The 57,671-nt window shown below is 60.4% G+C and carries 50 protein-coding genes and 1 tRNA gene (2 of these 51 only partly in view); 38 read left to right on the top strand and 13 right to left on the bottom strand.

Annotation, left to right across the window (positions count from 1 at the left end; translation table 11 throughout):
* Both NA8A_RS03135 and NA8A_RS03130 read right to left on the bottom strand, forming a co-directional pair.
* Positions 1-445, bottom strand: the 5' portion of a protein-coding gene (locus NA8A_RS03135) for a glycerophosphodiester phosphodiesterase (protein WP_040671756.1). It extends 266 nt beyond the left edge of the window; 445 of the gene's 711 nt are visible here — the first part of the coding sequence; its start codon is at positions 443-445; its stop codon lies off the left edge, out of view.
* Positions 446-447: 2 nt separating this feature from the next.
* Positions 448-912, bottom strand: coding sequence for a RidA family protein (locus NA8A_RS03130; protein WP_009755900.1), 465 nt, complete (start codon positions 910-912; stop codon positions 448-450).
* 220 nt (positions 913-1,132) lie between these two features.
* Here NA8A_RS03130 and NA8A_RS03125 point away from each other — a divergent pair, with 220 nt between their 5' ends.
* The 14 genes from NA8A_RS03125 to lpxB all read left to right on the top strand — a co-directional run bounded on the left by NA8A_RS03125 (position 1,133) and on the right by lpxB (position 15,792).
* Positions 1,133-1,963, top strand: coding sequence for a cell envelope integrity EipB family protein (locus tag NA8A_RS03125; RefSeq protein ID WP_009755899.1), 831 nt, complete (start codon positions 1,133-1,135; stop codon positions 1,961-1,963).
* Positions 1,964-2,230: 267 nt separating this feature from the next.
* On the top strand, positions 2,231-3,010 hold the full coding sequence (rpsB, locus tag NA8A_RS03120) for a 30S ribosomal protein S2 (RefSeq protein ID WP_009755898.1): 780 nt from the start codon (positions 2,231-2,233) through the stop codon (positions 3,008-3,010).
* Positions 3,011-3,217: 207 nt separating this feature from the next.
* Positions 3,218-4,141 carry a translation elongation factor Ts gene (gene tsf / locus NA8A_RS03115; RefSeq protein ID WP_040671754.1) on the top strand — a complete coding sequence of 308 codons (924 nt, stop codon included), beginning with the start codon at positions 3,218-3,220 and terminating at the stop codon, positions 4,139-4,141.
* A 92-nt stretch (positions 4,142-4,233) separates the two neighbouring features.
* On the top strand, positions 4,234-4,962 hold the full coding sequence (gene pyrH / locus NA8A_RS03110) for a UMP kinase (RefSeq protein WP_009755896.1): 729 nt from the start codon (positions 4,234-4,236) through the stop codon (positions 4,960-4,962).
* 32 nt (positions 4,963-4,994) lie between these two features.
* A complete protein-coding gene (frr, locus tag NA8A_RS03105; RefSeq protein WP_009755895.1) occupies positions 4,995-5,555 on the top strand; it encodes a ribosome recycling factor in 561 nt (186 codons plus the stop codon).
* A gap of 149 nt (positions 5,556-5,704) precedes the next feature.
* A complete protein-coding gene (locus tag NA8A_RS03100) occupies positions 5,705-6,421 on the top strand; it encodes an isoprenyl transferase (RefSeq protein WP_009755894.1) in 717 nt (238 codons plus the stop codon).
* Entirely contained in the window at positions 6,418-7,275 is an 858-nt protein-coding gene (locus tag NA8A_RS03095) for a phosphatidate cytidylyltransferase (RefSeq protein ID WP_009755893.1), read from the top strand. Before NA8A_RS03100 ends, NA8A_RS03095 begins: the two co-directional genes overlap by 4 nt.
* A 229-nt stretch (positions 7,276-7,504) precedes the next feature.
* On the top strand, positions 7,505-8,644 hold the full coding sequence (rseP, locus tag NA8A_RS03090; RefSeq protein WP_009755892.1) for an RIP metalloprotease RseP: 1,140 nt from the start codon (positions 7,505-7,507) through the stop codon (positions 8,642-8,644).
* Between the two features lie 215 nt (positions 8,645-8,859).
* Entirely contained in the window at positions 8,860-11,211 is a 2,352-nt protein-coding gene (bamA, locus tag NA8A_RS03085; protein ID WP_040671675.1) for an outer membrane protein assembly factor BamA, read from the top strand.
* A 64-nt stretch (positions 11,212-11,275) separates the two neighbouring features.
* The gene (lpxD, locus tag NA8A_RS03080) at positions 11,276-12,334 is read left to right on the top strand and encodes a UDP-3-O-(3-hydroxymyristoyl)glucosamine N-acyltransferase (protein ID WP_009755890.1); all 1,059 of its coding nucleotides are present in this window, start codon (positions 11,276-11,278) and stop codon (positions 12,332-12,334) included.
* On the top strand, positions 12,331-12,804 hold the full coding sequence (gene fabZ, locus NA8A_RS03075) for a 3-hydroxyacyl-ACP dehydratase FabZ (RefSeq protein WP_009755889.1): 474 nt from the start codon (positions 12,331-12,333) through the stop codon (positions 12,802-12,804). Before lpxD ends, fabZ begins: the two co-directional genes overlap by 4 nt.
* Positions 12,805-12,918: 114 nt before the next feature.
* A complete protein-coding gene (lpxA, locus tag NA8A_RS03070) occupies positions 12,919-13,749 on the top strand; it encodes an acyl-ACP--UDP-N-acetylglucosamine O-acyltransferase (RefSeq protein ID WP_009755888.1) in 831 nt (276 codons plus the stop codon).
* Positions 13,736-14,620: an LpxI family protein gene (locus NA8A_RS03065; protein WP_040671673.1), complete on the top strand. Its 885-nt coding sequence runs from the start codon at positions 13,736-13,738 to the stop codon at positions 14,618-14,620. The genes lpxA and NA8A_RS03065 overlap by 14 nt, the downstream gene beginning before the upstream one ends.
* On the top strand, positions 14,617-15,792 hold the full coding sequence (gene lpxB, locus NA8A_RS03060; RefSeq protein WP_009755886.1) for a lipid-A-disaccharide synthase: 1,176 nt from the start codon (positions 14,617-14,619) through the stop codon (positions 15,790-15,792). Before NA8A_RS03065 ends, lpxB begins: the two co-directional genes overlap by 4 nt.
* 82 nt (positions 15,793-15,874) lie before the next feature.
* Here lpxB and gltA read toward each other — a convergent pair whose 3' ends face one another.
* Together gltA and gltX are read right to left on the bottom strand one after the other, a co-directional pair.
* Positions 15,875-17,170 carry a citrate synthase gene (gltA, locus tag NA8A_RS03055; RefSeq protein ID WP_009755885.1) on the bottom strand — a complete coding sequence of 432 codons (1,296 nt, stop codon included), beginning with the start codon at positions 17,168-17,170 and terminating at the stop codon, positions 15,875-15,877.
* Between the two features lie 266 nt (positions 17,171-17,436).
* Positions 17,437-18,858 (bottom strand): glutamate--tRNA ligase, encoded by a 1,422-nt coding sequence (gltX, locus tag NA8A_RS03050; RefSeq protein ID WP_009755884.1) that lies wholly within the window; start codon positions 18,856-18,858, stop codon positions 17,437-17,439.
* A gap of 165 nt (positions 18,859-19,023) precedes the next feature.
* Here gltX and NA8A_RS03045 point away from each other — a divergent pair, with 165 nt between their 5' ends.
* Together NA8A_RS03045 and NA8A_RS03040 are read left to right on the top strand one after the other, a co-directional pair.
* On the top strand, positions 19,024-21,417 hold the full coding sequence (locus NA8A_RS03045) for a ComEC/Rec2 family competence protein (protein WP_240532727.1): 2,394 nt from the start codon (positions 19,024-19,026) through the stop codon (positions 21,415-21,417).
* Positions 21,418-21,614: 197 nt separating this feature from the next.
* Positions 21,615-22,064: a GNAT family N-acetyltransferase gene (locus NA8A_RS03040; protein WP_009755882.1), complete on the top strand. Its 450-nt coding sequence runs from the start codon at positions 21,615-21,617 to the stop codon at positions 22,062-22,064.
* Between the two features lie 177 nt (positions 22,065-22,241).
* Here NA8A_RS03040 and lexA read toward each other — a convergent pair whose 3' ends face one another.
* Together lexA and NA8A_RS03030 are read right to left on the bottom strand one after the other, a co-directional pair.
* Complete coding sequence (lexA, locus tag NA8A_RS03035; RefSeq protein WP_009755881.1) at positions 22,242-22,958, bottom strand: transcriptional repressor LexA; 717 nt, start codon at positions 22,956-22,958, stop codon at positions 22,242-22,244.
* Positions 22,959-23,045: 87 nt separating this feature from the next.
* Positions 23,046-23,672, bottom strand: coding sequence for a MarC family protein (locus tag NA8A_RS03030; protein ID WP_009755880.1), 627 nt, complete (start codon positions 23,670-23,672; stop codon positions 23,046-23,048).
* A 221-nt stretch (positions 23,673-23,893) separates the two neighbouring features.
* On the opposite strand from NA8A_RS03030, the gene gyrA reads away from it, so the two are divergent.
* A complete protein-coding gene (gene gyrA, locus NA8A_RS03025; protein ID WP_009755879.1) occupies positions 23,894-26,719 on the top strand; it encodes a DNA gyrase subunit A in 2,826 nt (941 codons plus the stop codon).
* 44 nt (positions 26,720-26,763) lie between these two features.
* On the opposite strand, the gene NA8A_RS25630 is transcribed toward gyrA, so the two are convergent.
* A complete protein-coding gene (locus NA8A_RS25630) occupies positions 26,764-26,898 on the bottom strand; it encodes a hypothetical protein (RefSeq protein WP_276274331.1) in 135 nt (44 codons plus the stop codon).
* A 245-nt stretch (positions 26,899-27,143) separates the two neighbouring features.
* Between NA8A_RS25630 and NA8A_RS03020 the strand changes: the two genes are divergently transcribed.
* From NA8A_RS03020 to glpK, 13 genes are all read left to right on the top strand, one after another.
* Positions 27,144-27,761, top strand: a complete 618-nt coding sequence (locus NA8A_RS03020) for a LysE family translocator (RefSeq protein WP_009755878.1) — start codon at positions 27,144-27,146, stop codon at positions 27,759-27,761.
* A gap of 89 nt (positions 27,762-27,850) precedes the next feature.
* Positions 27,851-28,351, top strand: a complete 501-nt coding sequence (gene coaD / locus NA8A_RS03015) for a pantetheine-phosphate adenylyltransferase (RefSeq protein ID WP_009755877.1) — start codon at positions 27,851-27,853, stop codon at positions 28,349-28,351.
* 16 nt (positions 28,352-28,367) lie between these two features.
* Positions 28,368-28,955 (top strand): peptidylprolyl isomerase, encoded by a 588-nt coding sequence (locus NA8A_RS03010; protein ID WP_009755876.1) that lies wholly within the window; start codon positions 28,368-28,370, stop codon positions 28,953-28,955.
* Between the two features lie 15 nt (positions 28,956-28,970).
* The gene (locus NA8A_RS03005) at positions 28,971-29,447 is read left to right on the top strand and encodes a peptidylprolyl isomerase (protein ID WP_009755875.1); all 477 of its coding nucleotides are present in this window, start codon (positions 28,971-28,973) and stop codon (positions 29,445-29,447) included.
* A gap of 82 nt (positions 29,448-29,529) precedes the next feature.
* On the top strand, positions 29,530-30,606 hold the full coding sequence (gene queA / locus NA8A_RS03000; RefSeq protein WP_009755874.1) for a tRNA preQ1(34) S-adenosylmethionine ribosyltransferase-isomerase QueA: 1,077 nt from the start codon (positions 29,530-29,532) through the stop codon (positions 30,604-30,606).
* Positions 30,603-31,733 carry a tRNA guanosine(34) transglycosylase Tgt gene (gene tgt / locus NA8A_RS02995; RefSeq protein ID WP_009755873.1) on the top strand — a complete coding sequence of 377 codons (1,131 nt, stop codon included), beginning with the start codon at positions 30,603-30,605 and terminating at the stop codon, positions 31,731-31,733. The genes queA and tgt overlap by 4 nt, the downstream gene beginning before the upstream one ends.
* A 222-nt stretch (positions 31,734-31,955) precedes the next feature.
* The gene (locus NA8A_RS02990; RefSeq protein ID WP_009755872.1) at positions 31,956-33,365 is read left to right on the top strand and encodes a circularly permuted type 2 ATP-grasp protein; all 1,410 of its coding nucleotides are present in this window, start codon (positions 31,956-31,958) and stop codon (positions 33,363-33,365) included.
* Between the two features lie 111 nt (positions 33,366-33,476).
* Positions 33,477-34,418, top strand: coding sequence for an alpha-E domain-containing protein (locus NA8A_RS02985; protein WP_009755871.1), 942 nt, complete (start codon positions 33,477-33,479; stop codon positions 34,416-34,418).
* A gap of 11 nt (positions 34,419-34,429) precedes the next feature.
* Positions 34,430-35,224 (top strand): transglutaminase family protein, encoded by a 795-nt coding sequence (locus tag NA8A_RS02980; RefSeq protein WP_009755870.1) that lies wholly within the window; start codon positions 34,430-34,432, stop codon positions 35,222-35,224.
* Between the two features lie 35 nt (positions 35,225-35,259).
* Complete coding sequence (locus NA8A_RS02975; RefSeq protein WP_009755869.1) at positions 35,260-35,988, top strand: proteasome-type protease; 729 nt, start codon at positions 35,260-35,262, stop codon at positions 35,986-35,988.
* A 94-nt stretch (positions 35,989-36,082) separates the two neighbouring features.
* Positions 36,083-36,859 carry a DeoR/GlpR family DNA-binding transcription regulator gene (locus tag NA8A_RS02970; RefSeq protein ID WP_009755868.1) on the top strand — a complete coding sequence of 259 codons (777 nt, stop codon included), beginning with the start codon at positions 36,083-36,085 and terminating at the stop codon, positions 36,857-36,859.
* A gap of 127 nt (positions 36,860-36,986) precedes the next feature.
* A complete protein-coding gene (glpD, locus tag NA8A_RS02965) occupies positions 36,987-38,516 on the top strand; it encodes a glycerol-3-phosphate dehydrogenase (protein ID WP_009755867.1) in 1,530 nt (509 codons plus the stop codon).
* A gap of 62 nt (positions 38,517-38,578) precedes the next feature.
* Entirely contained in the window at positions 38,579-40,078 is a 1,500-nt protein-coding gene (glpK, locus tag NA8A_RS02960; protein WP_009755866.1) for a glycerol kinase GlpK, read from the top strand.
* Positions 40,079-40,135: 57 nt separating this feature from the next.
* Here the strand turns inward: glpK and NA8A_RS02955 are convergent.
* Positions 40,136-40,211 (bottom strand) — tRNA-Lys (locus tag NA8A_RS02955).
* 290 nt (positions 40,212-40,501) lie between these two features.
* Between NA8A_RS02955 and NA8A_RS02950 the strand changes: the two genes are divergently transcribed.
* The 4 genes from NA8A_RS02950 to NA8A_RS02935 all read left to right on the top strand — a co-directional run bounded on the left by NA8A_RS02950 (position 40,502) and on the right by NA8A_RS02935 (position 45,604).
* Positions 40,502-41,263 carry a cytochrome c biogenesis CcdA family protein gene (locus NA8A_RS02950; RefSeq protein WP_009755865.1) on the top strand — a complete coding sequence of 254 codons (762 nt, stop codon included), beginning with the start codon at positions 40,502-40,504 and terminating at the stop codon, positions 41,261-41,263.
* Positions 41,264-41,334: 71 nt separating this feature from the next.
* Positions 41,335-42,690 (top strand): bifunctional UDP-N-acetylglucosamine diphosphorylase/glucosamine-1-phosphate N-acetyltransferase GlmU, encoded by a 1,356-nt coding sequence (gene glmU / locus NA8A_RS02945; protein WP_009755864.1) that lies wholly within the window; start codon positions 41,335-41,337, stop codon positions 42,688-42,690.
* A 185-nt stretch (positions 42,691-42,875) separates the two neighbouring features.
* A complete protein-coding gene (glmS, locus tag NA8A_RS02940; RefSeq protein WP_009755863.1) occupies positions 42,876-44,699 on the top strand; it encodes a glutamine--fructose-6-phosphate transaminase (isomerizing) in 1,824 nt (607 codons plus the stop codon).
* A 206-nt stretch (positions 44,700-44,905) separates the two neighbouring features.
* Complete coding sequence (locus tag NA8A_RS02935) at positions 44,906-45,604, top strand: DUF502 domain-containing protein (protein WP_009755862.1); 699 nt, start codon at positions 44,906-44,908, stop codon at positions 45,602-45,604.
* Here the strand turns inward: NA8A_RS02935 and recG are convergent.
* Positions 45,556-47,664: an ATP-dependent DNA helicase RecG gene (gene recG / locus NA8A_RS02930; protein ID WP_009755861.1), complete on the bottom strand. Its 2,109-nt coding sequence runs from the start codon at positions 47,662-47,664 to the stop codon at positions 45,556-45,558. The genes NA8A_RS02935 and recG overlap by 49 nt on opposite strands.
* Positions 47,665-47,769: 105 nt before the next feature.
* Here recG and NA8A_RS02925 point away from each other — a divergent pair, with 105 nt between their 5' ends.
* Positions 47,770-48,048, top strand: coding sequence for an FAD assembly factor SdhE (locus NA8A_RS02925; RefSeq protein WP_040671744.1), 279 nt, complete (start codon positions 47,770-47,772; stop codon positions 48,046-48,048).
* 10 nt (positions 48,049-48,058) lie between these two features.
* Positions 48,059-51,562, top strand: a complete 3,504-nt coding sequence (gene mfd / locus NA8A_RS02920) for a transcription-repair coupling factor (protein WP_009755859.1) — start codon at positions 48,059-48,061, stop codon at positions 51,560-51,562.
* Positions 51,563-51,615: 53 nt separating this feature from the next.
* Here mfd and NA8A_RS02915 read toward each other — a convergent pair whose 3' ends face one another.
* A complete protein-coding gene (locus NA8A_RS02915; protein ID WP_009755858.1) occupies positions 51,616-52,299 on the bottom strand; it encodes a DsbA family oxidoreductase in 684 nt (227 codons plus the stop codon).
* Positions 52,300-52,336: 37 nt separating this feature from the next.
* A complete protein-coding gene (locus NA8A_RS02910) occupies positions 52,337-54,172 on the bottom strand; it encodes an extracellular solute-binding protein (protein ID WP_009755857.1) in 1,836 nt (611 codons plus the stop codon).
* A gap of 256 nt (positions 54,173-54,428) precedes the next feature.
* Here NA8A_RS02910 and NA8A_RS02905 point away from each other — a divergent pair, with 256 nt between their 5' ends.
* Entirely contained in the window at positions 54,429-55,058 is a 630-nt protein-coding gene (locus NA8A_RS02905) for an invasion associated locus B family protein (protein ID WP_009755856.1), read from the top strand.
* 135 nt (positions 55,059-55,193) lie between these two features.
* Here the strand turns inward: NA8A_RS02905 and hspQ are convergent, their stop codons facing one another.
* The gene (gene hspQ, locus NA8A_RS02900) at positions 55,194-55,526 is read right to left on the bottom strand and encodes a heat shock protein HspQ (protein WP_009755855.1); all 333 of its coding nucleotides are present in this window, start codon (positions 55,524-55,526) and stop codon (positions 55,194-55,196) included.
* Between the two features lie 150 nt (positions 55,527-55,676).
* Here hspQ and NA8A_RS02895 point away from each other — a divergent pair, with 150 nt between their 5' ends.
* Positions 55,677-56,639, top strand: a complete 963-nt coding sequence (locus NA8A_RS02895; protein WP_009755854.1) for an AEC family transporter — start codon at positions 55,677-55,679, stop codon at positions 56,637-56,639.
* On the opposite strand, the gene NA8A_RS02890 is transcribed toward NA8A_RS02895, so the two are convergent.
* Positions 56,602-57,671, bottom strand: partial view of a UbiH/UbiF family hydroxylase gene (locus NA8A_RS02890; RefSeq protein ID WP_009755853.1) — the 3' portion only. The gene runs 151 nt beyond the window's last position; 1,070 of the gene's 1,221 nt are visible here — the last part of the coding sequence; its start codon lies beyond the right edge, outside the window — the gene reads right to left on this strand; its stop codon occupies positions 56,602-56,604. The two genes, NA8A_RS02895 and NA8A_RS02890, sit on opposite strands and share 38 nt — an antisense overlap.

Genomic DNA, 57,671 nt, shown 5'->3' with positions numbered 1-57,671 from the left:
CTCGCAGGAGCCGATGCTCGAAAGACATTATCGCAGCCTTGCCGCGATAGGCTTCAAGGGTTTTCGCCACCTCCGCGACAAGCGCCCCGTCATGTCCTTCCGATCCCTTCAGTTCGATGACGAGCGGCACCCGGCCATCCACGAGCGCCAGTGCCTCGCGGAGGGTCGGAACGTGGTCCCTCGTGCCGCCGATGGGGAGATTCGCGAGCTGATCGGCGCTCCTCCCATGGATAAACCCTTCCTCGCCGGTCAGGCGCTTCAAAGCGTCATCGTGAAAGACCATCGGCACCCCGTCTGCCGAAAGGTGGACATCGCACTCGATTGCGTAACCGTTCTCAATCGCGTCCGAGAAGGCGCAGAGCGTGTTCTCCCAGCACGACCGGTTCATGTCGTGCAGGCCGCGATGGGCAATCGGGCGTGCCGTCAGCCAGGAAAGATCGCTCATCTTCATGCGATCTCGATAATGGCCTCGATTTCGACCGGTGCGTTCATCGGGAGGGCGGCAACACCCACTGCAGAACGAACGTGCCGGCCACGCTCGCCGAGCGCTGCGACGAGGAAATCCGAAGCCCCGTTGGCAACCAGATGATGGTCGGTGAAATCCGGCGTGGATGCCACGAAAACGGTGATCTTGACCACACGCTTGATGCGCTCCAGATCGCCGAGTGCGGCCTTGGCCTGGGCCAGAATGTTGACCGAGCACCATTTGGCCGCGAGTTTGCCGGCTTCAACACCGAGCTCCCGCCCCAGAAGCCCCATGGCCATGAGCTTGCCGTCCTTCACGGGCAGCTGTCCTGACGTCATGATAAGAGAGCCTGTCTGGGCAAAGGGGACATAATTGGCTACGGGGGCTGCGGCCTCCGGCAGTTCCACGCCAAGTTCCAGCAGCTTTTTCTCAATCGTGTCAGCCATGATCTACTCCTGTTCGGGGACGACGGGCTCATCGGCGCAACGGCAGCGGACGGGCCTTGCATTCGGGGCGACTATCGAATCCCATGGTGATGATGTCGAGCGTCTTGATGGAGGAGGTTGCATATTTGCCTCGCTTCCGCCACGACTCTGCTTCAATGAGTTGCATTCCTGCATCGGCCGCGTGCTTTCTGGCCGTATGCAATCCTACCGGAGGTGTTTCATGCGCGTTTTGCGCTTGTCGTTCTTGTCCCTTGCCGCGCTTTGCGGCCCCTTCGGTTCCCTTTCTTTCGCAGGACCCGGGCTTTTGGCGCACCGGGCGGTCTATGATCTGTCGCTTGGCGATGCGAGCGACCGGTCCGGCATAAACGGTATCTCCGGTCGCATGGTCTATGAGTTCACGGGATCAGCTTGCGAGGGCTATTCCACGACGTTCCGTTTCGTCATGCGGATCGAGACCGATGAGGCGACGCGCCTTTCCGACCAGCAGACCACCACTTTCGAGGATGCCAAGGGCGAGACGTTCCAGTTCGTCAACAAGACCTACCTCGACAACACGCTCGACCGGGAGGTGAGGGGTGTCGCCAGGACAGGCAAGGACGGCACGGATGTTGATGTCTCCAAGCCTGAGAAACGCAGTTTCAAGCTGGAGCCCACCCAGTTTCCGGTCACCCACATGAAGGAAGCCATCGCCAAGGCCAAGGATGGCGGTGGGTTCTACCAGACCACACTCTATGACAGTTCGGAGGATGCTGACCGCGTGATGCTGACCGCCGTAACGATCGGCAAGGCACGTGGTGTGGCAAAAGACGATCCCGAGCGGGAAGCGGCGGCCGTCCTCAAGGACGGAACCTATTGGCCGGTTACCATTGCCTATTTCGATCCGACCAAGGATCGGGGTGAGGAAACGCCCGAGTACGACATCAGCTTCCTGATGCATGAGAGCGGCGTGACGCGCGACCTGAACATGAATTACGGCGAGTTTTCCATCAACGGGAAGCTCGTGGATCTGACCCTTTTCGACCAGAAAGACGGGGTGTCCTGCACCGAGTAGGGCTGCCTGTGTCGCTGCAGTGCTTCGCCTCGTCTGCGACCCAAAGGGTGCTTTTCCTGTTCCCGCTTGGCGCGCTCATGCGGCATTATTGCGATTTCAACTGGCCGCAAAATACGGCAAGCCTTGCATTGTGCGCCATAAGCCTCTATATGCGCGCCCATTCCACACACGGATCATTGGTTTCGGTCGGGAGACATCCGGTCGGCGCCTCCGGTGGCGGGTTTCCGCCTGAAGGTCCGTGGAGGTTCAACCGGAAAGGAAACTAGAATGGCTCTGCCCGATATCAGCATGCGCCAGCTTCTTGAGGCTGGTGTTCACTTTGGTCACCAGACGCACCGCTGGAACCCGAAGATGGCGAATTACATCTTCGGCGCGCGCAACAACGTCCACATCATCGACCTCAGCCAGACGGTGCCCCTGATGCACCAGGCTCTGAAGGTTGTGTCTGACACAGTTGCCAAGGGCGGCCGCATTCTCTTCGTGGGCACCAAGCGCCAGGCTTCGGACATCGTTGCTGATGCAGCCAAGCGTTCGGCCCAGTATTACGTGAATGCGCGCTGGCTTGGCGGCATGCTGACCAACTGGAAGACGATCTCCAATTCCATCCAGCGCCTGCGCAAGCTCGACGAGCTGCTCGCTTCGGATGCCCAGGGCTTCACGAAGAAGGAGCGCCTGAACCTCGAGCGCGAGCGCGAGAAGCTCGACCGCGCGCTGGGCGGCATCCGTGACATGGGCTCCACGCCTGACCTGATGTTCGTGATCGACACCAACAAGGAAGCCATTGCCGTGCAGGAGGCCAAGCGCCTCGGCATTCCGGTGGTTGCAATCGTCGATTCGAACTGCGACCCGGATGTGGTCGATTACCCGATCCCGGGCAATGACGATGCCGCGCGCGCGCTGGCTCTTTATTGCGACCTGATCTCGCGTGCTGCCATTGACGGCATCGAGCGTCAGCAGGGTTCCATGGGCATCGATATCGGCGCATCCGCTGAGGCACCGTCGGAGCCGGCCCTCGACGAGGGTTCCAGCGAGGGCAAGGACGCCTAGGAAGCGCTGTTCCGTATGAGAGTGCGGAGCGCTAAACGCTCCGTGGCGGCCGCGCGGCAGACCACAGGCTTCGCGGCCGTTTTGTTTAGAGCGATTTCAGTGAAAGTTGCAGACTTTCACGCTCGCGAAATTGCGTAGTGACGATGAGATGAGCATTTGTGCGGCCTCGGTCGGGAAATGCTCCAGTTGAACGATGAAGAGGCGACGATGAGCATTTCAGCAGCAATGGTCAAGGAACTGCGCGAGAAGAGCGGCGCAGGCATGATGGACTGTAAGACAGCCCTGACCGAAACCAATGGCGATATCGAAGCAGCCATTGACTGGCTGCGCAAGAAGGGCATTGCCAAGGCTGACAAGAAGGCTGGCCGTACGGCGGCTGAAGGCCTGATCGGCGCAGCTTCGGATGCCAACAGCGCCGTTGTGGTCGAGGTGAACTCGGAGACCGACTTCGTTGCGCGCAATGACGCGTTCCAGGCATTGGTGAGCAATATCGCCACCGTGGCGCTTGGCACCGACGGTAGCCTCGATGCGGTTGCCGCCGCTGCCTATCCTACCGGCGGCAAGTCCGTTGCCGACACCGTGAAGGACGCTATCGGCACGATCGGCGAGAACCTGACGCTGCGCCGTGCGGCGAAGCTCTCGGTCTCCAACGGCGCCGTGGCAACCTATATCCACAATGCGGTGACGGATGGCTTGGGCAAGCTTGGCGTTCTGGTGGCGATCGAGACCACGGGTAATGCCGATGCCGCTCGCGCTTTCGCCCGTCAGGTGGCGATGCATGTTGCAGCTACGAACCCGATGGCCTTGAGCGAAGCCGAGGTGGACGCTTCCGCCGTTACCCGCGAGAAGGAGATTTTCTCCGATCAGGCGCGCCAGTCCGGCAAGCCCGAGAACATCATCGAGAAGATGGTCGAAGGCCGCATGCGCAAGTTCTTCGAGGAGGTCGTTCTCCTGAAGCAGGCTTTCGTCATCAATCCCGACCTGACGGTCGAGAAGGCTCTGGCCGAGGCGGAGAAGGAAATCGGCGCTCCGGCGAAGATCACCGGCTTTGTGCGCCTTGCTCTCGGTGAGGGCGTGGAGCGCGAAGAGTCGGATTTCGCTGCCGAAGTGGCTGCTGCCGTCAAGAAATAAGCGGTATTCGTATCGCCGTTGATAACGAAGGGCGTCGCGTGACAACGCGACGCCCTTCGTGTAACGCAAGTGCGCATATTGGAGACTTTGCAATGAACGATACCCCCCGCTTCCGGCGCGTTGTGTTGAAGGCATCCGGCGAGGCCCTCATGGGCGAGCAGGGGTTCGGGATCGATGTTTCCGTGGTTGACCGCATCGCGGCTGACATTGCAGAGGCGCGCAAATTCGGCGTCGAGGTGGGGGTCGTCATCGGCGGCGGCAATATTTTCCGCGGCGTGGCCGTTGCCTCGAAAGGCGGCGACCGGGTGACGGGCGACCATATGGGCATGCTTGCCACCGTCATCAATTCGCTCGCATTGCGCACCTCCCTGACAAAGCTCGGTGTGGATGCGGTCGTTCTTTCCGCCATTGCCATGCCTGAACTTTGCGAGAGTTTTTCGCAGCGCCAGGCGATGGCCTATATGAATGCCGGCAAGGTGGTGATCTTCGCCGGCGGGACAGGCAATCCGTTCTTCACCACGGATTCGGCAGCAGCGCTGAGGGCAGCCGAGATCGGCGCCGATGCGCTGTTCAAGGGAACGCAGGTCGACGGGGTCTATACGGCCGATCCGCGCCGCGAACCCGATGCCAAGCGTTATGAGCGGGTCAGCCACGCGCAGGTTATCCGTGACAATCTGGCGATTATGGATACGGCGGCAATTGCCCTTGCGCGCGAGAACCACATTCCGATAATCGTCTTTTCGATTCATGAGGAGGGTGGTTTCAACGCCATCCTGAAGGGCGGCGGCCATTGCACGATCGTGGCTGATGACGCCGATTGAGAACAGCGTGTGGGTGCGTAAGGAGATCTGATATGGCCGAAGGCATTGATTTCAAGGATCTGAAGCGGCGAATGGACGGTGCCGCGTCGGCATTCCAGCATGATCTGGCTTCGCTGCGGACAGGCCGTGCGTCGGCCAACCTGCTCGATCCGATCCATGTGGAGGCCTATGGCGCCAGCATGCCGGTCAGCCAGGTGGCAACCGTGTCCGTTCCCGAGCCGCGCATGATTTCCGTCGCCGTATGGGATCAGAGCATGGTCCAGGCCGTGGACAAGGCTATCCGTGAAAGCAATCTCGGTTTCAATCCGATTGTCGACGGTTCGACACTGCGCATCCCGCTGCCGGAGCTCAATGAGGAGCGCCGCAAGGAACTGGTGAAGATCGCGCATCAATATGCCGAGAATGCCCGTGTTGCCGCTAGGCATGTGCGCCGCGACGGCATGGAGCATCTCAAAAAGGCCGAAAAGGATGGCGACATCAGTCAGGACGACGCGCGTTCGCAGTCGGATCGCGTGCAGAAGATGACGGATGAGACCATTTCCGCCATCGACAAGCTTCTTACGGACAAGGAAGCAGAGATCATGCAGGTCTAGAGCGCCGTGCGTCCTCTCGGTCGCGCAAAGGGCGCTCGATCTTTTTGTTTTCCGCATTTTTGCGGATGTCAGGTATTTCCCCCTGACTGCAAAATGCTCTAGCGGCGTCCGACAGGAAGTCGCAGCACTGCTACAATGGAGGCGGTTCGATGAAGCCCGAACATGTGGCCATCATCATGGACGGCAATGGCCGCTGGGCCAAGGCCAGAGGACTGCCGCGCAGCGCCGGCCACCGTGCCGGTGTGGAGACCTTGCGCAAGACCGTACGTTCCATCGGCGAGCTGGGGGTTTCCTGGCTCACCGTTTATGCCTTCTCCTCTGAAAATTGGTCGCGCCCGCAATCGGAAGTCAACGACCTGATGGGGCTCTTGCGCATCTTTATCCGGCGCGACCTTGCCGAGCTTCACCGCAATGGCGTGCGGGTGCGCATTATCGGCGACCGGGTCAATCTGGCCCCCGACATCCGCTCCTTGCTTGAAGAGGCCGAATGCCTGACGGAAGGCAACACCAGCATGAACCTGGTGATCGCCTTCAATTACGGTTCGCGCGACGAGATCATGCGGGCAGCGCGCGCTGCACTGGATGACATCCAGGCAGGCAGGGTTGATCCGGGTGTGCTGTCTCCAGAGCGCTTCGGTGCCTATCTCGATACGGCCGGCATCCCCGACCCGGATCTCATCATCCGGACGAGCGGAGAACAACGCCTCTCGAATTTCCTGATGTGGCAGGCGGCCTATGCGGAGTTCATCTTCCTGCCCTGCCTGTGGCCTGATTTCGATCAGGAACAGCTTCGTGCGGCCATGACCACTTTTTCCGAACGCGAACGCCGCTTCGGCGGCGTAACGGCACGCGAAGCGGCCCTATGAGCGGGGCGCAGCAAGGCAAGGGCGCAAAGCCTGCGCGCAGCAATCTGCAGCTTCGAATCATGTCAGCGCTTGTTCTCGGGGCGCTGGTTCTTATCGTCACGTATTTCGGTGGGGTCGCCTTTCGAATTCTCTCGGCTGCAATCGCTGCTGCGATCTTCTACGAGTGGACGGCCATGCGGCAGGACCGGGTTCCACCGGTGCATCTCGCCATTGCCGTGGTTCTTCTCGCGGTGATCCTGTTGGCCATGGTGCTTGGGCAAGCAGCGACGACCGTCATCCTCCTGCTTTTGGGGGGCCTTGTCCTTCTGGCTGCCCATGGGCTGGTGTCGGGGGCGGGGCTCGCTTCAACGGCGGGACTTGCCTATGCGGCGGGACCAGCGCTTGCGCTTGCCTATCTGCGCGGCGGCGATGCCGCGGGGCTTCTGGCCATTCTTTTCCTGTTCGCGGTCGTCTGGACCACGGATACAATGGCCTATTTCACGGGGCGCGCGATCGGAGGGGCCAAGCTTGCTCCCTCAATTTCACCGGGCAAGACCTGGAGCGGGGCAATTGGCGGCGCACTTTTTGCTCTTCTGGCGGGCGTGGCTTTCGCTTTTCATGACAAAGCGGTTTACGGCGCGCTGATCGTGGGGGGCGTTGCGCTGTTGCTGGCCGTTGTTTCTGAGGTTGGGGACCTTTTCGAATCGGCCCTGAAGCGGCGGCAGGGAGTGAAGGATTCCAGCAATCTCATCCCCGGTCATGGTGGCGTCATGGACCGGGTCGACGGGCTGATGGTCGCGGCTCTCGTCTTTTATGTAATTGCTGCACTTATCGCTGGGCCTGATACGCCTGCACACGCATTCTTCCGCTTTTGATAAGCCTTGAACTGCCTTGGATTTGCCGCGATGGCGTGGAGTTCTGGCAAAAGGGACAGCGGGTAAATTCGTGAAACGCGGGATTTTGTGAGTTGCACAGGGTGCAATTTTGTGAGTTGCACAGGGTGCAAGAGAACACCTTGTTGAATATAAGCATGCTGCCGGTCAAAGCTCGGAATCGCTGCTTCGACCCGGCCGGCGGAACCAGAAACGAGCGAGCAAAGCAGACGTGACAGAAATCCTGACTTCCTTCTTCAGCACGGAAAGCCTGCTCGTGGGGACGATCATTCCGTTTCTGTTCGTGCTGATGGTTGTCGTTTTCGTTCACGAGATGGGGCATTATCTGGTCGGCCGCTGGTGCGGAATCGGTGTGAAGGCTTTTTCCATCGGCTTCGGGCCCGAGCTTTTCGGTTTCAACGACCGGCACGGCACACGCTGGAAGCTCTCGGCCATCCCCCTCGGCGGCTACGTGAAATTCACGGGTGACATGTCCGTTACGAGCAGCCCCGATGCTGCGGCGGACGAAAGCCTGTCGGATGAGGAGCGCAAGGTCGCGTTCCATACCCAACCGGTGTGGAAGCGCGCAGCCACGGTGGTGGCCGGGCCCTTTGCCAATTTTCTGCTTACCATTGCCGTTTTTGCGGTGATGTTCGGCGTTTTCGGCCGCTTCGTCATGGAGCCGATGGTTGCGGACGTGCAGGTGGACAGTCCTGCTGCAAGTGCCGGTTTCGAGAAAGGCGACCGTTTCGTTTCTGTGGACGGTACCAAGGTTCGGACCTTCGGCGATGTGCAGCGGCTGGTTTCCGGCAGGGCCGGGGACAAACTGACCATCATCGTCAACAGGAATGGCGAGGAAGTGCCTCTGAGCGTTGTTCCTGCTCTGAGGGAACAGACGGACGCGCTGGGCAATACGGTGCGCATGGGCGTGATCGGCGTCGTCAACGACCAGACCGTGGGAGAGCCGCGGGTTGTCGAATACGGCCCTCTTGAGGCCGTGGGCGAGGCCGTCCGCGAGACCGGCTATGTGATCGCGCGCACGGGTCAATTTCTGAAGCGCTTTGTCGCAGGGCGCGAGGATCGCTGCCAGCTGGGCGGCCCCGTGAAAATCGCGGACATGGCCGGAAAGGCGGCGCAGAAGGGCTTTGAATGGCTGATTCAGTTGGTGGCTTTATTGTCGGTCGGCATTGGTGTTCTTAATCTTTTGCCCATCCCCCCCCTTGATGGCGGGCATCTGCTGTTCTACGCCTTAGAAGCTGTGATGCGCCGTCCTGTGTCCGAGAAACTGGCGGAAGCGGTTTACCGCGTCGGTTTCCTGGCGGTCCTGGGGTTCATGGGATTCGTTTTCTGGAACGACCTGTTTGGCTGCTGAAGGACGTGGGAAAGGCGAAATGGGTAAAAATTGAGACGATATTTACCATGGCTTCGAATTTGGCGTGACCCGAATGCCACGGTGTGTGGGTTCGTAAACGCAAATTAACCGGAAGGCTTGCGTGTAGGGGAAATCTGGCTATTAGGGTAGCTGTCTATCAGTATGCGCCGATTTTCCGCCGCGGGGACAAAAGAGAATAGAGGTTTTTAAACCCAATGAAGGCAACGTCCAGGTTTATGAACGCCGTTTCGGCTGTGGCTCTTTCGGCGGGCGTGGCGATGACGGGGGCTATCGCCATTGAACTCGCCGCCACGCAGGTGGCGACGGCTGCTACGGTCAGCCGCATCGAGGTTCGAGGCAATCGCCGCGTCGACGCTGACACCATTCGCAACTACATTGCGATCCGTCCGGGCCGCTCGTTCTCGAATGACGATGTCAACGAGGCAGTAAAGCGCCTGTTCGGCACCGGGCTGTTCTCGGATGTCTCGATCACCCAGTCGGGTGGAGCGCTCGTCGTGTCGGTCGAGGAATATTCGGTCGTCAATCAGGTGATCTTCCAGGGCAACAAGAAGATCAAGGACCGTAACCTGTCCGCTGCTGTGCAGCTTCAGCCGCGCAAGTCCTTCTCGAACCAGATCATGCAGGCCGACGAGGAGACGATTCGCGAATCCTACCGCCGCATCGGGCGCGATGACGCGACCGTGACAGGCCGGGTGCAGGAGCTGGCCGATGGCCGCGTGAATGTCATCTACGACATTCAGGAAGGCGGCCGCACCAAGATCAAGTCGATCAACTTCGTCGGTAACAGCGCCTTCGGGGCAGGTCGCCTGCGCGACGTGATCACCACGAAGCAGTCGAATTTCCTCTCCTTCCTGATGCGCAACGACATTTATGACGAGAATCGTCTGCGCGCTGATGAAGAGACGCTGCGTCGCTTCTACTATAATCGCGGCTATGCCGATTTCCGCGTCATCTCTTCCTCCGCCGATCTGGATGAGGCCGAGAACGCCTATACGGTGACCTTCACCGTGGAGGAAGGCGAGCGCTATCGCTTCGGCAATATCGGCATCGAAAGCACGATCTCCGGCGTCGATTCCGAATCCCTTCGCTCCGAGCTGCAGACCCGTCAGGGCCGCACCTACAGCGCCAAGGATGTCGAGGATTCGATCATCGGCCTCACCGAGACCGTTGCCGGCCAGGGCTACGCTTTTGCGCAGGTTACGCCGCGTGGCGACCGTAATTTCGAGACGCATGAGATCGACGTCGTCTATTCGATCGACGAAGGGCCGCGCGCCTATATCCAGCGCATCGAAATCCGCGGCAATCAGCGTACGCGCGACTATGTCACCCGCCGTGAATTCGACCTTTCCGAAGGCGACGCCTTCAATCAGGTGCTCGTGCAGCGCGCCAAGCGCCGCCTTGAAGCCCTGAACTTCTTCCAGACCGTCAACATCACGACCGTGCCGGGATCGCAGCCCGATCAGGTGGTGCTGGTCGTGGATGTGATGGAAAAGTCCACCGGCGAATTCTCCATCGGCGCGGGTTATTCGACGGGCGCATCCGATTCCAGCGGTGCCGGTTTCTCTGTCGAAGGTTCGATTACCGAGCGCAACTTCCTGGGCCGTGGTCAGTTCATCCGCGTTTCGGCCGGTGGCGGTCAGGATTCGCGCGACTATTCGCTGTCCTTCACGGAGCCATATTTCCTCGGTCGCCGCATTGCAGCCGGTTTCGACATCTTCAAGCGTACGCGCAGCTTCGACAAGTATGATCGCGACATTACCGGTGGCACTATCCGTTTCGGCCTGCCGATCACCGAAGCTCTGTCGACCCAGATCGCGTATAACTACACGCAGGAAGAATATACGGGCACGGATGAATGTGCGGACATAACTGCTGCCAGCTGTGACCTTGCCACTGCGCTTAAGGATGCGATCGGCGAGGGTACCTGGAAGAAATCCTCCGTCAGCGGATCGCTGATCTACAATACGATCGATGACATGAAGAACCCGCATTCGGGTCTTTATGCCAACCTTACGCTTGAGGTCGCGGGTCTTGGCGGTGACGCCAAGTTCATCAAGGCCACTGCACGCAGCACCTATTACCAGACGCTCTCCGACGAGCTTGATCTGGTTGGTCTGTTGAGTGTGGGAGCCGGTCATATCCAGGCCATTTCGGGTGATCTGCGGGTGTTCGATCACTTCTCCAGCAATGATCGCATCATTCGCGGCTTCGACTACAATGGTATCGGGCCCTACGATTCTGCGACCGGAGATCATCTGGGCGGCAAGACCTATTTCAACGCTTCGGTCGAGGCGCAGTTCCCGCTTCCGATGCTGCCTGAGAGCCTTGGCCTGCGCGGTGCAGTCTTTGCCGACGCAGCGACGCTTTACGGCAGCGATGTCGCCGGTGCCATCGGCACGGATCTGAAATGGCGCGCTTCCGTGGGTGCCGGTCTCCTGTGGGCTTCGCCCTTCGGTCCGCTGCGTATCGACTACGCCGTGCCGGTCATGAAGGAAGACAAGGACGAGGTGCAGAACTTCAACTTCGGCATCTCCACGCGGTTCTAGTCGCCCGACCGTTTTCGGGCGCTCCTAGTGGTCCGGGCCCCTTGGGCCCGGACGGAAGGTTTTCATGAAGGACCCGGATTTTTTTGCACCGGCACGCGCCATTACGGCAGGTGAGGTCGCTTCGCTTACCGGCGCGACGCTCGCCAACCCAGACCATGCCGACATCGTTATCGATCACGTCGCCGCCGCCTTCGAGGGCGCGGCTGGTGCGCTGATTTTCATCGATGGCAAGCGCAACGCGCATCTCCTTCAAAACACGTCCGCGTCAGCCGTCCTGTGTCCGCAGGACCTTGTCTCGCTCGTTCCCGAAGGCGTGGCCGCACTCAGCGCGGGCCGGGCGCAGGCTGCGTTCAACACGGTGGCCCGCCTCCTGTTTCCGACTGCCATCAGGCTTGGGTCGGTAACCGGTCAAACCGGTATTTCGCCGCGGGCGGCAATCGCAGACGATGCTGTTCTGGAGGAGGGCGTCATCGTGGAGGCCGGCGCCGTGATCGGTGCTAAGGCCATGATCGGGCGCGGCACGGTGATTGCACCGAATGCGGTGATCGGCGAGGGGACGCGTATCGGCCGTGACGGCTATGTCGGCCCCGGGGCGAGCGTGCAATGCGCCATGATCGGTGACCGGGTGATCATCCACGCCGGCGTACGCATCGGGCAGGACGGGTTCGGCTATCTGCCAGGCCCCAAGGGGCTGGAAAAGATTCCCCAGATCGGGCGTGTCGTCGTTCAGGACGATGTCGAAATCGGCGCGAATACGACCGTCGACCGGGGAGCGCTTACGGACACGATCATCGGGCAAGGTACCAAGATCGATAATCTCGTGCAGGTCGCTCACAATGTGAAGATCGGCCGCAGCTGCGTGATCGCGGGGCATTGCGGGCTTTCAGGATCGGTGACACTCGGGGATTTCGTGATGCTTGGCGGTCGCGTCGGCATTGCCGATCACATCAAGATCGGTAGCGGTGCGCAGCTTGCCGCTTCCAGTGGCGTCATGACGGATGTTCCGGCGGGCGAACGCTGGGCAGGCTCGCCGGCTCAGCCGATGCGGGAAGCCTTCCGCGAGCTTGCGGCTTTGCGCGGCCTCGTGGATGGGAAGCGAAGAAAGAAAGAGGAACGGGGATGAGCGAAACGTCTGCGACCCAACAACTGGAAAGCCTGGAAATTCTGGATCTGATGCGTCTTCTGCCGCACCGCTATCCGTTTCTGCTCGTGGACAAGATCATCGAGATCGATGGTGACCGTTCCGCCGTCGGTATCAAGAATGTGACGGTCAACGAACCGCATTTCACCGGACACTTTCCTACGCAACCGGTGATGCCGGGTGTTCTGATCGTCGAAGCCATGGCGCAGACGGCGGGTGCGATCTGCATCAACAATGCAGGCGATGACAGTCCTGCTCTCGTCTATTTCATGACAATTGATGGTGCGAAATTCCGCAAGCCCGTGATACCGGGCGACCGGCTTGAAATTCACGTCAAGAAGATCAAGCAGCGCGGCAGCATCTGGAAATTCGAATGCGAGGCCAAGGTCGACGGCGGCAAGGTTGCCGAGGCAACAATTTCGGCGATGATGTCGGTCGAACAGGCAAGTTAGTTCGTTTCATCCTTTCGCGGGATGCGACGAAGCGATGCTGCCAATCGTTTTATCTGCATTTATGCCATCTCAGGTGAACTCACCTGACCGCAAGATGCTCTAGTCAGGAATATCATGGCGCGCGAGACCTTTATTCACCCATCGGCCATCATCGAACCGGGCGCCGAACTCGGCGCTGGTGTGAAGATTGGGCCGTTTTGCCATGTCTCGAGCGCTGCCAAGCTGCATGACGATGTGGAGTTGATCGGGCATGTCACCATCATGGGCGATACCACGCTCGGCAAGGGCTGCCAGGTCTTTCCGCAGGCGGTGCTCGGAGCGCCGCCGCAGAACTTCAAGCACAAGGGCGGCCATAGCACGCTTGAAGTCGGCGAGAGCTGCGTCATCCGAGAAGGCGTCACTTTTCACGCGGGAACGGATACGAGCCGCGGCAAGACGACGGTAGGTTCCCACGGTCTTTTCATGGCCTATTCGCACGTGGCTCATGACAGTGCCGTGGGCAATCACGTCACCATGGCCAATTATGCCGGGCTTGGCGGTCATGCCGAAATCGGCGATCATGTCATCATGTCCGGCTATTCGGCGGTTCATCAGTTCGTGCGGGTCGGCCATCACGCATTTCTTGGCGGGTTTGCGGCCGTGGTCGGCGACGTCATTCCCTACGGCATGGCCGTTGGCGACCGCGCCTGTCTGCGCGGCCTGAACATTGTTGGTCTCAAGCGCTCGGGCATGGCCCGTGACGACATCATGGCCCTGCGCAAGGCTTATCGGATGATCTTCGCAGAAGGAAGTTCGCTGGAAGACAATGCGGCGGCCGTGGAGAAGGCCTTTCCCTCTTCCGCGCTTGTCGCCGATCTCGTTGAATTCGTGCGTGGCCGCGACAGACGGCATTTCACGCTGCCTTTGCGCGGCAAAGCTGCAGCGCAGGACGATGACGAAGACTGAGAGGTCGGCTTGCGCGTTGCCTCAGGGCGCGCGCATTGCGGTGGTTGCCGGAAGCGGCAGCCTTCCGCGCGACGTGGTTTCAGCGCTTGTGCGCGCGGGGTACAGGCCTCTCGTCGTTGCAATCGAGCAGGATGCTGATCATTTCCCGGTAAGTGCCAAGGATTTCGATGTCTGGCCGACACCCGTGGAGCGGCTCGGTCTCGTTCTGCCCAAGCTCAAGCGTGCAGGGGTCACGCATCTGGTTCTCGCCGGCGGGGTGAGCCAGAGGCCTCCGATCCTGAAGGTGCGTTTCGGCCTCGATATATTGAAGGTCCTGCCAAGGCTCATTGCGGCCTATGCGCGTGGCGATGATGGCCTGTTGCGGGCGGTTATCGCTTATATCGAGGAAAACGGTATCAAGGTTGTCGGTGCCCATGAGATCGCGCCGGATCTGTTGGCTCCGGCCGGCGTGATCACGCGTTCGAAGCCCACGAAAGCCGATGAAGCCGATATCGCTGCGGCATTCGAGGCCGCGCGCACCATCGGTGCTCTCGATATCGGGCAGGCGGCAATCGCTGTTGGCGGTCGCGCGGTTGCGCTGGAGGGAATAGAAGGGACGGCGGGGCTTCTGGCTCGCATGCGCGATATGCGCGATCATGGTCGCCTTGCGGGCCGAAAGCGCGGGGTTCTCGTGAAATGCGTCAAGCCGAAACAGGAGTTGCGCGCCGACTTGCCGACGATCGGGCCGGAGACGGTCGATGCCGTGCATGCCGCAGGGCTCGTGGGGATTGCGGTGGAGGCCGGACGCTCCTTGATCATGGATCATGACGAAACCCTGAAAAGGGCTGACAAGCTCGGCATATTCGTTGTCGGCCTGGAGCGGCCCGAATGACGTTGCGCGCGGGGCCGATCAAGCTTGCTGTCATTGCGGGCGAAGAGTCGGGTGATCTTCTGGGCGCCGATCTGGTTTCAGCGCTGAAGAGGAAATCCGGTCGTGCGGTCGAATTGACCGGCGTCGGCGGCCATCATCTGGAAGCGGAGGGGCTACACTCCCTGTTTTCGGGGGAAGAAATCGCCCTGATGGGCGTCTCGGCAATTTTGAAGGATCTGCCGAAACTCATTCGCCGGATCGGCGAGACGGCGCGGGCCATCGTCGCTGCCCGGCCCGATTGTCTGGTAACGATCGACAGCCCAGAATTCAGCCTCCGTGTTGCCAGGAAGGTGAGGGCGCTCGCACCAGGGATACCCATCATCCATTATGTCTGCCCAAGCGTTTGGGCCTGGCGGCCGTCGCGAGCCAAGGCAATGCGGCCCTATGTGGACGAAATCCTTTGTCTTCTGCCATTTGAACCGGAAGCGCTGCAAAAGCTCGATGGCCCGTCTGGGACCTTCGTGGGCCACAGGCTTTCAAGCGAGCCGAACATCCTGAGGGCTGCTGCCGCACATCTCGAATACCCGCAATCCACGGACGAGGGGTCGCGCACGCTTTTGATGTTGCCGGGATCGCGCCGAGGCGAGGTGAAGCGGCTGATCGAGCCTTTTGGGGAAACGGCTGGCCATCTGGCCGCCATGGGACGCGATTTTCGCATTCTCCTGCCTACGGTTCCGCACGTGGCACCCATGGTGGAAGCGGCCGTCGCCACCTGGCCGGTGCGGCCGGAAATCATCCTGGACAAGGATCGCAAATGGCAGGCCTTCGCAGAAGCCGATGCAGCGCTCGCCTGTTCGGGGACGGTGGCACTGGAATTGGCTCTGGCACGCATCCCCTCGGCCATCTGCTACAAGACCGACTTCATTGCCACGGCCCTCATTCCGCTGATCTCCGTGTGGTCGGCAGCTCTGCCGAACCTGATCGCCGATTGGCCCGTGGTCCCGGAGCATTTCAACCAGTTCGTGCGGCCTGGCTATCTGGCGCGGCTTATCAACCAGTTGTGGTGCGATACGCCCCTGAGAGCCGCACAGATGGCCGGGTTTGCCGAGGTTGCACGTGGGCTTGAAACCGATGAACCCGCAGGTGAGATCGCCGCCGGCGTGGTCCTGAGGCATATCGCAAAAGGCGACTGAATTCTTCCATCGGAGCCAAAGGCAAAGAAAAACCCCGGAACCTTGCGGCTCCGGGGTTTTTCATAAGGCGTTGCCGTATCGATCAGCGCTTGGCGATCGGCACATAATCGCGATGGGTCGCGCCCGTATAGAGCTGCCGCGGACGGCCGATCTTCTGCTTTGGATCTTCGATCATCTCTTTCCACTGCGCGATCCAGCCGACGGTGCGCGCGAGCGCGAAGAGCACCGTGAACATGGTGGTGGGGAAGCCCAGCGCCTTGAGCGTGATGCCGGAATAGAAATCGATGTTCGGATAAAGCTTTTTCTCGATGAAGTACTCATCCGTCAGGGCGATGCGCTCCAGCTCCATGGCGATGTCGAGCTGCGGATCGTCCTTGATGCCCAGTTCGCCTAATACCTCGTGGCAGGTCTTCTGCATGATCTTGGCGCGCGGGTCGTAATTCTTGTAGACGCGGTGTCCAAAGCCCATCAGGCGGAACGGATCGTTCTTGTCCTTCGCGCGGTCGATGAATTCGGGAATGCGGTCCACCGAACCGATCTCCGACAGCATGTTGAGCGCTGCTTCATTGGCACCGCCATGGGCGGGACCCCAGAGGCAGGCGATGCCGGCCGCGATACATGCGAAGGGATTGGCGCCGGATGAACCAGCCAGGCGCACCGTCGAGGTGGATGCGTTCTGCTCGTGATCGGCATGCAGGATGAAAATCCGTTCCATGGCGCGCGCCAGGACCGGGTTCACCTTGTAGTCCTCGCAGGGTACCGCGAAGCACATGTGCAGGAAGTTGGCGGCGTAGCTGAGCTCGTTCTTCGGATAAACGAAGGGCTGGCCAACGTGATACTTATACGCCATGGCCGCGATCGTCGGCATTTTGGCGATCATCCGCAGGCTGGCGACCATGCGCTGATGCGGATCGGAAATATCGGTGGAGTCGTGATAGAAGGCCGACATGGCGCCGACAACGCCACACATGACTGCCATCGGATGGGCGTCGCGGCGGAAACCGGTGAAGAAGCGCGTCATCTGCTCGTGCACCATGGTGTGGTGCGTAACGCGGTAGTCGAAGTCTTCTTTCTGTGCCTTGGTGGGCAACTCTCCGTACAGGAGGAGGTAGCAGGCCTCGAGGAAATCGCCGTGTTCGGCAAGCTGTTCAATGGGATAGCCGCGATGAAGGAGGATACCCTCGTCACCGTCGATATAGGTGATCTTGGATTCACAGCTCGCCGTGGAGGTGAAACCCGGATCGTAGGTGAACATGCCCGTGTCTTTGTAGAGCGAGGCGATGTTGATGACATCCGGGCCGACGCTGCCCTTCAGGATATCGAACTCGTGCTCCGGACTCTGGCCGCCGATCTCCAGTTTCGCTGTCGGTTTGGTCATCGCAATCACCTCTCAAACTATTAAGAACCTGGCGCCGGTGCTCTGCCGCCACAGGATATCAGGGCGTCGCGCGCGCACTTTGCTAGCGCATTTGCCCCGTGGTGCCAAGCATGAGCAGCATCCAATATTGCGATGCAACAACACCCTGGCGTCTCTGGACCGATCCGGCGCGCCGGCGGTCGCGACTGGCGGGCCTTGTTTTGAGGCGGACAGGCCGGGCAGCATCCATTTTCAGGTGCAGCCCGAACACTTTTTGAAAGTGCAGCTTAGGCAGCCTGATCGCGGATACGCGCCAAACTTTCCTCTCGCCCGAGTACGGAAAGAACGTCGAAGATGCCCGGGGATGTGGTGCGCCCGGTGAGTGCTGCACGCAATGGCTGGGCAACTTTTCCGAGCTTGCGATCCGTGCGTTCCGCAAATTCGCGAACGGCTTCTTCGATGTTCACAAGGGTCCAATCGGAGACATTCTGCAATACGGGCGCGATTTCCGCAAGAAGCTGGCGTGCATCCGTGTTGAGAAGTTCTCCAGACCTCTCATCCAGCGGAAGGGGACGCTCGGCAAAGAGAAAGCTTGCACCATCAACGAGTTCCACCAGCGTTTTCGCCCGCTCCTTGAGACCGGGCAAAGCGGCCAGAAACTGCGCTCTACGCCTATCGTCGAGTTTTGTGAGAAGGTCATTTCCGCCTTCCAGATAGGGCAAGGTATCCAGAATGGCCGCGAACAGCCTGTCATCGGCCATCTGACGCATATGTACGCCATTCAGGGCTTCCAGCTTCTGGAAATCGAAGCGTGCAGCGCCCTTGTTCACGTCGGAGATATCGAACCAGCGAATCATGTCCTCGTCCGACATGACCTCGTCGTCACCATGGCTCCAGCCGAGACGGGCCAGATAATTTCTTAGCGCTGACGGCAGATAGCCCATCGCGCGATAGGCCTCCACGCCGAGCGCACCGTGGCGTTTGGAAAGCTTGGCGCCATCGGCTCCGTGAATGAGCGGAATATGCCCCATCACCGGTACATCCCAGCACATCGCCTTGTAGATGATGGTCTGGCGCGCGGCGTTGGTCAGATGGTCGTCGCCGCGAATGATATGGGTCACGCCCATGTCGTGATCGTCGACCACCACCGCATGCATATAGGTAGGCGTGCCATCGGAACGCAGGATAATGAAATCGTCGAGATCCTTGTTGGGAAAACGCACGGTGCCCTGCACCTTGTCTTCGACCACGGTTTCGCCATCCTGCGGCGCCTTGATGCGAATGACTGGCTTTACGCCGGCTGGCGCCTCGGAGGGATCACGGTCGCGCCAGCGGCCATCGTAACGCGGTGGCCGGCCTTCGGCGCGGGCCTTTTCACGCATGGCGTCCAGTTCCTCCGGAGAGGCGTAGCAATAATAGGCTTCGCCTTTCGCCACGAGTTCCTCAGCCACTTCCCGATGCCTTTCGGCGCGGGCGAACTGCGAGACGGGCTCGCCATCCCAGTTGAGGCCGAGCCAGGTGAGGCCGTCCAAAATGGCAGCAGTAGCGGCATCCGTGGAGCGCTGGCGGTCGGTGTCTTCGATCCGCAGCAGCATCTTACCGCCCGTGTGGCATGCGTAGAGCCAATTGAAGAGCGCCGTGCGAGCCCCGCCGATATGCAGGAAGCCGGTCGGCGAGGGGGCGAAGCGAGTGACAACGGGTTTGGTCATGGAGTTTCCCAGGAAGGTTTCCAGGTATCTTGCGCGGCATCGGCTGCGGAGCGCGAAACCGCGGGTGGAATTCGGTCGGCTGTCATGTAGCATAGAACAATCGGGGCGCAAGCATTCCGCGGGAAGACCGTGTCACCCGGAATGGTTTGCGCCGATGGATGGAGCTTGGGGGCGATCATCGGGGGCGTGTCGGAAACGGTCGTGCGCGACGAGCGCGCCCAATTTGCGGCGGATGAAAAATCCGGCGTGCCGGAAACGTTTGCGGATAATGCCGCCATCGCTGTTGCACACAGCGACGACCGTTCATCACACCTCGTGCCCGGACGATACGGTGCACGAGCACTTGCAGTCCTGCGGCGGAATGTGGAGCGCGAAGCGGCGCGCGGCACGGGATTTCTCTGGATTCCGGTGCTGATCGGGGCGGGGGCGCTTTGCTATTTTTCATTACCAGTCGAGCCGCCTTTTTATGCGCTCTCGTCAGGGCTTGCGGTGCTGGTGGCTGCGCGATTTGCGGCAGGAAGGCACCCCTTGGTAGCCGCCATTCTTCTTGCCGGGATTGTGTTTCTTCTGGGTGTTGTCGCCGGCAAGGTCGAAACGTGGCGGTTCAGTACGCCGATGCTCGGTTCGGCGGTGTCCACCCAGATCACGGGAAGGGTGGTTGCCATAGAGCCGCGCGCGGATGGACGTGTGCGGTTGACAATTACCCTTGAAACGACGGCGCGCCCGACCTTGCGTTATCCGCCAAAGCGCGTCCGATTGAGTGCCCGGACCATTCCTGACAGGTTGCGGGCAGGAGACGGGGTGAGCGGTACCGTTCGCCTGATGCCGCCCTCCGGTCCTGTCCGACCGCAGGCTTATGATTTTTCCTTTGAGAGCTATTTTGACGGTATCGGGGCTGTGGGGTTCTTCCTGCGCGGTCCTCAGCAAACCGAACTCGCCACACCGCCGTCATTGCGGGAACGAATGGCCGTGTGGCTGCAAGGTTTCCGGGAAATGTTTGCCACACGGCTGAAAACCCGCGTCACGGGTGCGGAAGGCGAGGTGGCGGCTGCGCTCATCACGGGAATGCGCGGCGGGATACCGGAAACGGTGCAGGAAGCCTTGCGACGCTCCGGCCTCGCGCATGTTCTGGCCATATCGGGGCTGCATATGGCGCTGGTGGCCGTGACGGTGATGGGGTCAATCCGTCTCGGCTTTGCGTTCTTTCCCGGTTTCTGCGCCCGTCACCCGGTCAAGAAATATGCGGCCGCATCCGCATTGGCGGTCAGCTTCCTTTACCTCTTCGTCTCGGGTGCCGCCGTGGCAGCCCAACGCAGCTTTATCATGCTTGCGATCATGCTTGTGGCTCTTCTTTTCGACCGGGCAGCGCTGACCATGCGCAATCTGGCACTTGCTGCGCTCGTGGTTCTCGCGGTCGCGCCGCATGAGATTGTCGGGCCGGGATTTCAGATGTCGTTTGCTGCAACGGCTGCATTGATCGCCGGCTATGCAATGTGGAATGCGCGACGGCAAAGTGCGCTGAGCCGCAAGCCAGTGAATGGGGCGCAAACACTGCCGATGAAGATCGTCCAAACGGTACTGTTCTATGTGGCGGGGCTTCTGCTTACCTCTTTGATCGCCGGAACGGCGACGGCGCTTTACGGGGCATGGCATTTTCAACGCGCCTCGCCACTGGCGCTCGCTGCCAATCTCGCGGCAATGCCTCTCGTTTCACTGGTTGTGATGCCTTCTGCGGTGGTTTCTGTGCTGGCGATGCCGTTCAACCTCGATGCGCTGCCGCTCGCCGTCATGGGATGGGGGATAGCGCAGGTTATTGCCGTTGCCGATTGGTTTTCCGCGCGCACGCCTTTCGATGCCACCGGATTGTTGCCTTTGCCCGCAACGCTGCTTCTGACAGGTGCCCTGGTGCTTGCCACCATGGTGACAAGCCGGCTTCGCCTTCTGGCCCTGCCGCTTCTGGCGAGCGGCGTTCTTCTGCTGGTCGTTCGCGATTTGCCGGATGCGCTGATATCCGAAGATGCGCGGCTTGTGGGGGTGCGCGTCGCGGACGGTATGCTCGGGGTCAACCGAGACCGACCGAGCGGATTCACGACACAAAATTGGCTGCGTGCCTTGCGAAGTCAGACCGTCAGGAAACCCGATCGTGTGTCGAAGGGGCTGCCAGCCCTGCCGGAAGCAGGTGCCGGATTTATATGTGAGGGGCCCGTCTGCCTTGCACGCGATCCAAGCGGTGGCGTGATCGCTCATGTTGCGGGCACGTTGAAGGGTGTCGGAAGTGGGCCGAACTGGAATAGATTGTGTGCGATAGCGCAGCTTCTTGTGATCGAGGATGCCTCCCGAAGAAATCCCTGCCCGGAGCGCAAGGTCACAGTGGTGACCGGGCGCGATCTGGCACGGCATGGAAGTGCTGCTGTTTGGTTCTCGTCCGAAGGACCGGATGACCCGGTAAAGGTTCTGATCGATTTCGCGGTGCATGAACCCTACAGACCATGGCATGCGCAGCGGCAATTCTCACGCGAGGCGCGGGGGCTTGCTCCAAGACGATCTGCGGCGCGCTGAAACGCTTGCAAGGGAATGGATGCCTTGCTAAGCGAAGGCATTCCAACACGGAGATTTATGCGCAGGAAACCGACATCGTGATGCCTCTAATCGACACCTGAAAATCGGTGGCGGCTGAACAGGCACGGAGGCGCCCAGGGCGATGCCCGTGCGGCCTTTTATCTTGCGCGAACTTGAATTTCCGAACGGATACAATCATGAAAATGCAATTCGACCCGGTAATCCGGGCCTATGAACGCGGCGACAGCAAGCGCATTCTCGACATATGGCTTGCCGCCTCGCGTGTAGGTCACCCGTTCCTCGGGGACGAGGTTCTGCTTCGGCAGCGCCAGATTGTGGAAGAACTCTACCTGGATCAAGCGGAAATCTGGGTTGCGGAGCAGGCTGGGCAGGTCGTTGGCTTTATCGGGTTGCTCGATACCTTCATTGGCGGGCTGTTCGTTGATCCGCAACGACATGGCGGCGGCCATGCCCGTACGCTCGTGGAGCATGCTTTCCGGCTGAAGCCATTTCTCGAACTGGAAGTCTATGCGGCCAACCCCGTCGCTCCAGGCTTCTATCGTCATCTCGGCTTCGAAGAGGTCGAAAGACGGCCGCAAGACGATGACGGGCGGCCATTCGAACTGATCCGGATGCGGTGGGGATGAGGGACAGCTGATTGCTTTTAGATCACTCGGCAAAAAAAACGGCGCGCTTCTTCCTCCTGGATGCGCGCCGCCTGACTATCTGTACGGACGTTAGGCGATCCCACTTGATCGCAGATTGCTTCGTAGCGCCGCGCATTCCGATTGCCGAAAATCAAACCCGATTTTCGGGCCGCTACGTTAGTAGCGGCGCATCAGGCCCACAAGGCGACCCTGCACTTTCACCCGATCAGGACCGAAAATACGCGTCTCGTAGGCCGGGTTTGCAGCTTCAAGCGCAATGGAGGCCCCTTTGCGGCGGAAGCGCTTGAGTGTTGCTTCTTCCTCATCGACAAGGGCCACGACGATTTCACCGGGATTGGCGATAGTGGTCTCGCGGATAATGACCGTGTCGCCGTCGAAAATGCCGGCATCGATCATGGAATCGCCCCTGACCTCCAGCGCATAATGTTCTCCACCCGACAACATGTCCGGAGGAACTGCGATGGAATGTGTCTGATGCTGGATCGCATCGATCGGAACGCCGGCTGCGATGCGGCCCATCACCGGCACGGACACCACGCCTGCCAGATCGTCATTGACGGTGGCAGGTTGCTTGGAAGCAGGCGGCGGCGTGCGTCCCAGGCTGCCCTCGATCACGCTTGGCGAGAATTTGCGCGCCGGGTTCAGGCCCGGAGCGATCGAATCGGGAAGGCGCAACACCTCAAGCGCACGCGCCCGGTTGGGCAGTCGGCGGATGAAGCCGCGCTCCTCCAGGGCGGTGATGAGCCGGTGGATGCCCGACTTGGAGGCTAGATCCAGCGCTTCCTTCATTTCATCGAAGGAGGGCGGTATGCCGGTCTCCTTCAGCCGCTCATGGATGAACAGCAGGAGTTCGTGCTGCTTGCGCGTCAGCATGGGCTTCCCCGGAATCAGTTAAAAACAAAACCAGAACATACTCTATATGTTCCAGTTGTGTTCTGCAACTGCCGGCTTGTGCGAACCTTACGAGAACAGCGCCTTGACGCCATCCGCCACGAACTGGACTGCAAGCGCGGCCAGTATCACGCCGAGCAGACGGGTGAGAATGGACCTGCCTGTTTCCCCGAGAAACCGGTCGATACGCTCGGCAAGCACGAAGACGGCATAGGTCAGGACGATGGTGGAAAGCAGGATCGCGAGCAGGGTGGCAGTCCCGGCAATACCCTTGAAAGAACCGGACAGAAGCACCGTTGCCGAAATCGCACCGGGCCCGGCAATGAGCGGAATGGCCAGCGGGAAGGCCGCGATGTTGTGTATCATGTCGCGGGTGATGGCGCGTTCCGCGCTGCGTTCGTGGCGCTCCTGGCGCCGCTCGAAAATCATTTCGAAGGCGATGAAGAACAGAAGCAGGCCACCGGCTACGCGGAAGGCGGGCAGTGTTATGCCGAAAACCGAGAGGATCGCGGCCCCGGCCACGCCAAACAGCGCAAGGACTCCGAAGCCGATAATGGCGGCGCGGACACCCACCTGGTTGCGTTCGGAGCGGTTCATGCCCGTGGTGAGCGCGAGGAACAACGGTGCCAGTCCCGGCGGATCGACCGTGACGAGGAGCGTCACGAAGGCATTGAAAACCGCGTCCGGTCCTGGCATCGCACTCTCCTGCGCGTCCCAGGCTATGCGAGGGTTTGGAGCCCTTTGCATGCCTCTCGTTTCCATGGCTTTGCACACTATAGCCGTGCACGGGCAGAAGGGGCACCCGCAGGCAGCGAAAACCCCTTGGATTAAGTACAATCCGAAGGCTGCTCAATTGGAGAATCTCTGGCGGTTCCTATATAAGAAGTCAGTGATTCCTTATTCGAATGTGACATGATTTGACCGACCAGACGACGCCGCACGGGCCCGGTGAGCCCGACGACATCGAACCGATTTCCATTATCGAGGAGATGCAGCGCTCATATCTCGATTACGCCATGAGCGTAATCGTGTCGCGAGCGCTGCCCGATGCGCGCGATGGCCTTAAGCCGGTGCACCGGCGCATTCTCTACGCCTCGCATGAGAGCGGCTATCACTGGAACCGCAAATATGTGAAGTCGGCGCGCCCTGTCGCCGACGTGATGGGTAAATACCATCCGCATGGCGATGCCGCGATCTACGACGCCCTTGTGCGTATGGCGCAGGATTGGTCCATGCGCCTGCCGCTCATCGACGGGCAGGGCAATTTCGGTTCCATCGACGGCGATCCGCCTGCGGCGATGCGTTATACCGAATCGCGCCTGACGAAGGGAGCTCACGAGCTTCTGGAGGATATCGACAAGGAAACGGTCGACTTCCAGGACACATACGATGCGTCCGGGTCGGAGCCGAAGGTTCTTCCTGCCCGCTATCCGAACCTTCTCGTCAACGGGTCGGGCGGTATTGCGGTGGGTATGGCGACGAATATTCCGCCGCACAATCTCATCGAGGTGGTCAATGGCTGTGTCGCGCTGATCGACAATCCGGCGATTTCGCTCGCTGACATGCAGCAGATCATTCCAGGGCCGGATTTTCCGACCGGTGGCCTCATTCTCGGCCGCTCGGGCATTCGCAGCGCCTATGAGACCGGGCGCGGCTCGATCCTCATGCGCGGCAGGGTGTCGATCGAGCCGGCGCGCAATGATCGCGAAGCGATCATCATCACCGAGATTCCCTATCAGGTGAACAAGGCGTCGATGATCGAGAAGATGGCCGAGCTGGTGCGCGACAAGCGCATCGAGGGCATTTCCGATATTCGCGACGAAAGCGACCGCCAGGGCTACCGCGTCGTCGTCGAGCTGAAGCGCGACGCCGTGGCCGATGTGGTGCTGAACCAGCTCTACCGCTTCACCCCGCTGCAGACCTCGTTCGGTGCCAATATGGTGGCGCTGAACGGCGGAAAGCCGGAGCAGATGAACCTGCTCGACATGCTCAAGGCCTTTGCGACCTTCCGCGAGGAAGTCGTCAGCCGGCGCACCAAATATCTTCTGCGCAAGGCGCGTGACCGGGCGCATGTCCTGGTTGGCCTTGCCATTGCCGTCGCCAATATCGACGAGATCATCAAGCTTATTCGCCATGCGCCGGATCCGCAGACGGCGCGCGAGCAACTGATGGAACGCCGCTGGCCGGCAGCCGATGTCGAGGCGCTCATTCTTCTGATCGACGATCCGCGTCACCGGATCAACGAAGACGGCACCTATAATCTTTCCGAGGAGCAGGCCCGGGCCATTCTCGAACTGCGCCTGCAGCGCCTGACGGCGCTCGGACGCGACGAGATTGCCGATGAACTGAACCAGATTGGTGCTGAAATCAGCGAATATCTGGAAATCCTTTCGTCGCGGGCCCGCATCCAGCAAATCGTCAAGGACGAACTGATCGCTGTTCGCGACGAGTTCGGCACGCCGCGCCGCAGCGAAATCACCGAGGGTGGGGCCGATCTTGACGACGAGGACCTGATTCAGCGTGAGGATATGGTCGTCACGGTTACCCACAAGGGGTACATCAAGCGGGTGCCGCTTTCGATCTATCGGGCGCAGGCGCGTGGCGGCAAGGGTCGTTCGGGCATGTCGACCAAGGACGAGGATGTGGTGACGCGGCTTTTCGTAGCCAACACGCATACACCGATCCTGTTCTTCTCCTCGCGCGGCATCGTCTACAAGGAAAAGGTCTGGCGGTTGCCGGTGGGGACGCCGCAATCGGTCGGCAAGTTCCTGAGAAACATGCTGCCGCTGGAAGAAGGCGAGCGCATCACCACGATCATGCCCTTGCCGGAAGACGAGGACAGCTGGGGCGCGCTCGACGTCATGTTCGCGACCACGCGCGGCACGGTCCGACGTAACAAATTGTCGGATTTCGTCCAGGTCAACCGCAATGGCAAGATCGCCATGAAGCTGGATGACGAGGGCGACGAGATTCTCGGGGTCGATACCTGCACCGAGAATGACGACGTTCTGCTTACGGCGGCATCGGGACAGTGTATCCGTTTCTGCGTGGGGGATGTGCGTGTCTTCGCCGGCCGCAATTCCATCGGTGTCCGCGGCATAAATCTTGCCGAAGGCGACCGCATCATTTCCATGGCCATACTGGGCCATGTGGATGCCTCGCCGGCTCAACGCGCCGCCTATCTGAAGCAAGCAGCCACCGAGCGGCGCCTTGCGACCGGTGAGGAAGAGGAAGTCGTCCTGACCAATGAGGAGATCGGTGAGGAAGCAGTGCTGTCGCAGGACCTTTATGAGGAACTGAAGGCGCGCGAGCAGATGGTTCTGACCGTCAGCGAGTTCGGCTACGGAAAACGCTCTTCCAGCTATGATTTCCGCGTCACCGGCCGCGGCGGCAAGGGTATCCGCGCAACGGATGTCTCCAAGACGGATGAAATCGGGCGGCTTATTGCCGCTTTCCCCGTGGAGCAGGAAGACCAGATCATGCTGGTTTCCAATTCAGGGCAGGTGATCCGCGTACCTGTCGGGGGCATTCGTATCGCAAGCCGGGCCACCAAGGGCGTTACGATCTTCAATACCGCAAAGGGTGAGAAGGTCGTCTCCGTGGATCGCATTTCGGACACGCAGGCCGACGACGCGGAAGGCGAAGCCGATGGCGAAATCAATACCGGGACGAACCCGGAAGCGCCTGCAGGGATAAATTCACCCGAAGGCAATGGCGAAACCGGAGGCGAGGGCGGCCAATAGCCGTTTTCGCCCGTTCCGTCTTTCTCCTAAGCTTTGCTTCCCGATCAGAAGTGGCGCTGACGGGCGCGCGGGCGGACACGGTTCTCAAGCTTGACGCGGTTGGCTTCCTCATGCAGGCCGACCGCCGTCGCGATCAGCATGGCCAGGGTCATTGCGGCCGCAAGCGTAAAGATCAGCATGGCTTATCTCCTTTGACAACATAACGAAGAAGGGTGCCATTTGGTTGCTTCCTGCCTGTTTGCACCCGTTTCACATTTATGTGTGTCTTCACTAGCGGTTCTGGTTCGAACATTTTTTGAACGCCTTATTCATCGTGCGTTCACACGGTGCGCGCCCTTGCATATCTACCGTTAAAAGCGGGGTTGCGTGCCGGGGCGACTTGTGAGCTTGATCGCTACCGGTTCGCTTTTGGGGAGACTGATCGATGCCTGATCTTGCCGTGCTTTTATCTTACGCTGCCGCTTCCTTCCTGATCGTCGTGGTGCCGGGCCCGACGGTTACCGTGATCATTGCCAATTCCATCAAGCATGGCATGCGGGCCGGGCTTCTGAACGTTCTCGGCACGCAGATCGGTCTATTCACCATGATGATGATCCTCGCGTTCGGCCTTTCGGCGGTGGTCAATGTGATGGGCAATTTCTTTGAAATCCTTCGCCTTCTGGGGGCTGCTTATCTCATCTGGCTCGGAATCAAGTTGTGGCGGTCCGATGGCTCGCTGGACATGGGTACGCGCGCGGCAAGGCCCGGTGGCTCCTTCGTTCTTCAGGGGCTGATCGTGATCTGGTCGAACCCGAAGGCCCTCCTGTTTTTCGGAGCGTTCATTCCTCAGTTTGTCGACCCCTCGCTTGGCGCTCCGGCCTTACAGACGGTGCTGTTTGGCCTTATCTTCATGGCGGTTGCCGCGCTTGGCGACGGACTTTATGCCGTTCTGGCGGGGGGAGCCGGCGCACGGCTTTCAAAGAGCCGCATTCGCCTGACCGAACGTATTTCTGGGACATTCCTCATTGGCGGCGGTTTGTGGCTGGCGTTTGCGCGCCGCTGAATGAGCGAATTCTTCAATCGATCATGCCGGGTGGCAGATGCCCTCCGGCATGAATTGCCTTCCATACGCAAGACGGATAGAAGCACGCGATGACTGAGCGAACAGCCTTTTATGCCGGGTCGTTCGACCCGCTCACCAACGGCCATCTCGATGTGCTCAAGGGCGCATTGACCGTCGCGGACGTGGTGGTGGTGGGCATCGGGGTTCACCCCGGCAAGAAACCGCTATTTTCCTATGAGGAACGCGTTGCGCTCATCGAGCAGTCCGCCAGGGACGAGCTCGGCGCGGATCATGCCCGCATAAAGGTGGCGGCGTTCGACAAGCTCGTCGTCGATGCGGCGCGCAAACACGGCGCCTCGATCATGATTCGCGGCCTGCGTGACGGCACCGACCTCGATTACGAGATGCAGATGGCGGGCATGAACGAAACCATGGCGCCGGACCTGCAGACGGTTTTTTTGCCGGCCAGCCCCTCGGTGCGCACCATTACCGCCACACTTGTAAGGCAGATCGCCTCCATGGGCGGAGACATCGCACCCTTCGTGCCCGGCGTGGTGCTCAAAGCGCTCAAGAACAAGTTTCCGGCCTGAACCAAAGGAGAGTTTCATGCAGCTTCGTAAGCTTGCCTCGTCGCTGATCGTGGCGGGCGCTTTATTGACCAGCCTCGGCCCAGTGCTCGCGGCTGAGCCGGAAGACACCATGATCATCAAGCTCAAGGGCGGTGACGTCACGGTTGCGTTGCGCCCGGACCTTGCGCCCAAGCATGTGGCGCAGATCAAGGCGCTCGTGAAGGAGGGCGCCTACAAGAATGTCGCGTTCCACCGGGTGATCGATGGTTTCATGGCCCAGACGGGTGATGTGCAGTTCGGCGATGTGGAGGATGGCTTCGATGCCCGGCGTGTGGGCACGGGTGGCTCCAGCAAGCCCGACCTGCCGGCGGAATTCACCAGCGCGTCGTTCGAGCGCGGTACCGTGGGCATGGCGCGTTCGGCGGATCCGAATTCGGCCAATTCGCAGTTTTTCATCATGTTTGCGCCGGCATCTCACCTCAACGGCCAGTATACGGTCGTCGGGGAGGTCGAAAAAGGCATGGAACTCGTCGATCAGATCAAGAAAGGGGATGCATCCGCCAACGGCATGGTGCAGAACCCCGACAGGATGCTGGACGTTCGTATGGCGTCCGACCCCAAATAATGAAAGGAACGGCTCATGGCTGAGATCAAGGATCCGGAAAACACGATCATCATGGAAACGACCAAGGGCAAGGTCGTCATCCAGCTTTTCCCGGATGTGGCGCCCGGACATGTGAGCCGCATCAAGGAACTCGCCCGCGAGAATTTCTATGACGGCATCGTCTTCCATCGCGTGATCGACGATTTCATGGCTCAGACCGGCGATCCGACGGGCACGGGCATGGGCGGTTCCGACAAGCCGGACCTCAAGGCCGAGTTCTCCAACATGTCGCATGAGCGCGGCACATGCTCGATGGCCCGTTCGCAGAACCCGAATTCGGCCAATTCGCAGTTCTTCATCTGCTTTGCCAAATCCCCCTGGCTCGACCGTCAGTATTCGGTCTGGGGACAGGTGATCGAGGGCATGGATAATGTCGACAAGATCAAGCGCGGCGAACCGGTGTCCAACCCGGATTCCATCGTCAGCATGCGCGTTGCAGCCGACGTCGCTTAAGCGGGCTTGACCCTTTGTAACCTTCGCCCCCTGCGGTTTGCGGACCGGCAGGGGGCGAAAATGCTCTTTCTTCCCGGTTGTCATGCGCGTTGACCTGTTCGATTTCGATCTTCCGGAAGAGCGGATCGCGCTTCGTCCTGCGAGCCCGCGCGATTCCGCGCGACTTCTCGTCGTGGAGGGAGAAGGTTTCGGCGACCGGACCGTCAGTGACCTGCCTGCGCTCTTGAGGGCGGGCGATGCGCTCGTCTTCAACGACACCAAAGTTATCCCGGCGCGGCTGAATGGTCTGCGCCAGCGCGGCGAGAACCAGGCGCGCATCGAGGCCACGCTGCATATGCGCATGAGCCCTGACAGCTGGAAGGCTTTCATCAAGCCGGCCAAGCGTGTGGCTGTGGGCGATCGCATCAGCTTCGGCCATGAGGGGCGGATCTGTCTGCTTGGAACTTTGGTGGCCACCGTTGCTGAAAAGGGCGATGGCGGCGAGGTTCTGCTCAACTTTGATTTCAGCGGCCCTGTGCTTGATGAGGCGATTGCGACAGTCGGCCATATGCCGCTGCCGCCCTATATCGCCGGCAAGCGCGAGGAAGACGAGCGCGACAATGCCGATTATCAGACAATCTACGCGCGTGAAGAAGGAGCCGTCGCGGCCCCTACGGCCGGTCTTCATTTTACACCGGACCTGCTTTCGGCGCTGGATTCGGCAGGCATCGAGCGCCATTTCGTGACACTGCATGTCGGCGCCGGAACCTTCCTGCCGGTCAAGGCAGAGGATACCGAACAGCATCGGATGCATTCGGAATGGGGCGTGGTCACGCCGGAGACCGCAGCGGCACTCAACGCCGTACAGGCGCGGGGTGGGCGCATCGTCTCGGTCGGGACCACCTCGCTTCGGCTGCTTGAAAGCGCTGCGCGCGAGACTGGCCGCCTGCAAGGCTGGTCTGGTGCGACCGACATCTTCATTACACCCGGCTACCGTTTTCGCACGGCTGACATTCTGATGACGAATTTTCATTTGCCGCGTTCAACGCTGTTCATGCTCGTCTCCGCCTTCAGCGGCATGGAGCGCATGAAGAATGCCTATGCCCATGCCATCAACAATGGCTACCGCTTCTATTCCTACGGGGATTCGAGCCTGCTCTTCAGGGACGACAACGCGTGAGCGCCACCTTCACTTTCCGCCTTCTGGCAACCGACGGCCAAGCGCGCCGCGGCGAGATTTCCATGCCGCGCGGCACGATCCGCACACCGGCCTTCATGCCTGTCGGAACGGCGGGGACGGTCAAGGCGATGTATCTCGACCAGGTGCGGGAACTTGGCAGCGACATCATTCTCGGCAACACCTATCATCTGATGCTGCGCCCTGGTGCAGAACGCGTTGCCCGGCTTGGCGGCTTGCATGAATTCGCGCGCTGGCCTTATCCGATACTTACGGATTCGGGCGGGTTTCAGGTCATGTCGCTCGCCGACCTGCGCAAGATCACGGAAAAAGGCGTGACCTTCCGCTCGCATGTGGATGGTCAGGTGTTCGAAATGCCGCCGGAGCGTTCAATCGAAATTCAGGGGCTGCTCGATTCCGATATCCAGATGCAGCTTGATGAGTGCGTGGCGCTGCCGGCGGAGGAGGCCGAGATCGAACGCGCCATGGAGCTTTCGCTACGCTGGGCCGAACGCTGCAAGACGGCGTTCGGCGACCAGCCCGGAAAAGCCATGTTCGGCATCGTGCAGGGCGGCGACAAGGCGCATCTGCGCGAACGCTCGGCGCACGCTCTCGCCGATATGGGCCTCAAGGGCTATGCGGTGGGGGGGCTTGCCGTGGGCGAACCTCAGGCTGTCATGCTCGAAATGCTCGATGCGACCTGTCCCGTGCTGCCTTTCGAAAAGCCGCGCTATCTGATGGGGGTGGGAACGCCCGACGATATCCTGAAATCGGTGGCGCGCGGTATCGACATGTTCGATTGCGTCATGCCGACACGGGCAGGGCGCCATGGTCTCGCCTACACCAGGCACGGCAAGATCAATCTGAAGAATGCACGTCATGCCGAAGACATGCGTCCGCTCGATGAAGAGAGCGATTGTCCCGCTTCGCGCGATTATTCACGCGCCTATCTGCACCATCTGGTGAAATCCGGTGAATCGCTCGGCGGGATGCTGTTGACGTGGAACAATCTCGCCTACTACCAGTCGCTGATGCAGGATATCCGCAATGCCATCGAGGCCGGACGCTTTGGCGAGCGGGCTGGGGAGATCGCGCAAGGCTGGGAACGCGGCGACATTCCCGCGCTTTGAACACCATCCGATTCCACCTTTAGGTGCAGGGCGGACGTCCTTGATCTGGCACGCAAAATGCCTTCGCACGCGCATGCCCAAACAAGCGGCAGGATTGCCGTTCCACCCTGTTCAAACTTTGGGCAGGAAAGGCGATGTCTTTGCGATTTTTCGATAAGCTATAGAAATAGCTTGCGTTTCTGAAACTTCCTCGTTGAGAATGTGTTTCGAGAGGAGCGTTTCGTGACCACATTTGACGAGATGCGCCTGGGGGGCCAGGCCAGACCACCCTATGAAGGCTATTCGAGCTGGTTCGAGCAGCAGGATCCCAAACGCCTGAACCAGAAAGCGGGAGACGCGGAGCGCGTGTTTCGCAGAACCGGCATCACCTTCGCCGTCTATGGCGATGCGGAAGCCGCCGAGCGGCTCATCCCCTTCGATATCGTCCCACGCATCATTTCGGGCAAGGAATGGCGGCGGCTCGTGCAGGGCATCGAACAGCGCGTGCAGGCGTTGAATGCTTTTCTCGACGATATCTACCACCGGCAGGAAATCCTGCGAGCTGGACGCATTCCGAAGGAGATCATCGCCAACAATGCGGCCTTTCTGCCGGAGATGATTGGTGTCAGACCGCCGGGCGGCGTCTACACCCACATTATCGGCGTCGACATCGTGCGCACTGGAGAGAATGATTTCTTTGTGCTGGAGGATAATGCCCGGACACCGTCGGGCGTGTCATACATGCTGGAAAACCGGGAAACGATGATGCAGCTCTTCCCGGAGCTTTTCCAGCAGGTGAAGGTTCTGCCGGTGGAGAACTATCCGCAGCTTCTGCGGGAATCCCTCAAGGCGGTAAAGCCGCAAGGCTGCGAAGGAACGCCGACGATTGCCGTCCTGACGCCGGGCAGCTTCAATTCCGCATTCTTCGAACATGCCTTCCTGGCCGACCAGATGGGCGTTGAACTTGTCGAGGGCAGCGATTTGCGCGTCGTTGACGGTCATGTGGCCATGCGTACCACGCAGGGTTTTAAGAAAATCGACGTCCTCTACCGCCGCGTGGATGACGACTATCTGGACCCGCTGACATTCCGGCCGGATTCGGTTCTGGGTGTGCCGGGCATCATGGATGTCTATCGCGCCGGCAAGATTGCGATTGCCAATGCACCGGGAACGGGAATTGCCGATGACAAGGCGATCTATTCCTATATGCCCGAGATCGTCGAGTTCTATACGGGTCGCAAGGCCATCCTCCAGAACGTGCCGACATGGCGTTGTTCGGAGCCCGACAGTCTGGCCTACGTGCTGGATCACCTGGAGGAACTGGTGGTCAAGGAGGTTCATGGCTCCGGCGGTTACGGCATGCTTGTGGGGCCGGCCGCTTCGAAGAAGGAACGCGCGGCCTTTGCCAAGAAGCTCGCGGCAAAGCCCGCCAATTACATTGCCCAACCCACACTCGCGCTGTCCACCTGCCCGATTTTCACCAGCAAGGGACTGGCGCCGCGCCATGTGGACCTGCGTCCCTTCGTGCTCGTCTCCGACCGTATTCGGATCGTGCCGGGTGGACTGACACGGGTGGCGCTGAAGAAGGGATCTCTGGTGGTGAATTCCTCGCAAGGGGGCGGAACGAAGGACACCTGGGTTCTGGACGATTGAGAACGGGCGCCTTCGAGGCGCGCAGAAGAGGGCGTCCGCAGTCTTGCTGCCGGAAAGGCCCCGGATGAGGGATGAAGGGGAACCGAATGGCTGAGGGGGAGCGCGTCTGACATGCTTCTTGGACGTTCCGCAAACGGTCTCTACTGGATGCATCGCTATATCGAGCGCGCGGAAAACATGGCGCGCCTTGTGGATACGGGCTTGCGCCTTGCCCTGACGCAGACCGGAATGGCCGCGGACGAATGGGCGTCCGTCCTGACGAGTGCAGGTGTGCGCAATCTTTTCGAGCAGGATCACGACACGTTCGATACGGCGACCGTGACAAATTTTCTGCTGCGTGACCTGAAGAATCCTTCCAGTGTCATGTCATCCATGGAAACGGCGCGCATGAACGCCCGCATGGTTCGTACGGCGCTGACACGCGAGACCTGGGAAAGCGTAAACGAAGCCTGGATGGCGCTCACCCGAATGCTCAGAAGGCCGGTGGGCGAGCAGGATTTGCCGCTGGTTCTCGATGCCATCAAGCGCGAGACCGCCCTTATTCGTGGCGCTTTTCATGGAACGATGCTGCGCAACGAGATTTTCGATTTTGCGCAGATCGGCACCATGATCGAGCGTGCCGACAATACGGCGCGAATTCTGGACGTGAAATATTACGTGCTTCTGCCTTCCGTCGCCTGGGTTGGGTCGTCTCTCGACAATCATCAATGGCAGACGATCCTGCGTTCAGTCTCGGCCCTGCGCTCTTACCGCTGGACCTATGAGGGGGACTATCAGCCCACCAATATCGCGCATTATCTGATCCTCAACCGGCGCATGCCGCGTTCGCTGATCTTCTGCTATCAGGGCATCAACGAATCCCTCGGTTATCTCGCCGATGAATATGGCGTGCGCCATGCCTGCCATGAAATGGCCTCAGCCAAGCTCGAAAAGCTGCGCTCCGCCTCGATCACGGATGTGTTCGATGAGGGATTGCACGAGTTTTTGAAGGATTTTATCCGCGACACCGGCGCTCTAGGCGATAGGATCGCAGCGGACTTCCGCTTCTACTGAGGAATTTGGCCATGCGCCTGAAAATCTTGCACCGTACGGAGTACCGCTACGACGCGCCGGTATCCTACGCGCTGCAGAGGCTGCGGCTCGTCCCGCGCAGCGGTGCGACGCAGACCGTCGTCGAATGGTCGCTGACCGCCAATGGTGCGCATGATGAGGTTCATTTCATCGATGGTTTTGGCAACGATACGCGCCTCATCAGCATAGACGGTGCGCCGCATGCGATCCTTATAGAGGCGCGCGGCGTGGTGGAGACGACCGATAATTCCGGTGTTGTCGGAAAACATGAAGGACTGGCGCCGCTTTGGCTTTTTCAGGGAGCGACGCCGCTCTGTACGGCGGGCAAGGGCATTGCCTCGCTTGCCCGATCCATCAAGGGCGACGATGCCGTGGAACAACTGCACCAGCTGATGCATGCGGTGCGCGACCGCATCGATTACCGCATCGGCACCACCCATTCTGAAACCACCGCCGAAGAGGCGCTGGCGCATGGTGAGGGGGTCTGCCAGGACCATGCGCATGTCTTCCTTACGGCTGCTCGCCTTCTCGGTTACCCCGCACGCTATGTCAGCGGATATCTGCGCATGGACGATCGCGATGAGCAGACGGCGAGCCACGCATGGGCCGAAGCGCACGTGGAAGGGCTGGGCTGGGTCGCGTTCGATTGCGCCAACGGGATTTCGGCCGATCAGCGCTATGTGCGTGTCGCCACGGGGCGCGATTACCGCGATGCCATGCCAGTGATGGGGATCAGGCTCGGCCAGGCGCAGGAAGAACTTGCGGTTCAGATCACGGTCGAGCAGTAATTTCCGGTGACGAATCTGCGAAAGGCGCTGTCCGCATGACCTATTGTGTCGGGCTGAAACTCAACAAGGGACTGGTCTTCATGTCGGACACCCGGACAAACGCCGGTGTCGACAACATTTCGACCTTTCGCAAGATGTATAGCTGGTCGCTGCCTGACGAGCGCGTGATGGTGTTGCTTGCGGCCGGTAATCTGGCGACGACGCAGGCCGTCGTCAGCCTGCTCGACGAAAGAACCAAGGCTCCGGACGAGCGAACCGTCTCCATGCTTGAAGTTCCGTCCATGTATCAGGCGGCGCGGCTTGTGGGCGACACGGTCAAGGAAGTGATCCGCCAGTCGGCACCAGTCGGGCAAAGCGCGGATGCATTCGGCGCCTCCTTCATTCTGGGCGGCCAGATAAGGGGCATGGAGCCGCGGCTCTTCATGGTCTATCCGGAGGGCAACTTCATCGAGGCGAGCGACGATACGCCTTTCTTCCAGATCGGCGAGACGAAATACGGCAAGCCGATCCTTGTGCGCGCCTACGAGCCGGACATGAGTTTCGAGGAAACGGTGAAGCTTCTGCTCGTTTCATTCGATTCTACGCTTAAATCGAACCTTTCGGTGGGGCTGCCCCTCGATGTGCTCTTTTATGAGCGCGACAGTTTCCGGATCGGCTATCAGCGCCGGATCGAAGGCGACGATCCCTATTTCCGCACCATTTCCGAAGGCTGGTCGAGCGCACTCAAATCGGCCTTCAAGAGCCTTCCCGATTTCACGCGCTGAGCGCCTGGATATTTCGCATCGGCGGCTTTCCAAAGGCACTTGTTCGATGTTCGTTTTTGCGAAATAATTGTGAAAACGAACATGGGCCTGCCGCATGACCGCGCATCTTCTTACACCACGCCATAACGACATCCTGGAACTTGCCCGAGAGCAGGGCCGGGTTCTGGTGGAGGATCTTGCGCGGCATTTCAACGTTACGCCCCAAACGATCCGGCGCGACCTCAACGAGCTTTGCGAGCAACGGCTTCTTGCGCGCACCCATGGCGGGGCATTGATGCCCTCGGGCACCGAGAACATGGAGTATGAGGCGCGCCGAAAGATTGCGGCGGAGCAAAAACACGCCATCGGAAAGGCTGCTGCGGGGCTGATTCCAGACAAGGCCTCCTTGTTCGTGAATATAGGCACCACCACGGAAGCTGTCAGTGACGCGCTTCTTGGCCATGACGGCTTGCTCGTCATCACCAACAACATCAATGTTGCCAACAGGATGCGAATATATCCCTCATTCGAGGTCATCATTGCCAGCGGCGTGGTGCGCGGTTCCGATGGCGGCATCGTCGGCGAGGCGGCCGTTGATTTTATCCGCCAGTTCAAGGTGGATTTCGCGGTTATCGGTGTTTCGGCCATTGATGAGGATGGGGCGCTTTATGATTTTGATTTCCGCGAAGTGAAGGTTGCGCAGGCGATCATCGCCAATGCACGGCATGTCATTCTCGTTTCGGATTCGACGAAATTCGAGCGCAGTGCGCCGGTACGCATCGGCCATCTGTCGCAGGTCGGGACATTCATAACCGATCGCTGTCCTTTGCCGTCTGTACGCACACTCTGCCGGGATGCCGGCGTTCGCCTTCTGGAGACGTCAGTACGGTAGAGGCTTCATCCTCCATTGGTACGCAAAGGGATTTTCGTTTGACATTCGTTATGGTTTCAAAATAATTCCTTTTGCCTCCGCGCTCGCGCGCCAGGCGCGATTCATAACGCAGGCCAGGGAGCTTAAAGTGCCGGAAACGGGCGCGCGCGCTGCGCGAGACTTCGACATCTTCATTATCGGTGGCGGCATCAACGGTTGCGGCATTGCGCGCGATGCGGTGGGGCGGGGCTATTCGGTCGGTCTTGCAGAGATGAACGATCTGGCAAGCGGCACCTCGTCGGGTTCCACCAAGCTCATTCATGGTGGGTTGCGCTATCTGGAGCATTACGAGTTCAGGCTCGTGCGCGAGGCGCTCATGGAGCGCGAGGTTCTTTGGCGCAATGCACCGCACATCATCTGGCCAATGCGCTTTGTCCTGCCCATCAACAAGGGGCTGCGTCCGGCGTGGCTGGTGCGGCTTGGCCTGTTTCTCTACGACCATATCGGAGGTCGCAAGCTTCTTCCCAAGACGCGCACGCTCGACATGCGCAGCGACCCTGCCGGAAAGCCGCTGAAGGGCAATTATCGCCGGGCTTTCGAGTATTCCGATTGCTGGGTGAACGATGCCCGGTTCGTGGTTCTGAACGCGCGCGATGCCGCCGAGCGCGGCGCTTCCATTCGCACGCGTACACGCGTTACCGCCGCCCGCCGCGAGGGCACTTCCTGGTTGATCGATCTCGAAGACCTGCGCAGCGGTACGGTCGAAACCGTGCGCGCCCGCTATCTGGTCAATGCGGCCGGCCCCTGGGTCGATCACGTGATCTCAGGCGTTCTTGGTCGCAACGATGTGCACAATGTGCGCCTGGTTCAGGGGAGCCATATCGTCATACGCCGCAAGTTCGACGATCCGCGCGCGTATTTTTTCCAGAACGCTGATGGACGGATCATCTTTGCTATTCCCTATGAGGATGACTTTACGCTGATCGGCACCACCGACCGCGATTACAAAGACGATCCCAAGGATGTCGCCATCACGGATGAGGAGACCGATTATCTGTGTGCCTCGGCGAGCGAGTATTTCGCAGAGCCGGTACGGCGTGAAGACATTGTTTGGAGCTATTCCGGTGTGCGCCCGCTTTTCGACGACGGGGCATCCAAGGCGCAGGAAGCCACGCGCGATTATGTTCTGAAGACGGAAGAGGCGGATGGCGAGGCGCCGATGCTCCACGTCTTCGGCGGGAAGATCACGACGTATCGCAAGCTGGCCGAATCCGCGCTTGCAAAGATCGAGGATGCGCTCGGTGCGAAAGGTGGGCCCTGGACGCACGAAGGGGCTTTGCCCGGCGGAGATTTTCCCTTCGATGCCTATGAGGGGGAGGTGACAGACCTCGGGCAAGACTATCCATTCCTTGAAGCAGGTTTTGCCGCGCGGCTGGTCCGCCTTTATGGGACGCGGGCGCGCAAGATCCTCGGAAACGCGCTTTCCATCGAGGATTTGGGACGGCATTTCGGCAAGGATCTCTATGAGGCCGAGTTGCGTTACCTCGTGGCGCAGGAATGGGCCGTCACCGGCGCAGACGTTCTATGGCGGCGCACGAAGCGCGGTTTGCATCTGAATGCTGAGGAAACGGCTGCCGTCGACGCCTTCATGCGGGAGCTTGCCGTCGCCTCCCATTGAAAACCGGGAATTTTGCGTGACAATGCGCGCCGTCTTCGAGGCCGGTCGCAACGGGAGGTGACATGAGCGGGTTCATTCTGGCAATCGATCAGGGCACGACATCCAGCCGTGCCATTGTTTTCGATGGCGGGATGAAGGCCATTGCGACCGGACAGAAGGAATTCCCGCAACATTATCCCGATTCCGGCTGGGTCGAGCACGATCCGGAGGACATCTGGAAAAGCGTTGTCTCGACTGTCCGTTCTGCCCTGCGCAAGGCGAAGATCGGCGCCGGCGATGTCGCTGCGCTCGGCATCACGAACCAGCGCGAAACCATCGTGGTGTGGGAGAAGGAAACCGGCAAGCCAATCCACAATGCCATTGTGTGGCAGGACCGGCGGACAGCGCCGCTTTGCGAGAAGCTGAAGAAAAAGGGGCTGGAGGCACTTTTTTCCAGGAAGACCGGCCTGCTTCTCGATCCCTATTTCTCGGGCACCAAGCTTGCCTGGATTCTTGACCATGTGAAAGGCGCGCGCCGCCGGGCCGAGAAGGGGGAGATTCTTGCCGGAACCATTGACAGCTTCCTGATCTGGAGGCTGACGGGCGGAGCCGTGCATGCGACCGATGCCACCAATGCTTCGCGCACATTGCTCTACAACATCAAGACCAGTGAGTGGGATGAGGAGTTGCTCAAGCTTCTCGACGTACCGCGCGCGATGCTGCCCGAGGTCAGGGACAGCGCCGACGACTACGGCGCAACGGTTTCCAGACTTTTCGGTCAGGCGATCCCGATCCGTGGCGTGGCGGGCGATCAGCAGGCGGCGGTGATCGGCCAGGCCTGTTTCGAGCCAGGCATGCTGAAAGCGACCTATGGCACGGGCTGCTTTGCGGTTCTCAACACGGGCGAGGCCCTTGTGCGGTCGAAGAACAGGCTGCTCACCACCATCGCCTATCGGCTGAACGGAAAAACGACCTATGCCCTGGAGGGATCGATTTTCGTGGCAGGGGCGGCCGTGCAGTGGCTGCGCGACGGGCTCAAAGTGATCGGCAAGGCTGCCCATTCTGGGGAACTCGCCGACAAGGCCGATCCGAACCAGCATCTTTATCTCGTTCCGGCGTTTGTGGGGCTTGGCGCTCCCTATTGGGATGCGGATGCGCGCGGTGCGATTTTCGGGCTGACGCGGAATTCGGGACCGGCGGAGTTCGCCCGCGCGACACTCGAATCGGTTGCCTATCAAACCCACGACCTGCTTGCGGCCATGCGCAGGGATTGGAAAGACGGCGCTGAGAAAACGGTTCTGCGTGTGGATGGCGGGATGGTGGCCAGCGACTGGACCATGCAATGCGTCGCCGACATGCTGGATGCGCCCGTCGACAGGCCGACCGTACTTGAAACCACAGCCCTTGGCGCAGCATGGCTGGCGGGCTCGCATACGGGCGTCTGGCCGGATGCCCGGGAATTTTCTGAAAGCTGGTCCCTAGACCGCCGTTTTCTTCCGAAAATGGAGGCGGTCGAGCGGCGCAGCAAACTCAAGGGCTGGCGCGATGCCGTCAGGCGCACCTTGAGCCGGCAGGACGCCTAGAGCATTTTGCAGCCAAGTGGAATCACCTTACTCAAACTATTGATGATCTAATTTTTTTGGTGAGCGCGCAGGGGCTCGAACCCTGGACCTACTGATTAAAAGTCAGTTGCTCTACCAACTGAGCTACGCGCTCCCGAAGGCCTGATTTGGCCGGGAAAGTGCGGCGGAACATAGTGAGGCGGTTATCAGTGGTCAACCGCAAAAAAGACGAATTCGGCGGACTTTTTGCGCGCGCTCGAAGTGCGCTCCTTCACTCGCGCGTTTCGAGCATTGTCTTGGCAGCTTCTCCAAAAGACCGGGCGACGCTTTGCCACGCAAAGGTGATTGGCACTCGACCGGCGGGAAGCCTATAGGGCAGTCATGTTTTAAAGTCGGACGGCTCGCCGTTCCTGACCATCTTGCGCGGAAATGGATTTTTGAAGCATGGCGGTTGATGTCGGTTATTTGAGCGCGGTGGGGGCCGGGGCCCTTTCGTTTCTGTCCCCTTGCGTCCTGCCGCTGGTGCCTCCCTATCTGTGCTATATGGCCGGGGTCTCCGTCGAGGAATTCCAGGGCGAAAAGGAAGACGGGAAAGCCCATGGAGCAGCCCCCGGGCGCACGCGCCTTGCCCTCTTCAGCGCCTCATTCGCTTTCGTTCTGGGCTTCACCACGGTTTTCGTGCTTCTGGGAGCGGGCGCTTCCACCATTGGCGGCCTCCTGCGGGCCTGGCAGCAGGAACTGGCAATCGCGGCCGGCATCGTCATCATTCTGATGGGGTTGAATTTCCTGGGCGTGCTGCGCATCCCCTTTCTCTTTCGCGAGGCGCGCTTTCAGGCCGGCGGCAAGCCCGCGACAAAGCTCGGCGCCTATATCATGGGGCTCGCCTTCGCGTTCGGCTGGACGCCCTGCATCGGCCCGGTGCTCGGACCCATCCTCACTCTGGCCGGCGGCCGCGACACGGTGGGCGAGGGGGCGTTGCTGCTTGCGGTCTATTCGCTCGGGCTTGGCATACCGTTTTTGATCGCTGCCCTTTTTTCCGGCGCCTTCATGCGTTTTCTTGCGCGTTTTCGCATGCATCTCGGGCGCGTCGAAAAGGTTATGGGCGCGCTGCTGGTGCTTGCGGGAATCCTGTTCCTGACCGGTGGGATGCAGGCGACGGCCTTCTGGCTGCTTGAAACTTTCCCCGCACTCAGCAAACTCGGTTGAGCTGGCGATTGGTGCAGCGTTCGATGGATGCTAAACAATGGCCGAATCTCAACCGCAACGAGCGATAGTCCATGAGCGAACGTAGCTGTCTTTCCGTCATTCTCGCGGCCGGCGAGGGAACGCGCATGAAGAGCGCGACCCCAAAAGTTCTTCACCGGATCGCGGGGCTGGAAATGCTGGCTCACGTGGTGCGCGCCCTCGATACGGCGGGCGCCGGCGACAAGGCGCTGGTCGTCGGCCATGGGGCTGAGGCGGTGCAGTCGGCATCGGCAGCCTTCGCGCCGGGGATCGAATGTTTCATCCAGGGCGAGCGCCTGGGCACTGGCCATGCGGTGCTGGCCGCACGCGCTGCGATTGCACGAGGGTATGACGATGTGCTCGTCACGTTCGGCGATACGCCGCTGATCGCGCCGGAGGCACTGGGCGCCATGCGGGCCGGGCTTGCCAGCGGTGCCGATGTGGTTGTGATGGGCTTCCGCACGGAATCTCCCAGCGGCTATGGCCGCCTGATACTCGACGGCGAACGCCTCGTTGCGATCCGTGAGGACAAGGATTGTTCGGAAGAAGAACGCCGCATCACCTTTTGCAATGGTGGTGCGATGGCCATTTCGGGTGCGCGTGCGCTCGAACTTCTCGACACGGTCGGAAACGACAATGCCAAGGGCGAATATTATCTCACCGATATCGTCGGCATCGCTTCGCAGAAGGGGCTGGATGTTCGCGCCATCGAGGCGGATTTCGAAAGCGCCCTCGGCATCAACAACCGCGCAGAACTGGCCGGCGCCGAAGCGATCTGGCAGGAACGGCGGCGCAAGGCCATCATGCTCGATGGCGTGACGATGATTGCGCCTGAAACGGTGTTTCTCTCCCATGATACGGTCATCGGCCGGGACACGCTGCTCGAACCGAATGTCTTTTTCGGCCCGGGTGTGGTGTTGGGCGAGAATGTCACCATTCTCACCTCTTGCCATCTGGAGGGAGCGCGAGTGGGAGACGGCGTTTCCGTCGGTCCGTTTGCGCGGTTGCGGCCAGGGGCGGATATCATGGATGGCGCCAAGATCGGCAATTTCGTCGAGGTGAAGAAAACGACCGTGGAGCCGGGTGCGAAGATCCCGCATCTCTCCTATGTCGGCGATGCCCGTGTCGGCGCTAAAGCCAATCTCGGTGCGGGTACCATCACCTGCAATTATGATGGCTTTTCCAAGCATTTCACCGATATCGGACCGGGTGCCTTCATTGGTACCAATTCATCGCTGGTCGCACCGCTCAAGATCGGTGCCGGGGCCTACGTCGCCTCGGGCAGCGTCATTACCGATTCGGTTCCGGAAGATGCGCTGGCCTTCGGGCGTGCCCGGCAATCGACGCGCCAGGGCCTGGGAAAACGCCTACGCGACCGACTGGCAGCAATTAAGGCGGCTAAGTCCTGAGACCGACAAGTCCTTGGTACGTAACGGAACCTCAACGCGGATCGTTTATATGATGTGCGCGGCATAATTGTTTGCCGGCGCTGATACGGATTGAAAAACTTGTTGATTTTCACCCGGTTCGCCGGCGTTCTAAAAGTTCGCGCGAGACTGGGTTTGGGCAAATCGGTGGGAGCTGGGACAGCCATATGTGTGGAATCGTAGGCATTGTGGGGCACTCGCCGGTCGCTCCGCTGATCGTCGATGCTTTGAAGCGTCTTGAATATCGGGGCTACGATTCGGCCGGCGTTGCCACGCTCGATCACGGTGACCTTGCGCGTCGTCGCGCGGAGGGCAAGCTTGTCAATCTGGAGCGGAGGCTCGCGTCCGAGCCTCTCGGCGGAACGATCGGCATCGGCCACACACGCTGGGCAACCCATGGCGTTCCCAACGAAACGAACGCGCACCCGCATTTCGCCGAAAATGTCGCCATCGTTCATAACGGCATCATCGAGAATTTCGCGGAGCTGCGCGACGAGCTGTCGAGCGAAGGCTTCGTCTTCACCTCACAGACGGATACGGAGGTCGTTGCGCATCTGATCGCGCGTGAACTGCGCCAGGGCAAGGCTCCGCAGGAAGCCGCGTTCAACGCGCTCAAGCGTCTGCGGGGCGCGTTTGCGCTCGCAATCATGTTCCGAGGCGACGAGGACATGATCATCGGCGCGCGCAATGGTCCGCCGCTTGCCGTCGGGCATGGCGAAGGGGAAATGTATCTGGGGTCCGACGCCATCGCGCTTGCACCGTTCACCGATTCCATCACCTATCTGGAAGATGGGGACTGGGTGATCGTGCGCCGCGGCGGCATGCAGATTTTCGACATGGATGGGCAACCGGTCGAGCGCGCCTGCCAGAAGTCCATCGGCACCAGCTTCCTGGTCGACAAGGGCAACCACCGTCACTTCATGGAGAAGGAAATCCATGAGCAGCCGGAGGTGATCTCGCATACGCTGGCGAATTATCTCGACTTCAGCACCAGCCGCGTCGGGGCGTTCGAAACACCGTTCGATTTCGCGAAGATCGACCGGCTGGCGATCTCTGCCTGCGGCACGGCCTATCTGGCCGGGCTGATCGGAAAATACTGGTTCGAGCGTTATGCGCGGCTGCCGGTCGACATCGATATCGCTTCCGAGTTCCGGTATCGCGAAATGCCCCTGTCGAAGGAGAGTGCGGCACTTTTCATCTCGCAGTCGGGCGAGACCGCCGACACGCTGGCTTCCTTGCGCTATTGCCGCAGCGAGGGTCTGCCGATCTCGGCCATCGTCAACGTCCGCGAATCGACGATCGCGCGTGAGAGTGATGGAATTTTCCCGACCCTTGCAGGACCTGAAATCGGCGTTGCCTCGACAAAAGCCTTCACCTGCCAGCTTTCCGTTCTGGCGGCTCTTGCGCTTAAGGCCGCCAAGGCGCGAGGCAGGATCACATTCGAGGAAGAGGTTGATCTCGTGCGGCAACTCTCCGAGGCCCCGCGTTATGCCTCGCAGGTTCTGAAACTCTCCGAACGGATCGAGAGCGTTGCGCGCGAACTCTCCCATGTGCGGCATGTGCTCTATCTCGGCCGCGACACCAACTATCCGCTGGCGATGGAAGGGGCGCTAAAGCTCAAGGAAATCTCCTACATCCATGCCGAAGGCTATGCTGCGGGCGAACTGAAGCACGGCCCCATTGCGCTGATCGACGAGCAGATGCCCGTCATCGTGATCGCCCCGCATGACCATATCTTCGAGAAAACCGTTTCCAATATGCAGGAAGTGGCTGCGCGCGGCGGCCGGATCATTCTCATCACGGATGAGAAGGGAGCGCGGAAGGCGACGATTAAGACACTCGACACGATTGTCATGCCGGATGTGCCCGAGTTCCTGTCCCCGATCGTCTATGCCCTGCCGATCCAGTTGCTCGCCTATCACACGGCGGTGTTCATGGGCACGGATGTCGACCAGCCACGCAATCTGGCGAAATCGGTAACCGTCGAATAGCACTTGTCACAGAGCGGCCCCAATCGCCGTTCACACTGGATACTATCGAATGTGGCGCGGGGCGTGTTTTCAGGAACATCCCGGCGCCACAATTGCGTCTGGCTCTAATTTGACGCGGGCAGGAAGCATTTCACTCGATATTAATTTGCTTTAACATTGTCTGGCGTCCCGATCCCCCGACAATTCCAGAGGCCCGTTTCCGCATCATGACCCGCTTGCGCAATTATTTCCTCACGGGCTTCATCGTCACCGCTCCCCTCGCGATTACGGCCTATCTTGCCTGGTCCATGATCGGATGGGTGGATTCCTGGGTGAAGCCCTATATTCCGGGCCGCTACAATCCGGATAATTATCTGCCGTTCCCCGTGCCGGGCTTCGGTCTAATCGTTGCGCTGGTCGTTATAACGCTCATCGGCTTCCTGGCGGCCAACTTCATCGGTCGGACCATCGTATCGACGGGCGAGAACCTGCTAGGGCGCATGCCTCTGGTGCGCAGCGTGTATCGCGGGCTGAAGCAGATACTTGAAACCGTGCTTTCCGAGCGCTCGGACACTTTCAAGAAGGTGGGGCTCGTCGAGTATCCGCGCAAAGGGCTCTGGGCGCTGGTGTTCGTCGCCACGGAAACGCGCGGCGAGGTGCAGGCGAAACTCGAAGACGAGACGATTGCCGTATTCCTGCCCACCACGCCCAACCCCACCTCCGGCTATCTCCTGTTTGTTCCGAAGCGCGATGTGATTGAACTCAAGATGACGGTGGAAGAGGGAGCGAAACTCGTTATCTCGGCCGGGCTCGTGTCGCCTGAATATCAGGAGACCACTCAGGCGCTTGCCGCCGAGGCCCTTGCCAACAAGGACGGTCAGCCTGCCCGCAAGAGCCGCACCGCCTCGTCTCTGCCGAAGAGATAAAGTAGCGTTCGCAGCGCTTCACCGCGCGGCGTTTCAAGCTCGGGATCCTTGGATAGGATGAGCCTTGCGTCATCGCGGGCAGCTTCCAGAAGGTCCGTATGAACCTCGATGCGCGCGACGCGGAAACCCGGCGTTCCCGACTGCTTGGTACCGAGAAGGTCGCCTTCTCCGCGCAGCTTCAGGTCTTCTTCCGCGATGATGAAGCCATCCTCCGTCTCGCGCATGACCTCGAGGCGGCGTGTGGCGGTCTGGCCGAGCGGTCCCTTGTAAAGCAGAACGCAGGAGGAAGCCTGCGCCCCGCGCCCCACGCGCCCGCGCAACTGGTGCAGCTGGGCAAGGCCGAACCGCTCCGCATGTTCGATGACGATGATCGTTGCATCCGGCACGTCGACGCCGACCTCGACCACGGTGGTTCCGACAAGAAGACGGGTTTCGCCGGCCTTGAAGGCGCGCATGGCCTCGTCTTTCTCAGCTGCCTTCATGCGCCCGTGAACGAGGCCCACGGCGCTGCCGAAAACCTTATGCAGGCTTTCGAAACGATCCTCGGCGGAGGTTAGGGGCAGTTCTTCCGACTCTTCCACCAACGGGCAGATCCAGTAGGTTTTCTGGCCCTCCGACAGTGCCTTGCGGATGCGCTCCACGAGATCGCCGAGCCGTTCCATGGGCAATGTCACGGTGCGGATGGGCTGGCGTCCGGCGGGCTTTTCGGTCAGCCGCGAAACGTCCATATCGCCGAAGGCGGAGAGCACCAGCGTGCGCGGAATGGGTGTTGCGGTCATCACCAGCATGTCAGGCGCATTGCCCTTGGCCGTAATCGCAAGGCGCTGATGGACGCCGAAGCGATGCTGTTCATCGATGACCGAAAGGCCGAGATCGTGGAATTTCACGCTTTCCTGGAAGAGCGCATGGGTGCCGATGATGAAATCCACATTGCCGGATGCGATTTCGGCGAGGATGCGTTCGCGCTCCTTGCCCTTTTCACGGCCTGTCAGAACCGCCGCCGTGAGGCCGGCAGCCTCCGCCAACGGCGCGATGGTCGCGAAATGCTGGCGGGCAAGAATTTCGGTGGGGGCCATCAGGGCCGATTGCGCACCCGCTTCGGCCGCCCGCGCCATCGCCAGAAGGGCAACCACAGTCTTGCCGGCACCCACATCGCCTTGCAGCAACCGCACCATGCGCTCGGGGCGGTCGAGATCGGCGTGGATGTCGCGCACGGCCTCTTCCTGGCCGCGGGTGAGACTGTAGGGAAGTGCGGCACGGATTTTCGTTTCGAATCGCCCGTCACCGGCAAGCGGACGCCCCGACATGCGCTTGACCTTTGCTCGCACAAGCGCAAGCGACAATTGGCCGGCGAGGAATTCGTCATAGGCGAGACGGCGCCAGAAGGGGTTTTCAGGTGTCGAATCTTCGGGGTCTTCGGGAGCATGCAGCCGCGCGAGCGCCTCGGCGAAAGGCGGCATATGATTTTTCTCGAGGAAGGCCCGGTCCTGCCACTCCGGCAGCGTGGGAAGCCGCTCCAGCGCCTGTGCTATCGCCCTCCGCAGGACCTTTGGCGAAAGCCCGGCGGTCAAAGGATAGACCGGTTCCAGCATCGGCAGTGTGTTGGCCTCTTCCGCCGGAACGATGAAATCGGGATGCACCATGGAGGCGCGGCCGTTGAACCATTCCATGCGTCCGCTGACGAGAACACGCCCGCCTTCGGGCAATTGCTTTTCAAGCCAGGAAGAACGCGCATGAAAGAAGGTCAGCGCAATTTCGCCGGTTTCGTCGAAGGCAAAGACGCGATAGGGCACATTCTTGCGTCCGGGCGGGGAGGGATGGTGGCGCCCAACCGTCAGCTCCAGCGTGACAATGGCGCCTTCCGGCGCGTTGGCGATGCCCGGCCGGTTGCGCCGGTCCACCAATGAATGCGGTAAAACGAACAGAAGGTCGCCCACACGCAAGTCACGCCCCGACACATCTCCCGGCACGATATTCGACAGAAGGTCGGCAAGTTTCGTGCCCACGCCGTCGAGGGCGGTCACGGGAGCGAACAGGGGATCGAGAAGCGAAGGGCGCATCGTGTCATGATGGAAGCCGGAAATGCTTCACGCAAGGCTGACAGATGCTCATGCACACGCTATATCCCGGCGCGTCGACATCTTCACAGCTTCAAAGGCCAGACCATGACAGGCACCACACGTTCCAGCCACGATCTCGATCCGCGCCGCCGGCGCGCGCTGGTGCGCTCCTGGCGCCGGGGCACTCGTGAAATGGACCTGGTTCTCGGTGGATTCGCCGATGCGCAGATCGACCGTCTGACCGAATCCGAGATGGACGAGTACGAGACGATCCTGGCGGTTTCGGATACGGAGCTTTTTCGCTGGGTGACAGGCGAGGCACAAATCCCTCAGGAATACGATACGCCCCTTTTTGCACGCATTCTGGCTTCGCGGGGAAGCTGAGCCGAAGACGATGAGCCTGATCGAAGCAATCAAGCTGCCGCGTGGCGGGCGGGGTTCTCTCACCGTCGATGGCGTGGCGGATGGATATGAAGCCTTTGCACTTGCGGTCGCGGCGCGCGAAGTGGCGCCCGACGGGCCGGTCTTGTTCATTCTGCGGGATGGTCAGCGCCTGCCGGCAATCGCCGAAGCCTTGCGCTTCGTCGATCCGGGGCTGCCGGTGCTCGAACTGCCGGCCTGGGACTGCCTTCCCTATGATCGCGTATCGCCCGGCGGCGATGCGGCAGCACGGCGTCTGACGGCCATGTCGGCCATGGCTGAACTTCAGGAACGACCGCATCGCGCTATCGTGCTGGCAAGCGCAAATGCAATTTTGCAGAGAATGCCGCCGGCGGGCCAGATCGGCGCGCAGGGCTTTTTCGCGCGGCCCGGCAATCAGGTCGATATGAACAAATTGACGGCGCGGCTCGAGACCAGTGGTTTCGAACGTGTGTCGACCGTCCGTGATATTGGCGAATATGCGGTGCGCGGGGGTATCCTCGATCTCTATGCGCCCGGCTGGAGCGAGGCGCTCAGGCTCGACTTCTTCGGCGACACGCTGGAATCCATCCGCGCCTTCGACGTCGCTACGCAGCGCACCACCGGCCAGCGCAACGAGGTTGCCTTGCAGGCCATGAGCGAGGTGACGCTGACGCCGGAAGCAATCAGCCGTTTCCGCCGCAATTATATCGAGGCTTTCGGCGCCCCCTCACGCGATGATGCGCTTTATGCCGCTGTCAGCGAGGGACGACGCTTCGCCGGCATGGAACACTGGCTGCCGCTCTTTCATGAGCGTCTTGAAAGCGTTCTCGACTATCTTCCCGATGCGCCGGTCATCTTCGATCATCTGGCGGAGGAGGCGCTGAGCGAGCGTCACGCGCTGATCGTCGATCATTACGAGGCTCGCCGCCAACAGATGTCGGGTGGCGAACTGGGCAGCGCCGTGCCCTATAAGCCGGTTGCGCCCGACACGCTCTATCTTTCGCCCGGCGAGGTGAGCACTGTCGTCAAGGACAGGCTCGCGATCCATTTCACGCCCTTCGCGACACCTGAGACCAGCGGCACGCGCATTTATCACGCCGGCGCACAGACCGGCCGCAATTTCGCCGAGGAGCGTGCCGATCCCAAGGTCAATGTCTTCGACCATGCGGTGAAACATATCGGCGCGCTGCGTGCAGGCGGCAAGCGTGTCCTCGTCGCTGGCTGGACGGAAGGCTCGGCAGAGCGGCTTTCGCAAATCCTTGCCGAACACAATCTTGGCAATGTGGCGCGCGTCGAAACGCTGGACGCCTTGCAGAATCTGCCATCCGAACAGGCGGGTATCGGCATTCTGCCGCTTGAAGCAGGGTTCGAGACACGGTCTCTCGCCATCATCAGCGAGCAGGACATTCTGGGCGACCGGCTCGTGCGCCGCGCCAAGAAACGCAAGAAGGCTTCCGACTTCATTTCGGAAGTCGCAGCCCTTTCCGCCGGGGACATCGTGGTCCATGCCGATCACGGTATCGGCCGGTTCGTGGGGCTGCGCACCATCGAGGCGGCGGGCGCGCCGCATGATTGCCTGGAACTGCGCTATGCGGGTGACGACCGGCTTTTCCTGCCGGTTGAAAATATCGAGCTCCTGTCGCGCTACGGTTCTGACGGTCCCGACACGATGCTCGACAAGCTGGGCGGCGTCGCATGGCAGTCGCGCAAGGCGAAGCTGAAGAAGAAGCTGCTCGAAATGGCCGGGCATCTGATCCGCATCGCCGCCGAGCGGGAGATGCGACCGGGCGTCAAGCTTTCACCGCCCGACGGGCTCTACGGCGAATTTGCAGCGCGCTTCCCCTATGAGGAAACCGAAGACCAGCAGAATGCCATCGACGCCGTGTTCGAGGATCTGGGGTCCGGCCGCCCCATGGACAGGCTGATCTGCGGCGATGTGGGTTTCGGCAAGACGGAAGTGGCGCTGCGCGCCGCCTTCATCGCTGCCATGGAGGGCTTGCAGGTGGCGGTGGTGGTGCCGACCACGCTTCTGGCGCGCCAGCATTTCAAGACGTTCCGCGACCGCTTCGCCGGCCTTCCGCTGACGGTGCGGCAGGCTTCGCGCCTGGTGGGCACGAAAGAACTTGCCGAGACCAAGAAAGGGCTTTCCGACGGTTCCGTCGATATCGTGGTGGGAACGCATGCGTTGCTCGGCGGATCGATCCATTTCAAGAATCTGGGCCTCCTCATCATCGACGAGGAGCAGCATTTCGGCGTCAAGCACAAGGAGCGTCTGAAGGATCTGAAGTCCGATGTCCATGTCCTGACGCTTTCTGCAACGCCGATCCCACGCACGCTGCAACTGGCGCTGACGGGTGTGCGCGAGCTTTCGCTCATCACAACGGCGCCGGTCGACCGCATGGCGGTGCGCAGCTTCATTTCGCCCTTCGATCCGCTGGTCATCCGCGAGACGCTGTTGCGCGAACGCTATCGCGGCGGTCAGAGCTTCTATGTGGTGCCGCGCATCTCCGATCTTGCCGAAATTCGCGATTTCCTTGCCGAACAGGTTCCGGAACTGAAGGTCGCGACCGCCCATGGTCAATTGCCGCCGGGTGAACTCGACGACATCATGAACGCCTTCTATGATGGCCAGTACGACGTGCTTCTGTCGACGACCATCGTGGAATCGGGTCTCGACATCCCGACGGCCAACACGCTGATCGTGCATCGGGCGGATATGTTCGGCCTGGCGCAGCTTTACCAGCTGCGCGGGCGGGTGGGGCGCTCCAAGGTGCGGGCCTACGCGCTCTTCACGCTGCCTGCCAACCGCACGCTGACCAGCACGGCGGAACGCCGGCTCAAGGTGCTCCAGTCGCTCGATACGCTCGGTGCCGGTTTCCAGTTGGCGAGCCACGATCTCGACTTGCGCGGGGCAGGCAATCTGCTCGGCGAGGAGCAATCCGGTCATGTCAAGGAAGTCGGCTACGAACTCTATCAGCAGATGTTGGAGGAGGCTGTCGCCGAACTGAAGGGATCCGACGAGGTTTCCGACACGGGCTGGTCGCCGCAGATCACGGTCGGTACGGCTGTGATGATCCCGGAAGGTTATGTGTCCGATCTCCAGCTGCGGCTCGGTCTTTATCGCCGGCTTGCCGAACTGGACACGCCGGAGGAGATCGATGCATTTGGCGCGGAGCTCATCGACCGTTTCGGCCCATTGCCGCAGGAGGTCGATCACCTGCTCAAGATCGTCTACATCAAGGCGCTCTGTCGGCGCGCCAATGTCGAGAAGCTCGACGCCGGTCCGAAAGGCGCGGTCGTGCATTTCCGTGGGCAGAGCTTTGCCGATCCTGTCGGGCTGGTGAAATTCATCGGCGAACAGGGCTCGCTCGCCAAAATCCGGCCAGATCAGGGGATTGTGTTCATCCGCGACTGGCCAACGCCTGAAAAGCGTCTTGCAGGCGCGGCTGTCATCATGACGCAGCTCGTTCGGCTGATTGACAAGAAGGTTGCCTGACAGGTTCGGGCGGGTATCGAGAAGCCGGGCGAGGCTGCCCGGCTGTCATGCCATTATCCCGCTGGCTGATCCAGCGTGCCGTTGGCCTTTGCCTCGGCGATCTGGGTGATCGCCCCGGCCAGTGTTTGCACATCCTGCGCGCCCATAACCGCATAGCGGCCTTCGAACAGGAAGCATGGAACCCCGGTAATACCCATCTTGCGGGCAGTCTCGATTTCCTGTTCGACCTCCGGGCGGTCGGCCTCGGTTGCAAGCAGAGTCTCGACAAGGGCTTTATCCATGCCGGCATCGCCTGCTGCTTTAATCAGGACTGCAGGGTTGCCGATATCGGCGCCTTCCTCGAAATAAAGCGCAAACAGCCGGCCAACCACGCGGTCCTGTACATCCGGCCCCGCGGTTGCCGCCCAGCGGATCACACGATGGGCGTCGAGCGTGTTGGGCGCGACATTGATGGCGTCGAAATCGAAATCGATGTCGACCTCGCGGCCAAGCTCCGTCAATTGCGTGTGAGCCGTGCGGATGCGCTCGGCATCGCCGAATTTCTCCATCATATAGGTCTGCCGGTCCTTGCCTCCGGCCGGGATGCTGGGGTCGAGCTGATAGGGCCGCCAGTTGATGGCTACGGTCGTCTGCGGGATTTGCGCCAATGCCTTGTTGAGCCGCGCGCGGCCCAGGTAACACCATGGGCACACGACATCGGAAACGATGTCGATGGCGACGGGCAGGGAGGTGGTCATGGCTACTCCTCATGCGGTGTTGCGGCCTGATGAACTGTCAGTTGCTTTCCGGTTTCTGCCACCAGGTCTGCAGCTTGTATCCATAGAGCGGCGTTTTGTCGGGATGGGCGTATTTCGCCCAGTAGGCCACCCACTCATCGTTGTTGTGCTGCATCGGCACCACATAGGCACCGGCGATCAGCAGGCGGTCGAGCGCCCGCACGGCGGCGATGTAATCGTCCTCGGTGCGTGCGTTCAGCATAGCCTCTATCATGGCGTCGATGGCAGGATCGGCTGAACCCGAGAGGTTGAACGTACCCTCGGTGCGGGCTGCCTGCGATCCCCAGCGGTTGATCTGTTCGATGCCGGGCGACAGCGTGCCGGAAAAGCCGACCGATGCGATGATGACGTCGAAATCATAGCTTTGCTTGCGCTGCTGCGCCTGGGAATCGTCGAGAAGCCGGATCGAAACGCCAATGCCCAGCTTTTGCAGCGCGCGCTGGTAGACGGCGGCAAGCCGTTCGCCTTCCTGAGATGTGACGAGGATTTCCATCGTCAGCGGCTCGCCGGAAGAATTCACCAGCTGTCTGCCCTGCAATTTGTAGCCGGCTTCTTTCAGGAGGTCGAAGGCTTCGCGCAGTTCGTCGCGGCCAAGCTCTGCGCCGGCGGTTTCGCGCTTTCCATAGGTGCCGTCCATCACATCCGGCGTAACACGATCCATGAAGGGTTCGAGAAGTCCCTTTTCCTTCTCGTTTGCCGGCTCACCTAGAGCGGACAGATAGGAGCCTTGCCAGTAGCTCAGGGTCCGTTCGTATTCGCCGTTCAGGATGTTCTTGTTGATCCAGCCGAAATCATAGAGTTTCGACAAAGCGCGCCGTACGCGCGGGTCGGCGAATTTTGCGCGCCGGGTGTTGAAGAAGAAGCCGGACACTGCCGGCGGAACGCCGTTGCGGAATGTCTCGGCAACGACCCTGCCGTCCTGGGCTGCGGGAAAATCGATGCCGCGCTGACGGCGCACGGGATCGGATTCGGAATAGACCGAGCAAATCCCCTTCTTGAACGCCTCGATAAGCGAATTGACGTTGAGGAAATATTCGATCGTGATGCGGTCGAAATTGTCGTAGCCGCGCTTGGAGGGGACGTTCTCGCCCCAATATTCCCTGTTGCGCTCGAAGACGATGCGCGTGCCGGGCTCGACCTTGGAGATGCGATAGGCTCCGCTACCGATGACTGGCTTGAGCGTGCTGCGATCGAAGGTTTCCTCGTCGAAGGCGTGCGCGGGGACGATCGGGGTCAAGGCGACGATCAGCGGAAACTCACGGTCCGCCTTGTCGTTGAAGGTAAAGCGCACGCTGTGCTCGCCGGTCTTTTCGATCTTTTCGATCTTGTCCATGCGGCTCGAATAGGGGGGGCGGCCCTTTTTCGCGAAGACTTCGTAGGTGAATATCACATCTTCAGGCGTTACCGGTTCACCATCCGACCATTTCGCATCGGGATTGAGGTTGAACTCGGCTTCGGTGCGCTCCTCGTTCATCGACACGCTCTCGGCCAGGAGGCCATAGAGGGAGAATGGCTCATCGGCGCTGCGCATCATCAGCGGTTCGAAGACCAGATTTCCGAAAATCGTGTCAACGACACCACGCGCGGTCGTGCGCATGCTCTTGAGGATGAACGGGTTGAGATTGTCGAAGGTGCCGACCACGCAATAGGTGATGGCGCCACCCTTGGGCGCATCCGCATTCACATAGGGAAAAGAGCCGAAATCATCCGCGAGCGCAGGCTTCCCGTGCATCGCGATGCCTCGCGCCGGCTGCTGAGCGGCGGCGAATGCGCTGGTTGCGACCAGAAACGCTGCCGCCGCAATGGCCCGGGAGATCGCCTTCTGGGACTTCATGCATGCACCTTTGCCAAACAATCATGGAAAATCTATGATTCGATAATGAGCCTATCATAGTGGAAGGGCGCAGGCCCCAGCACCGTGTGATGTTTGCCGCACCGTTGTATAAAGTCTGACGAAATGGCGGTGCGGGCTGGATTTGGCTGTCCGAGAGGTGTAACACGCCCGCGAAGGTCATGCTGTCGCCGCATTTAAACAACAGGTGACGCTGACGGAAATTATCTGGCGCTGTGCATTAGAGGAACTGAGCCATATGAAGAGCCTGAACGCGAAAGCAATCCGCACCCTTACCGTTGCTGCCGGCGCCCTTTGCGTGACGGCAAGCGGAGTTGGCGTTGCCGCCGCGCAGCAAGCCCAACAGCTGCCACGTGGCTGGTTCAAGGCCTGCACCAAGCAGGAAGACGTCGATATCTGCAATGTGCAGAACGTGCTCGTGGCCGAAACCGGCCAGATGATCACCGGTGTCAGCCTGATCGAGGTCAAGGGCAAGGTGAACCGCAAGGTCTTCCAGATCACGGTGCCGACCGGTCGTATGGTGCCTCCCGGCATCGGCATGCAGATCGACGGCGGACAGACGCAGAAGATCGATTATGCCATCTGCCTTCCCGACCGCTGCATCGCCGAGGCCCCGCTGACCGACAACCTCGTCGCGTCCTTCAAGCGCGGTTCGGAACTCACGCTGACCTCGGTCAATTTCCAGAACCAGCCGAATCCGATCAAAATGCCGCTTTCGGGCTTCACCGCTGCCTACGATGGCGATCCGCTGCCGCAGTCCGACATTGAGGACCGCCAGAAGAAGCTGCAGGATTTCGTGAACAAAAACAACGAAGAGTTCACCGAGAAGCTGCGCCAGGCGCAGGAAAAGGCCAAGCAGGGCCAGTAAGCTCTCACAGAACCAAAAAAACAGGGCCCGCTGGGCCCTGTTTTCGTTTGGAAAGCCGAATAAACGCAATTCAATTGTTTCATCCAACCGGTCTGGCCCTACCAAAAGGTAGGGAACCGCCTCAATTGAAACGTTTCAGTGATGAATGCGCTCGCGGGGCTCGTAGTGGCCGTCAGCCGTTTCTACGAAGAACTCGGCAAGTTGCGGATGGCGCATGGGCTCGCCCGATTCGTCGGCCTGCAGGTTCTGCTCCGAGACATAGGCGACATACTCCGTCTCGTCGTTCTCGGCGAGCAGATGATAAAATGGCTGGTCCTTGCGCGGGCGCACCTCGGCCGGAATGGCCTCGTACCATTCCTCAGTGTTGTTGAACTCCGGGTCGACGTCGAAGACAACGCCGCGGAATGAAAACAGCCGGTGCTTGACCACCTGGCCGATGCGGAATTTCGCTAATCCTATATGTGGCATATTCTACTTACCTCTGCCCCCTATGTGGCGCAGCTGTGGCAACAATTCAATCCCGCGGCTTGACGGCAGGCCCGCGGGCGGGCTAGCGCGGGAATAGCGAATAGGGACGCGGCATCTGCGCAAGCGGTCGGCCCGCGAAATGATTGCAAGATGTCGGAAGTCACCGGGCTCGTTCTGCCGTTTTTCGGCTTGATCTTTATCGGCTACGCTATGGCGAGGCTGAGACCTCAGCCGGTGGAAGCCCTTGGCTGGATGAACACTTTCGTCATCTATGTGGCGCTTCCGGCCCTGTTTTTCCAGCTGCTTGCCAAGACGCCGATCGAACAGCTCACCGAATGGAGCTATATTTTCGGTGCTGTCGCCTCAACCTACATCGTTTTCGGCATCATGTTTGCCGGTTCCATGCTGCTTGGTGGCAGTTCCATTGCCGAAAGCACTATTAAAGGGTTGTCCGCCGCCTATGGCAATATCGGCTATATGGGACCGGGGCTTGCCCTCCTTGCATTCGGGGAAGAGGCGGCCGTACCCGTCGCCCTGATCTTCTGCTTCGAGAATATGGTTCATTTCGCCGTGACGCCCATGCTGATGGCGATTTCGGGAGGGCGGCACGAAAGCCCTGCGCGAATGGCGCTCGACGTGTTGCGCAAGATCGTTCTGCATCCATTCATTCTGGCCACGGCTGTGGGAGTGGGGGCTGCGGCTCTTCATTTCCAGCCGCCGCTGCCGGTGGAGCGGCTTCTCGCCTATCTCGCTTCTGCGGCTGCTCCATGCGCGCTGTTTGCCATGGGGGTCAGTCTGGCGCTGCGCCCGCTCAGGCGTGTGCCGCGCGAATTGGGGGTGATTGCGGTGCTGAAGCTCGTGGTTCACCCGCTGCTTTGTTACGTGATCCTGAGCTGGGTCGGCAATTTTTCCGAGAGTTGGGTGTTTTCCGCAGTGCTCCTGGCTTCACTGCCGACCGCCACCAATGTCTTCGTCATCAGCCAGCAATATGGTGTCTGGATGGAACGCGCCTCGGCGAGCGTTCTGATCACGACAATTCTGTCGGTGGGAACGGTGACAGCGCTGCTTTATGCCATCACCCACGGGATTCTGCCGCCCGACCTTTTCCCCTGACATTGAAAAGGGCTGAAAAGCCGCTGCCCGGGCGCATGCCCTCGCGCATGAAGAAGGCCCTCAGCGGCGCGAAGCCGCCAATGACGCCGAGCCCGGCACTTCGAGCAAGCTGAGCTGGCAGAAAGCCGGAAAGCAGCGAAGCGTTCAAGAGGTTAACCGAGCCGCTGCGGGCGATGATGTCGGGGCGGCGTTTGCGGTCGTAGGCAGAAAGTGCGGAGGCACTGCCTGGGTCGTCCCTGTGCGCGTCGGCCACCGCAACGAGGTCCTCCACGTCGCGAATGCCAAGGTTGAGCCCCTGGGCGGAGATCGGCGGGAAGACATGGGCTGCCTCGCCGATCAGCGCCACTCGGTTGAGGCCGAAACGCGAGGGCATGAGCGTGCTCAGCGGATAAACCTGCCTTCCGCGCTCGACGGTGACATGACCGAGCATGGAATCCAGCCGTTCCTCGACCTTGGCCGACAAGGCGGCATCGTTGAACTGGACCAGCATGTCGGCATCTTCCGGCTGCAAAACCCAGACCAGGCTGGAGCGCATGCCGGGCAGGGGAACCTGAACGCAAGGGCCGCTTTCGGCATGAAATTCCGTTGAAGCGAAACCATGGTCCCGGGTGTGTGCGAAATTCAAGACCAGCGCCGATTGCGGAAGCATGCGAACCTTGGCGCTGATGCCGGCAGCATCGCGCGCCGGGGATTTGCGGCCGTCGGCCGCGACCGCGAGCTTTGCCTCGATCCGTGTGCCGTCGGCGAGCGTGGCGATTACCGCATCGGGGCGGCATTCCCATCCTTCGACCATGCTTTCGTGCCATGCGATCGCCGGTTCGTCGCGAATGGCCTGTGCCAGCACCTCGGTGAGACGGGCATTGGGGATGTTGAGGCCGAAATAGTCCTCGCCGATTTCACCAGCATGGAAGGTTACCGTCGGGCTGCGGATCAGCCTGCCTGTGGCATCGATCAGGCGCATGCTGCGCAGGGGCGCAATCTCTGCCTTCAGTCCATCGAGAAGGCCAAGAGGTGCGAGATAATCCAGCGACG

The sequence above is a fragment of the Nitratireductor indicus C115 genome, assembly GCF_000300515.1.
Taxonomy (GTDB): domain Bacteria; phylum Pseudomonadota; class Alphaproteobacteria; order Rhizobiales; family Rhizobiaceae; genus Nitratireductor; species Nitratireductor indicus.
Note: the sequence above shows the minus strand (reverse complement) of the source record. Positions and strands in the feature narration are given on the sequence as shown.

Coding starts and splice junctions, on each gene's coding strand:
- NA8A_RS03130 (WP_009755900.1), bottom strand. CDS start 912: ATGGCTGACACGATTGAGAAAAAGCTGCTGGAACTTGGCGTGGAACTG.
- NA8A_RS03125 (WP_009755899.1), top strand. CDS start 1,133: ATGCGCGTTTTGCGCTTGTCGTTCTTGTCCCTTGCCGCGCTTTGCGGC.
- rpsB (WP_009755898.1), top strand. CDS start 2,231: ATGGCTCTGCCCGATATCAGCATGCGCCAGCTTCTTGAGGCTGGTGTT.
- tsf (WP_040671754.1), top strand. CDS start 3,218: ATGAGCATTTCAGCAGCAATGGTCAAGGAACTGCGCGAGAAGAGCGGC.
- pyrH (WP_009755896.1), top strand. CDS start 4,234: ATGAACGATACCCCCCGCTTCCGGCGCGTTGTGTTGAAGGCATCCGGC.
- frr (WP_009755895.1), top strand. CDS start 4,995: ATGGCCGAAGGCATTGATTTCAAGGATCTGAAGCGGCGAATGGACGGT.
- NA8A_RS03100 (WP_009755894.1), top strand. CDS start 5,705: ATGAAGCCCGAACATGTGGCCATCATCATGGACGGCAATGGCCGCTGG.
- NA8A_RS03095 (WP_009755893.1), top strand. CDS start 6,418: ATGAGCGGGGCGCAGCAAGGCAAGGGCGCAAAGCCTGCGCGCAGCAAT.
- bamA (WP_040671675.1), top strand. CDS start 8,860: ATGAAGGCAACGTCCAGGTTTATGAACGCCGTTTCGGCTGTGGCTCTT.
- lpxD (WP_009755890.1), top strand. CDS start 11,276: ATGAAGGACCCGGATTTTTTTGCACCGGCACGCGCCATTACGGCAGGT.
- fabZ (WP_009755889.1), top strand. CDS start 12,331: ATGAGCGAAACGTCTGCGACCCAACAACTGGAAAGCCTGGAAATTCTG.
- lpxA (WP_009755888.1), top strand. CDS start 12,919: ATGGCGCGCGAGACCTTTATTCACCCATCGGCCATCATCGAACCGGGC.
- NA8A_RS03065 (WP_040671673.1), top strand. CDS start 13,736: ATGACGAAGACTGAGAGGTCGGCTTGCGCGTTGCCTCAGGGCGCGCGC.
- lpxB (WP_009755886.1), top strand. CDS start 14,617: ATGACGTTGCGCGCGGGGCCGATCAAGCTTGCTGTCATTGCGGGCGAA.
- gltA (WP_009755885.1), bottom strand. CDS start 17,170: ATGACCAAACCGACAGCGAAACTGGAGATCGGCGGCCAGAGTCCGGAG.
- gltX (WP_009755884.1), bottom strand. CDS start 18,858: ATGACCAAACCCGTTGTCACTCGCTTCGCCCCCTCGCCGACCGGCTTC.
- NA8A_RS03040 (WP_009755882.1), top strand. CDS start 21,615: ATGAAAATGCAATTCGACCCGGTAATCCGGGCCTATGAACGCGGCGAC.
- lexA (WP_009755881.1), bottom strand. CDS start 22,958: ATGCTGACGCGCAAGCAGCACGAACTCCTGCTGTTCATCCATGAGCGG.
- NA8A_RS03030 (WP_009755880.1), bottom strand. CDS start 23,672: ATGCCAGGACCGGACGCGGTTTTCAATGCCTTCGTGACGCTCCTCGTC.
- NA8A_RS25630 (WP_276274331.1), bottom strand. CDS start 26,898: ATGCTGATCTTTACGCTTGCGGCCGCAATGACCCTGGCCATGCTGATC.
- NA8A_RS03020 (WP_009755878.1), top strand. CDS start 27,144: ATGCCTGATCTTGCCGTGCTTTTATCTTACGCTGCCGCTTCCTTCCTG.
- coaD (WP_009755877.1), top strand. CDS start 27,851: ATGACTGAGCGAACAGCCTTTTATGCCGGGTCGTTCGACCCGCTCACC.
- NA8A_RS03010 (WP_009755876.1), top strand. CDS start 28,368: ATGCAGCTTCGTAAGCTTGCCTCGTCGCTGATCGTGGCGGGCGCTTTA.
- NA8A_RS03005 (WP_009755875.1), top strand. CDS start 28,971: ATGGCTGAGATCAAGGATCCGGAAAACACGATCATCATGGAAACGACC.
- queA (WP_009755874.1), top strand. CDS start 29,530: ATGCGCGTTGACCTGTTCGATTTCGATCTTCCGGAAGAGCGGATCGCG.
- NA8A_RS02985 (WP_009755871.1), top strand. CDS start 33,477: ATGCTTCTTGGACGTTCCGCAAACGGTCTCTACTGGATGCATCGCTAT.
- NA8A_RS02980 (WP_009755870.1), top strand. CDS start 34,430: ATGCGCCTGAAAATCTTGCACCGTACGGAGTACCGCTACGACGCGCCG.
- NA8A_RS02975 (WP_009755869.1), top strand. CDS start 35,260: ATGACCTATTGTGTCGGGCTGAAACTCAACAAGGGACTGGTCTTCATG.
- NA8A_RS02970 (WP_009755868.1), top strand. CDS start 36,083: ATGACCGCGCATCTTCTTACACCACGCCATAACGACATCCTGGAACTT.
- glpK (WP_009755866.1), top strand. CDS start 38,579: ATGAGCGGGTTCATTCTGGCAATCGATCAGGGCACGACATCCAGCCGT.
- NA8A_RS02950 (WP_009755865.1), top strand. CDS start 40,502: ATGGCGGTTGATGTCGGTTATTTGAGCGCGGTGGGGGCCGGGGCCCTT.
- glmU (WP_009755864.1), top strand. CDS start 41,335: ATGAGCGAACGTAGCTGTCTTTCCGTCATTCTCGCGGCCGGCGAGGGA.
- glmS (WP_009755863.1), top strand. CDS start 42,876: ATGTGTGGAATCGTAGGCATTGTGGGGCACTCGCCGGTCGCTCCGCTG.
- NA8A_RS02935 (WP_009755862.1), top strand. CDS start 44,906: ATGACCCGCTTGCGCAATTATTTCCTCACGGGCTTCATCGTCACCGCT.
- recG (WP_009755861.1), bottom strand. CDS start 47,664: ATGCGCCCTTCGCTTCTCGATCCCCTGTTCGCTCCCGTGACCGCCCTC.
- NA8A_RS02925 (WP_040671744.1), top strand. CDS start 47,770: ATGACAGGCACCACACGTTCCAGCCACGATCTCGATCCGCGCCGCCGG.
- mfd (WP_009755859.1), top strand. CDS start 48,059: ATGAGCCTGATCGAAGCAATCAAGCTGCCGCGTGGCGGGCGGGGTTCT.
- NA8A_RS02915 (WP_009755858.1), bottom strand. CDS start 52,299: ATGACCACCTCCCTGCCCGTCGCCATCGACATCGTTTCCGATGTCGTG.
- NA8A_RS02910 (WP_009755857.1), bottom strand. CDS start 54,172: ATGAAGTCCCAGAAGGCGATCTCCCGGGCCATTGCGGCGGCAGCGTTT.
- NA8A_RS02905 (WP_009755856.1), top strand. CDS start 54,429: ATGAAGAGCCTGAACGCGAAAGCAATCCGCACCCTTACCGTTGCTGCC.
- hspQ (WP_009755855.1), bottom strand. CDS start 55,526: ATGCCACATATAGGATTAGCGAAATTCCGCATCGGCCAGGTGGTCAAG.
- NA8A_RS02895 (WP_009755854.1), top strand. CDS start 55,677: ATGTCGGAAGTCACCGGGCTCGTTCTGCCGTTTTTCGGCTTGATCTTT.